This window comes from Nostoc sp. (assembly GCF_036917515.1).
Taxonomy (GTDB): domain Bacteria; phylum Cyanobacteriota; class Cyanobacteriia; order Cyanobacteriales; family Nostocaceae; genus Nostoc.
Map to the genome: position 1 here is coordinate 1 of NZ_JBALDE010000149.1, position 42,215 is coordinate 42,215.

At 41.7% G+C, this 42,215-nt stretch carries 40 protein-coding genes and 4 pseudogenes; 24 read left to right on the forward strand and 20 right to left on the reverse strand.

Annotation, left to right across the window (positions count from 1 at the left end; genetic code table 11):
* Window positions 1-89 precede the first annotated feature (89 nt).
* The 6 genes from V7K89_RS19190 to V7K89_RS19215 all read right to left on the reverse strand — a co-directional run bounded on the left by V7K89_RS19190 (window position 90) and on the right by V7K89_RS19215 (window position 3,982).
* On the reverse strand, window positions 90-395 hold the full coding sequence (locus tag V7K89_RS19190) for a hypothetical protein (RefSeq protein ID WP_335189833.1): 306 nt from the start codon (window positions 393-395) through the stop codon (window positions 90-92).
* Window positions 396-658: 263 nt separating this feature from the next.
* Window positions 659-2,719 (reverse strand): ribonuclease catalytic domain-containing protein, encoded by a 2,061-nt coding sequence (locus V7K89_RS19195; protein ID WP_335189835.1) that lies wholly within the window; start codon window positions 2,717-2,719, stop codon window positions 659-661.
* A gap of 106 nt (window positions 2,720-2,825) precedes the next feature.
* A complete protein-coding gene (rpsR, locus tag V7K89_RS19200; protein WP_012411240.1) occupies window positions 2,826-3,041 on the reverse strand; it encodes a 30S ribosomal protein S18 in 216 nt (71 codons plus the stop codon).
* A 5-nt stretch (window positions 3,042-3,046) separates the two neighbouring features.
* The gene (gene rpmG, locus V7K89_RS19205) at window positions 3,047-3,241 is read right to left on the reverse strand and encodes a 50S ribosomal protein L33 (RefSeq protein WP_335189837.1); all 195 of its coding nucleotides are present in this window, start codon (window positions 3,239-3,241) and stop codon (window positions 3,047-3,049) included.
* A 43-nt stretch (window positions 3,242-3,284) separates the two neighbouring features.
* Window positions 3,285-3,842, reverse strand: a complete 558-nt coding sequence (locus V7K89_RS19210) for an RDD family protein (protein ID WP_334909522.1) — start codon at window positions 3,840-3,842, stop codon at window positions 3,285-3,287.
* Window positions 3,839-3,982: a hypothetical protein gene (locus tag V7K89_RS19215; RefSeq protein ID WP_335189840.1), complete on the reverse strand. Its 144-nt coding sequence runs from the start codon at window positions 3,980-3,982 to the stop codon at window positions 3,839-3,841. Before V7K89_RS19215 ends, V7K89_RS19210 begins: the two co-directional genes overlap by 4 nt.
* A 295-nt stretch (window positions 3,983-4,277) precedes the next feature.
* On the opposite strand from V7K89_RS19215, the gene V7K89_RS19220 reads away from it, so the two are divergent.
* Both V7K89_RS19220 and V7K89_RS19225 read left to right on the forward strand, forming a co-directional pair.
* Window positions 4,278-4,904 (forward strand): PEP-CTERM sorting domain-containing protein, encoded by a 627-nt coding sequence (locus V7K89_RS19220; RefSeq protein ID WP_335189842.1) that lies wholly within the window; start codon window positions 4,278-4,280, stop codon window positions 4,902-4,904.
* Between the two features lie 23 nt (window positions 4,905-4,927).
* On the forward strand, window positions 4,928-6,184 hold the full coding sequence (locus V7K89_RS19225) for a molybdopterin molybdotransferase MoeA (protein WP_335189844.1): 1,257 nt from the start codon (window positions 4,928-4,930) through the stop codon (window positions 6,182-6,184).
* A 141-nt stretch (window positions 6,185-6,325) separates the two neighbouring features.
* Here the strand turns inward: V7K89_RS19225 and V7K89_RS19230 are convergent, their stop codons facing one another.
* Window positions 6,326-7,558 (reverse strand): cysteine desulfurase-like protein, encoded by a 1,233-nt coding sequence (locus V7K89_RS19230; RefSeq protein WP_335189846.1) that lies wholly within the window; start codon window positions 7,556-7,558, stop codon window positions 6,326-6,328.
* A gap of 594 nt (window positions 7,559-8,152) precedes the next feature.
* On the opposite strand from V7K89_RS19230, the gene V7K89_RS19235 reads away from it, so the two are divergent.
* From V7K89_RS19235 to V7K89_RS19280, 10 genes are all read left to right on the forward strand, one after another.
* Complete coding sequence (locus V7K89_RS19235; protein WP_335189848.1) at window positions 8,153-8,374, forward strand: DUF4327 family protein; 222 nt, start codon at window positions 8,153-8,155, stop codon at window positions 8,372-8,374.
* A 556-nt stretch (window positions 8,375-8,930) separates the two neighbouring features.
* Window positions 8,931-11,339: a sucrose synthase gene (locus V7K89_RS19240; protein WP_335189850.1), complete on the forward strand. Its 2,409-nt coding sequence runs from the start codon at window positions 8,931-8,933 to the stop codon at window positions 11,337-11,339.
* 52 nt (window positions 11,340-11,391) lie between these two features.
* The gene (locus V7K89_RS19245) at window positions 11,392-11,799 is read left to right on the forward strand and encodes a hypothetical protein (RefSeq protein WP_335189852.1); all 408 of its coding nucleotides are present in this window, start codon (window positions 11,392-11,394) and stop codon (window positions 11,797-11,799) included.
* A 42-nt stretch (window positions 11,800-11,841) separates the two neighbouring features.
* Window positions 11,842-14,829: a beta-phosphoglucomutase gene (gene pgmB, locus V7K89_RS19250; RefSeq protein WP_335189854.1), complete on the forward strand. Its 2,988-nt coding sequence runs from the start codon at window positions 11,842-11,844 to the stop codon at window positions 14,827-14,829.
* Window positions 14,830-15,195: 366 nt separating this feature from the next.
* The gene (locus V7K89_RS19255; protein WP_335189857.1) at window positions 15,196-16,545 is read left to right on the forward strand and encodes a PAS domain-containing sensor histidine kinase; all 1,350 of its coding nucleotides are present in this window, start codon (window positions 15,196-15,198) and stop codon (window positions 16,543-16,545) included.
* 195 nt (window positions 16,546-16,740) lie between these two features.
* Window positions 16,741-17,178: an RrF2 family transcriptional regulator gene (locus tag V7K89_RS19260; protein WP_335189859.1), complete on the forward strand. Its 438-nt coding sequence runs from the start codon at window positions 16,741-16,743 to the stop codon at window positions 17,176-17,178.
* Between the two features lie 62 nt (window positions 17,179-17,240).
* Complete coding sequence (locus tag V7K89_RS19265; protein ID WP_335189861.1) at window positions 17,241-17,636, forward strand: pentapeptide repeat-containing protein; 396 nt, start codon at window positions 17,241-17,243, stop codon at window positions 17,634-17,636.
* 94 nt (window positions 17,637-17,730) lie between these two features.
* Entirely contained in the window at window positions 17,731-18,219 is a 489-nt protein-coding gene (locus tag V7K89_RS19270; RefSeq protein ID WP_335189863.1) for a DUF2243 domain-containing protein, read from the forward strand.
* 93 nt (window positions 18,220-18,312) lie between these two features.
* Window positions 18,313-18,921, forward strand: a complete 609-nt coding sequence (locus V7K89_RS19275; protein ID WP_335189865.1) for a DUF4129 domain-containing protein — start codon at window positions 18,313-18,315, stop codon at window positions 18,919-18,921.
* Window positions 18,922-19,439: 518 nt separating this feature from the next.
* Window positions 19,440-20,417 carry an alpha/beta fold hydrolase gene (locus tag V7K89_RS19280; protein WP_335189867.1) on the forward strand — a complete coding sequence of 326 codons (978 nt, stop codon included), beginning with the start codon at window positions 19,440-19,442 and terminating at the stop codon, window positions 20,415-20,417.
* A gap of 394 nt (window positions 20,418-20,811) precedes the next feature.
* Here the strand turns inward: V7K89_RS19280 and V7K89_RS19285 are convergent, their stop codons facing one another.
* Window positions 20,812-22,095 carry an aspartate aminotransferase family protein gene (locus V7K89_RS19285; protein ID WP_335189869.1) on the reverse strand — a complete coding sequence of 428 codons (1,284 nt, stop codon included), beginning with the start codon at window positions 22,093-22,095 and terminating at the stop codon, window positions 20,812-20,814.
* A 594-nt stretch (window positions 22,096-22,689) separates the two neighbouring features.
* On the opposite strand from V7K89_RS19285, the pseudogene V7K89_RS35975 reads away from it, so the two are divergent.
* The 5 genes and pseudogenes from V7K89_RS35975 to V7K89_RS19305 form a co-directional block, all read left to right on the forward strand.
* A pseudogene (locus V7K89_RS35975) lies at window positions 22,690-22,833 on the forward strand (IS701 family transposase); the annotation flags it as partial.
* A 262-nt stretch (window positions 22,834-23,095) separates the two neighbouring features.
* Entirely contained in the window at window positions 23,096-24,112 is a 1,017-nt protein-coding gene (locus V7K89_RS19290; protein WP_335189871.1) for a potassium channel family protein, read from the forward strand.
* A gap of 132 nt (window positions 24,113-24,244) precedes the next feature.
* The gene (locus V7K89_RS19295; RefSeq protein WP_335189873.1) at window positions 24,245-24,586 is read left to right on the forward strand and encodes a type II toxin-antitoxin system ParD family antitoxin; all 342 of its coding nucleotides are present in this window, start codon (window positions 24,245-24,247) and stop codon (window positions 24,584-24,586) included.
* A 203-nt stretch (window positions 24,587-24,789) separates the two neighbouring features.
* Window positions 24,790-25,263, forward strand: a complete 474-nt coding sequence (locus V7K89_RS19300) for a hypothetical protein (RefSeq protein WP_335189875.1) — start codon at window positions 24,790-24,792, stop codon at window positions 25,261-25,263.
* Window positions 25,264-25,351: 88 nt separating this feature from the next.
* A complete protein-coding gene (locus V7K89_RS19305) occupies window positions 25,352-25,711 on the forward strand; it encodes a hypothetical protein (protein WP_335189877.1) in 360 nt (119 codons plus the stop codon).
* 120 nt (window positions 25,712-25,831) lie between these two features.
* Here the strand turns inward: V7K89_RS19305 and V7K89_RS19310 are convergent, their stop codons facing one another.
* The 3 genes from V7K89_RS19310 to lysA form a co-directional block, all read right to left on the reverse strand.
* Entirely contained in the window at window positions 25,832-26,581 is a 750-nt protein-coding gene (locus V7K89_RS19310; protein WP_335189879.1) for an isoprenyl transferase, read from the reverse strand.
* The gene (gene cdaA, locus V7K89_RS19315; RefSeq protein ID WP_335189881.1) at window positions 26,578-27,501 is read right to left on the reverse strand and encodes a diadenylate cyclase CdaA; all 924 of its coding nucleotides are present in this window, start codon (window positions 27,499-27,501) and stop codon (window positions 26,578-26,580) included. The genes V7K89_RS19310 and cdaA overlap by 4 nt, the downstream gene beginning before the upstream one ends.
* Before the next feature lie 168 nt (window positions 27,502-27,669).
* Window positions 27,670-29,067 carry a diaminopimelate decarboxylase gene (gene lysA, locus V7K89_RS19320; RefSeq protein ID WP_335189884.1) on the reverse strand — a complete coding sequence of 466 codons (1,398 nt, stop codon included), beginning with the start codon at window positions 29,065-29,067 and terminating at the stop codon, window positions 27,670-27,672.
* Between the two features lie 92 nt (window positions 29,068-29,159).
* Here lysA and rimI point away from each other — a divergent pair, with 92 nt between their 5' ends.
* Together rimI and V7K89_RS19330 are read left to right on the forward strand one after the other, a co-directional pair.
* Complete coding sequence (rimI, locus tag V7K89_RS19325) at window positions 29,160-29,711, forward strand: ribosomal protein S18-alanine N-acetyltransferase (RefSeq protein WP_335189886.1); 552 nt, start codon at window positions 29,160-29,162, stop codon at window positions 29,709-29,711.
* A gap of 481 nt (window positions 29,712-30,192) precedes the next feature.
* Window positions 30,193-32,661, forward strand: coding sequence for an ATP-dependent Clp protease ATP-binding subunit (locus V7K89_RS19330; RefSeq protein ID WP_322648268.1), 2,469 nt, complete (start codon window positions 30,193-30,195; stop codon window positions 32,659-32,661).
* 102 nt (window positions 32,662-32,763) lie between these two features.
* Here V7K89_RS19330 and V7K89_RS19335 read toward each other — a convergent pair whose 3' ends face one another.
* Window positions 32,764-34,152 (reverse strand): ATP-binding protein, encoded by a 1,389-nt coding sequence (locus tag V7K89_RS19335; RefSeq protein ID WP_335189889.1) that lies wholly within the window; start codon window positions 34,150-34,152, stop codon window positions 32,764-32,766.
* Window positions 34,153-34,382: 230 nt separating this feature from the next.
* Here V7K89_RS19335 and V7K89_RS19340 point away from each other — a divergent pair.
* From V7K89_RS19340 to V7K89_RS19355, 4 genes and pseudogenes are all read left to right on the forward strand, one after another.
* Window positions 34,383-34,490: pseudogene (locus tag V7K89_RS19340) on the forward strand (Uma2 family endonuclease); the annotation flags it as partial.
* Window positions 34,491-34,620: 130 nt separating this feature from the next.
* The gene (locus V7K89_RS19345) at window positions 34,621-34,893 is read left to right on the forward strand and encodes a hypothetical protein (RefSeq protein ID WP_335189891.1); all 273 of its coding nucleotides are present in this window, start codon (window positions 34,621-34,623) and stop codon (window positions 34,891-34,893) included.
* Window positions 34,894-34,943: 50 nt separating this feature from the next.
* Window positions 34,944-35,255 (forward strand): clan AA aspartic protease, encoded by a 312-nt coding sequence (locus V7K89_RS19350; RefSeq protein WP_335189906.1) that lies wholly within the window; start codon window positions 34,944-34,946, stop codon window positions 35,253-35,255.
* Window positions 35,256-35,387 (forward strand): hypothetical protein, encoded by a 132-nt coding sequence (locus V7K89_RS19355; RefSeq protein ID WP_335189893.1) that lies wholly within the window; start codon window positions 35,256-35,258, stop codon window positions 35,385-35,387.
* A 3-nt stretch (window positions 35,388-35,390) separates the two neighbouring features.
* Here V7K89_RS19355 and V7K89_RS19360 read toward each other — a convergent pair whose 3' ends face one another.
* The 8 genes and pseudogenes from V7K89_RS19360 to V7K89_RS19395 form a co-directional block, all read right to left on the reverse strand.
* Window positions 35,391-36,137: a creatininase family protein gene (locus V7K89_RS19360; RefSeq protein WP_335189895.1), complete on the reverse strand. Its 747-nt coding sequence runs from the start codon at window positions 36,135-36,137 to the stop codon at window positions 35,391-35,393.
* Window positions 36,138-36,531: 394 nt separating this feature from the next.
* Window positions 36,532-36,804: pseudogene (locus V7K89_RS19365) on the reverse strand (cupin domain-containing protein).
* 22 nt (window positions 36,805-36,826) lie between these two features.
* A complete protein-coding gene (locus V7K89_RS19370) occupies window positions 36,827-37,186 on the reverse strand; it encodes a Mo-dependent nitrogenase C-terminal domain-containing protein (protein ID WP_335189897.1) in 360 nt (119 codons plus the stop codon).
* A gap of 685 nt (window positions 37,187-37,871) precedes the next feature.
* Window positions 37,872-39,331: pseudogene (locus tag V7K89_RS19375) on the reverse strand (protein kinase domain-containing protein).
* Between the two features lie 48 nt (window positions 39,332-39,379).
* Window positions 39,380-39,928 carry a GIY-YIG nuclease family protein gene (locus V7K89_RS19380; RefSeq protein WP_335189899.1) on the reverse strand — a complete coding sequence of 183 codons (549 nt, stop codon included), beginning with the start codon at window positions 39,926-39,928 and terminating at the stop codon, window positions 39,380-39,382.
* A gap of 73 nt (window positions 39,929-40,001) precedes the next feature.
* Window positions 40,002-40,334 carry a hypothetical protein gene (locus tag V7K89_RS19385; RefSeq protein WP_335189901.1) on the reverse strand — a complete coding sequence of 111 codons (333 nt, stop codon included), beginning with the start codon at window positions 40,332-40,334 and terminating at the stop codon, window positions 40,002-40,004.
* Window positions 40,335-40,557: 223 nt separating this feature from the next.
* Window positions 40,558-40,899, reverse strand: coding sequence for a hypothetical protein (locus tag V7K89_RS19390; protein WP_335189902.1), 342 nt, complete (start codon window positions 40,897-40,899; stop codon window positions 40,558-40,560).
* Window positions 40,900-40,932: 33 nt separating this feature from the next.
* Window positions 40,933-41,109 carry a hypothetical protein gene (locus tag V7K89_RS19395; RefSeq protein ID WP_335189908.1) on the reverse strand — a complete coding sequence of 59 codons (177 nt, stop codon included), beginning with the start codon at window positions 41,107-41,109 and terminating at the stop codon, window positions 40,933-40,935.
* A gap of 223 nt (window positions 41,110-41,332) precedes the next feature.
* Between V7K89_RS19395 and V7K89_RS19400 the strand changes: the two genes are divergently transcribed.
* The gene (locus tag V7K89_RS19400) at window positions 41,333-41,740 is read left to right on the forward strand and encodes a helix-turn-helix domain-containing protein (RefSeq protein WP_335189904.1); all 408 of its coding nucleotides are present in this window, start codon (window positions 41,333-41,335) and stop codon (window positions 41,738-41,740) included.
* The last annotated feature ends 475 nt before the right edge of the window (window positions 41,741-42,215 follow it).

Below are 42,215 nucleotides of genomic sequence, written 5' to 3' on the forward strand. Positions count from 1 at the left end.
TCCGAGACTTTTATTTATATTGCGATGATACGTATTATGCTTCGACGACTCGCATGAGTTTTTACTTTCTTGGACTTTTAAAACATCCTCTAAGTGTGAATTCTACCTCTGATCGCTGGTTTAATTGCTTCAGCAAGAGTGATTATTTCATCTAAATTAGAACTAGCTAGCCCACAAACAGTAGAATTTTTAATTATTTTAGAAATATTAAAAACTTCATTAAAATCTTTTTGATAACTTCCTGGATAACCAACTTCAATAATATCTACTCCTATTTCTTCAAGCAATTGGGAGATGATAATTTTTTGTTGTAAATTCATCTTTACACCAGGCGTCAATTCTCCATCACGCATGGTGGTATCAAAAATAATTACTTTGTGATTATTTCCTAACATACTGGCTAGAGATAGCGATCGCTCTACATCAAATATAATCTAATGCTTCACCCATCACCTCACTCACTAAGTGATATCAACCATTATTAACTTTATCCTTAACCAACTGCTCTAGTTCTGGGGTCAAAGATACATTTACAATTATTACCTCATTCCATTTACTCTATATACTAACCGAAACGAGTTGGAGCAAAGTTAAAATAATTCGTAATTGATAATACTAGCCTGTAGCGAGTATTACGAATGACAAATGACAATATTAGTTAATTTGCCGCTGTTTGGGCTTCTTGATAGATTATTTCTTGGAACTGGATCATATCTTTTTGTGGATCGGCGTGGCTAACTTTCACCACTATCTGTTCGCCTAAGTTCACAGAACGTTTGAAGGCCATTGGCAACTGCAAGCCCAAATCTTCTAACAAAATTAGGGCTAAGTTGCTGTCTTCTCGCAGCCACATCAACACTGTCACATCCCAAGTTTCCTCTGGATGACGGCGTAAATACTCTAGTGCATAATATCTATTAGTTTGTCGTTCCACCATCGTCACCTCTTGGGTGATGCTAGTGACAGTCATCATCACTTCTTTAAGTTGATCTGCGGTAAATGGCAGAACTTCACCCCGCAAATGGGCTTTAAGTTGGAAGTGGGTGAGTAAGTCACTGTAGCGGCGGATGGGAGAGGTTGCTTGAGTGTAGGTATCCAAGCCCAAACCAGCATGACGCAAAGGCGTAATGCTCATTTCACTCTTGGGCATACAACGACGCATGGCGCAAGCACGAACGAATCCGGCTGGAAGTAAAAGCAATTCCTCATCTGGAGGTAATTCTGGTTGCGGTTGACCGCGAAAGGGCAAAGGTATGTTATGAGTTTTACCATAACGAGCTGCAACTTCACCGGCAACTATCATCATTTCTGCTACCAATTGCCGCGATGGAGAATCATCTAAAATGTCAATATCGATCTCGTCACCTTTGACTTTGATCGTTGCTTCGGGCATAGTAATGCTAATTGCCCCTTGAGCGTAACGCCAAGCTTTGCGCCGCTGTGCCCAAGTGGCGATCGCAGCAATTTCCGGTTCTGCTTGTACCCGTAATTGCAGCATTTCATCTACATCTTCGTAGGTGAGGCGATAAGTCGGCTTAATCAAGCTCGTATGAATGCTGTAATCTTCTACTGCCCCAGTTATACCTAAAATAATCCCGAAGCTGAGAGCGCAACAAACTCTTCCCTGGATCAGACTCATTGGTCCAGTTGCCAATACCTCTGGAAACATGGGAATCATTCCCGTAGGTAAATAGACTGTACTACCGCGCTTTCTGGCTTCCAAATCTAATTCATCTTCCGGTACTAACCATCTAGTAGGATCAGCGATATGCACCCACAAGCGTTCCCGTCCATCGGGTAGTACTTCCCAACTTAGACCATCGTCGATCTCTGTGGTAGTTTCATCATCAATGGTGTAAACCTTCAGGTGAGTCAGATCAAGGCGGTTTGTATCTGAGTCAATTGGCGGGAAATCCAAACGTTGTTGCGCCACTTCTAATACCTTATGAGGAAATTGAATCGGAATTGAAGAACGACGCAGGAACAAGTTTTCATAAGGACTCCAATAACCCAAATCCACCAATAGTTGAAAGGCTCCTTGGGGTGTTGTGGGTCGTCCCAGCATGGTCATAGTTTCTAATACTGGAGCGCTGGGCGGATAAGCGCGAGCTAAGGAGTCATAATTAACCCCCGTCCGCACAGTGTCAGCTATCAGCGCTGCGTATTTTTCTAGTCCTTCTAGGCGTTGGCGATCGTGGCGCTGCCACTCTACTGCTTCACCTTTAAGTGCCTGCTCTACACGAGCTAAAAATTCCTGCTGTCCTTTAGCTTTTAGTGCCTCTACTTCCAGTTGGTGCTGGCGTTCTGCCACTTGAGCAGCAGTTCTTGGCTCGTAAGCGTCTCCTTTTTGCTTGAAATAAAGCTTATCGTCTGATAACAAGCAATAGGCGGCATAACAAGGAGGTGGGGCTGATTCCGAAAATAGCAGATTCGCCATTTGGTCTGGCGTGACTGTTTCCCCATCTTCAACCAGTAATTCCCAAGCCACTTCTAAGCTAGATGGGTCTAAATAAGGCTTAATCTGCTCCAAAAAGCTGGCAATCTCAGAGGGTTTGTAAGTCTGTCCGGTAACTGTATAGGTTATTTGTCTAGGCGCGAGGCTGTGGGATTGACCACGGTCGTCTACCACAAACCAGCGAGTTTTACCGTCTGGACGTTCTACGATGCCCAGACGGCGATCGCCTTGAACCCTAAATTCAACTAGCGTCCCCTTCTCCACAACTCTCGCACTCTAATTTGGTGAACAGTTTAAATAGTTTTAAGTTAGGAGTTAGGAGTTAGAAGTTTTGATTTTTTAACTCATCACTTATAACTCATCACTCTTTTTAGCCTTCCGCATTGATAAATGGCAACAATGCTACAATCCGCGAACGTTTAATTGCTAATGTCAACTCTCGCTGTTGCTGAGATGTAAGTCCAGTAATCCGACGTGGCAGTATCTTTCCCCGCTCGGTGACAAACTTACGCAATAAATCAACATCTTTATAATCGATTGGTTCTCCTGGCTTGATCGGAGAAAGGCGACGACGGAAATAACTCATCTTTTTTACTTAATTTCCTTGTGAACGGTATGTTTGTTGCAGTGAGTACAGAACTTTTTCAGTTCTAGCCTGTTAGTGGTGTTGCGGCGATTCTTTGTACTGGTATAACGTGAAACACCAGCAGAACGCTTATCTACATTTGTCCGGCACTCAGTACACTCTAGTGTGATAATAATGCGGACACCTTTACTCTTAGCCATAATCTTACAAACAGTGAAGCCTGAAGAGAATTAACACAAATGACTATCTTCTCACATTTCGCCGCATATTTTCAACTAATCTTTTTATTTTGATATCGAGCGAGTAGCCACGACGCGACGAAACGATGAAAGTTCCACAATAGCGATCATGTAAAGCCTGCCGCATCTGGGTATCAGAGAAGGCAGTGCCGCAATCAATTGCCAGGGGAATTACTAGCAGTATAGCAGTGGGATTAGCTCTAATATTACTTAGGGCAATTGACACTAATAAAGCACCCAAGCCGATAATCGCTTCTCGCTTCAGCAGTGAGGGCAAATCTGGAATTCTACCCACTACTTCCCCATCTTCAACTTCCAACACTTTTAAATCGAACGCCCAACGCCCTAAACTTTGCCCTTGGTTGTTGTATACCACCAGCACCCGCAAAACCAGCCAAAGTATTACAAAAACTAAAATTTCAACAAATTGAATCCCGATATCGCTGCCTCCCAGTAGAGAACTGATTAACCAGACACCAAGGAAATCAAGTCCCAATGCCATACCTCGTCGCCCAATCTCAGCCTTGGGATAGTGTTTTTGAGGAACTCGTTCGATTGTCATACAAAACAAGTATTTTTATTTAGGGGTTGGGAAATAGCGATCGCTCCTGTTTTTAATATTAAGATGATGACTCGGCTAGTTGCTGCGCTATAAAAGAACAAAAACCAGTCAACAAAAATTTGTGCAACTAACAACTGCATAACTCAAAAATAGGATTAAGCTCCTATGGCAGTTTTGATACTCTGCTGATACTTAGTAAACATCTTACATAAGTTGAGCGATGCAAATAAAGCTAACTAGCAAGAATTGTCATTTGTCATTTGTCATAGTTCATTTGTAAGGGTTTCAGGTATCTTTACGTTTCTTAATATAGTTGGGTTTATTCTCCCCGACTTACTTAACCGTTACACTAATGGATGCAACACACAGTAGGGTTGTACATCTGTATTATATTGTTGTAGAAACTTAATTTTAATTAATTTCGGGGTTGCATTGATGACACATCTATTTACTAGAACAGCTATTAGTATGGTGACGACTACTGCTTTAGCGTTAGCGATCGCCATAACCATTAACGACCTAGCTCATGCTGCTGAGTTTAACTTTAACTGGAAAGGAGACACTGGTTATTCAGCTAAAGGTTCATTTAACTACGATACAACAACTGCTCCCAGCTTCATTTCTGAAACAGGCTTGGGAGCTACGAAGAACTTGCAATCTCTCTCAATTTCCTTTTTTGATCCCTTGAGTAATCTCATCAATAGTTTCACCCCAGTGGTTAGTGGGATATCTAGCTACGGCTATTTGAGATTCAACTTTGATAGCACTACCCAGAAAATCTTTGGCCCATTTGATGTTGGCAAGGATGATGAGTCTCCTGGTGACTCATGGCTCAATAATAATCTCGCACTCATAGATGAAGGTTTTAGTAATGAGGTTCTAGCTAAAGACTTTGGTTTTAACAATAGAGATGCAGCAGGCACAAAGCAAATACTAGATTTAAGCAACAATTCGGTTCAGGTATCCAAAGTCCCCGAAGGAAGCATAATTATTGGTTTACTAGTAGTGTGTAGCTTGGGATTTACCGCTCGTAGAAATCTAGACAAAGCTATCCAAGAATAAAAGAAAAGTTGGAGGCGATCGCTATGTTATCAGTCAGCGATGCACAAGCAATTATTTTAAATTTGGTGCAGCCGTTGGATCGTCAACGGGATACAGAAGTTGTAGATTTATTGACAGCAAATAGTCGCATTTTGGCAACACCTGTCACCAGTCAGCTAGATTTTCCTCATTGGGATAATTCAGCAATGGATGGTTACGCAGTTCGCTACGAAGATGTACAGCACTCTAGCGCTGAACAACCAGCTATTTTAGAAATTGTTGAAGAGATTCCAGCTGGGTATCAGCCCAAGTCTACAATTCAACCAGGGCAAGCCGCACGAATTTTCACGGGTGCAGCAATCCCAGCAGGTGCGGATACTGTAGTCATGCAAGAGAAGACACGCCGCGAGGAAAATCGCGTATTTATTCTAGCTGCACCAAAACCGCAAGAATTTGTCAGACACCAAGCATCTTTTTATCAAGCTGGAACACAACTACTACCAGCAGGAATTAAATTAAATGCCTCAGAAATTGGCGTATTGGCAGCAGCACAGTGTCCGCAATTAAGTGTTTATCGCCGCCCGCGTGTGGCAATTTTTTCCACTGGTGATGAGTTGATGACAGTCGATCAACCGTTGCAACCAGGGCAAATTGTAGATTCTAATCAGTATGCGCTGGCAGCTTTGGTAAAGGAAAGTGGCGCAGAACCGTTAATTTTCGGAATTGTGAAAGACGATCCAGTTGCTTTGGAGAAAGTTATTGCCCACGCTATTGCGATCGCTGATATAGTTATCTCTTCTGGTGGTGTCTCAGTGGGAGATTATGACTATGTTGACAAAATTTTAGAGTCACTAAAAGCAAAAATCCACATTCGGACTGTGGAAATTAGTCCAGGAAAACCTCTGACTGTCGCCACTTTCCCCAGTACAAATGCGATTAATCGCGTATTCCCACTCTATTTTGGCTTACCAGGAAATCCTGCTGCTGTATTGGTGACATATTGGCGGTTTGTACTACCAGCAATCAAAAAACTTTCGGGAATTACTGAAGGTTGGGAACCAGTATTTTTGAAAGTGCGATCGCACGATGAGTTGCGATCAAATGGCAAGCGGGAAACTTACCTTTGGGGTAAATTGCATTTAGTTGATGGAGTTTACGAATTTCACAAAGCTGGTGGTAGTCATAGTTCCGGCAATTTAATTAATTTAGCTCAAACCAATGCCTTAGCTGTTCTCCCTGTGGGTAAAACATTAATTTATCCACAAGAAGAGGTGCAAGTTTTGCAGCTTAGTAATGAATAATGGGGACAAGGGGACAAGGGGACAAGGGGACAAGGGGACAAGGGGACAAGGGGACAAGGAGGAATTATTGAATAAATCTTTTCCTGTTCTTCTTCCTCTTCCTTGTCTACCCTGTATCTTTTCAATGCCCAATGCCCAATCTTAAAATACTTGCTCAAAAGCCTCAATTAAACTGTTAACCTCCTCAATTGTGTTGTAATGCACCATACTCACCCGGACTATTCCACCTTGCGAGGCTAACCCCAGATATTCAATCAGCCGTTTAGCATAAAAGTCCCCGTAGCGAATCCCAATATAATGTTGGTCAATTTTTGCCGGAATAGTCGAGCTATTTATTCCATCGACGACAAAAGATATAGTTGGTACACGGGTTTGACGATCAGCCTTTGATTGACCAATCACTCGCACATTAGGCTTACTGTTGAGGTAATTTAGGAGGCGATCGCTAATTTTTTCTTCATGTATGCTAATTAAATCAAACGCTTGCACCATTTTATTTCTCAAATCAGGAGCCGTTTCATTCCCATAGTGCAGTTGTGCTAATTCACTTAAATAATCACATAAACCTAACATTCCATAGCTTAATTCAAAATTCACATTCCCTAACTGAAATTTATAAGGTATGTCTGTCTGGTCAATAAAATAATGGTTAAGACCAGGCAATCTTAATAAATGTTCTTCTTTACTATAAAGTAAGGCATGGTGAGGCCCATAGACTTTATAAAAACTCAAAGTATAGAAATCAACATCTAAATCCTGGACATCAACTAATCTGTGAGGTGCATAAGCTACACCATCTACACAAATCATGGCGTTGCGATCGTGTACAAATGCAGCAATTTCTTTGATTGGGTTGATCGTTCCCAGAACATTAGAAGCATGAGTCAAGGCTACCAGTTTTGTGCGCTGACTCATCAATGGTTCTAAATCTGCTAAATGAAGTTCCAAAGTATCTGGGCGAACTTTCCATACTTTAACCTTCATTCCTTGTTTTTCAAGAGCGACCCAAGCACCAATATTAGCCTCATGGTCACAATTAGTAACAATAACCTCATCACCAGGTGTGAAGGTTTGACCCAGGCAAATTGAAAGAACTTTTAACATCATTGTAGTAGATGGGCCCATGACCACTTCTTTAGAAGAATTGGCATTAATCAAAGTAGCTATTCCCCTAGTTGCTAAAGCTAATCGTTCTCCTGCAAGTTGAGAAATCGCATAAGAAGCTCCTGGTTGGACATCAGAACTTAGAAGAAATTCGCTAATTCTATCTACTACTTTTTTCAGGGTTTGTGACCCACCAGCATTATCAAAAAAAGTCCATTCACCAGCTAGAGTGGGAAAATATTGACGAACTTTATCAAGATTCAAGAGCATAGTATAAGTTCTCTAGAGAATCTTCTTTACCCTATCCTACCTTCTGACAAGTTGCCTGGAGAACATCTACATTCTCTTTTGATGTTTGCAGCTTGTTGTGCCAGCCTTCTTGCCCTAGACATCTGGTGAAAAAGAATATTAAGAGATGTAGCAATGCTATGTCTTTACAAGGGTTCTATATATAATGCATATTATTTAATTTCTGGTGATGTCTTCTGCAAGAACCTATCTAGAGAGAGTATACTTAGACTGACAAAGAGTATCTTACTATTTGTAACTATCCAAGTTATACTCCTCCCTAATCTTCACCCCACTTGCTTTTATCGCAGCAACGCTAAGAGTGAACAAGTAATGTCAGTCCGCTCAATATAATAGCGACCTTTACTAAGGAGAAGGTAGTGGGGTCTTTCTGTATATCATGTTGGTATAGTCTCTTAATAGAGAAGTTGAAATATGGTGGATTCTAACTTCCAGCAACTTTAATGTCTTGATTCTTCACAATTTCCGCCAGTTTTATTTGATAAGTTTAAGGGAGAGTCAAAGCAACTATTGTTTTGAGTCTTAATTCCTTGACTAAAAACAAAGGAACGACCTATGAACACTATAATTAAATATGACATCAAGGTTATCAAGAAAGAAGCACTTCAACTTGTTAAAAAGAGACTTGTTAACCGTCAGCAGCCAATTTATACCCTTTGTAAATATATTCCTCATCGTGACTGGATTAATTTTGAACTTGAGTTAGAAAAAAACGAATTTCTACTCAGAGATAGAATTATTGATCTACTGAATCAGGAAACGTGGGAAGACGATTAAGGCTGCATAAAGCTAAACCACCATTAGCTGCATCCTAATAAAATCAAAATTACAAATTAATTTTTCAACATTAAAAACCCTCGAATTAATCGGGGGTTATAAGCAAGAGATTATTAAAGTAAGACCATTTCCAAATGAAGACGCATAGAAAGAATCCCACCGCCTGCGGCACCTCCTCAATGCATCGGAGAGGTTGGGAGGGGTCAAAAGAATGTGCAGCCTCACAGAAAATTGGTATTGCATTTGATTTTATTCTGCTAAAACTTGCTGGATTTAATTTATTTATGGGGTAATGTTGTACTAGCGATCGCTCCAATTTTGCTTTAATACTTACATCGAGAATAGTATTTTATATCTGATTGAGAAGAAAACTTATTTAATAATTCTCACTTTTCCATCATCCCCTAGACTTAAAGTTATCACAGCCTTTCATCCCAGGGCTAGAAGCAAAGATTTTTATTGTAATCTATCATCGCGGAGGTAATAGACCTCACAAAACCGAGACTAAAAAGAAAAATGAGGTCGTTACCTAACTAAATTTCTGGAATTCGTCATCATGTATGAACTAATTCAAGCTGTCTCCCACGGTGATGAAAAAACTGCTCTACATCAGTTGATTTATACCTTGAGTGCTTCAGGTAAGCATTATTTCCTAAGAAATGAGATTTTACTTTTCTTTGGCGACTACTGTCATCAATCTCAAAAACCAGCCTATTTTTACTACTCTTCTTCTCTTGGTAAACTAATACAATATACCCACGAAATAATTCTTGAAGAGGAAAGTACTTGGTTGGTGATTCGACCGAAGATTGCGAATCAAGAAGTTTGGCAACTGACAGCTGATAGCAGGTTTGAGCAGATGACGTCTCAAGCGCTGTTAGATGTGAGAGACCGTCTAGTCAATCGCTACCAACCCCATATCCTGGAAATCGACCTCCACCCCTTCTATGAGAGTTCTCCAAGAATTGACGACGCTAGAAATATTGGTCAAGGTTTAGCCTTTCTCAACCGTTACCTATGCAATCAATTGTTGACTGACCCTCAATATTGGGTAGAAATGTTATTTCAAGCATTACATAGGCTGCAATACAATGGTATTCGCCTATTGTTAAGCGATCGCATTCCCACCGGTATTCAGTTAGCCAAACAAGTTAAGCAAGCGCTGAAATTTCTGAGCGAGCGATCGCCTGATGAACCTTATGAAAAATTCCGCTTTGACCTCCAAGAACTCGGCTTTGAGCCAGGCTGGGGTAACACTGCGGCGCGAGTCTCTGAAACTTTACAACTCCTCGACCGACTCATTTACTCCCCGGAACCCGGCATCTTAGAAACATTTGTAGCTCGCGTCCCCGCCGTCTTTCGCGTCGTCCTCATCTCCATCCACGGCTGGGTGGGACAGGAAGATGTTTTGGGAAGAGATGAAACACTCGGTCAAGTTATTTACGTCCTCGAACAAGCTCGCAGCTTAGAAAACGAGTTGCGCGAACAAATCAAACTCGCTGGACTCGACCAGCTAGGCATTAAACCTCATGTAATTATTCTCACTCGACTAATTCCTAACTGTGAAGGCACATTTTGTAACCTCCGCTTAGAAAAAGTTCAAGATACTGAGAATGCTTGGATATTGCGTGTTCCTTTTGGTGAATTCAATCCAGAAATCACCAATAATTGGATTTCTAAATTTGAAATTTGGCCTTATTTAGAACAATTTGCGCTTGATGCAGAAAAAGAATTACTAGCTCAATTCCAAAGTAAACCTAATCTGATTGTTGGCAATTACAGTGACGGTAACTTAGTAGCCTTTCTCCTATCTCGTAGAATGAAAGTTACCCAGTGCAACATTGCCCATTCTTTGGAGAAACCTAAACATCTATTCAGTAATTTATATTGGCAAGATTTAGAAGACCAATATCACTTCTCAGCACAATTCACTGCCGATTTGATTAGCATGAATGCAGCCGACTTTATCATCACATCGTCCTATCAAGAAATTGTTGGCACACCCGACACCATAGGTCAATACGAGTCGTACAAGTGGTTTACAATGCCGCAGTTGTATCATGTGGTTGATGGCATTGATTTGTTTAGTCCTAAATTCAACTTAGTGCCACCGGGAGTAAATGAAAATATTTTCTTTCCCTATAGCCACAAAGAAGACCGAGATATTAACCTTGGCACCAAAATTCACGACTTACTCTTTATCCGCGAAGATCCCCAAATATTAGGTCACTTAGAGAACTTTAATAAGCGACCAATCTTTGCTGCTGCTTCCGTCACTTCAATCAAAAATCTCACTGGGTTAGCTGAATGCTTTGGTCAAAGTCAGCCGTTGCAAGAGCATTGTAACCTGATCCTCTTAAGTGGGAAACTGCATCCACATGAAGCTACAAACCCAGAAGAAGCAGAAGAAATCCAAAAACTTCACTACATCATTGATCAATATCATCTCTATGGTAATATTCGCTGGATAGGGATGCGTATACCGACTTGCGACCTTGGCGAAGCTTACCGGGTAGTTGCCGACTCTCAGGGAATTTATGTCCATTTTGCCCTCTTTGAATCCTTCGGGCGGAGCATTTTGGAAGCGATGATTTCCGGCTTGCCAACTTTCGCCACTCAATTTGGCGGTTCTTTAGAAATTATCGAGAACAAAGAAAACCAATTTAATGTTAATCCTACAGATTTAGAAGGAACAGCAACGAAAATTTTAGACTTCCTTGAACAATGCGGTACTCATGCTGAATACTGGCAAGAAGTTTCAGAATGGATGAGTCAGCGAATTCATCACAAATATAATTGGCATTTACATAGCAATCAATTACTACTGCTTGCTAAAATGTTTAGTTTTTGGAACTTTGTTGCTCCTGAAAATAACGAAGCTAGAGATCGCTACATGGAAACCTTATTTCATCTCATTTATAAACCCAGAGCCGAAAAGATTTTGGAAAAGGATAAGGGGGGATGAGGGAGTGGGGAGCAGGGGAGCAGGGGAGAGTTAGAACTGGATTCATCCACCTTTGAACTCCGTTTATCCACCTTGGAACTGGATTCATCCACCTCGGAACTCCGTTTATCCACCTTGGAACTGGATTCATCCACCTCGGAACTCCGTTTATCTACCTTGGAACTGGATTCATCCACCTCGGAACTCCGTTCATCCACCTTGGAACTGGATTCATCTACCTCGGAACTCCGTTCATCCACCTTGGAACTGGATTCATCCACCTCGGAACTCCGTTCATCCACCTTGGAACTGGATTCATCCACCTCGGAACTCCGTTCATCCACCTTTGAACTCCGTTCATCCACCTCGGAACTCCGTTCATCTACCTTGGAACTGGATTCATCCACCTCGGAACTCCGTTCATCCACCTTGGAACTGGATTCATCCACCTTTAAACTGGATTCATCCACTTCGGAACTAGATTCATCTAGCTCAAAAACTCAAAATTACCAGTCCCCAATTTATGCAAACAAAAGCTCGTTCTCGCCATTTTATCTACACAGACTGGATATTAATCGAAACCCAGTTTGACCCTGAGCAATTGCACTCCAAAGAAACCGTCTTTACAATCGGTAATGGATACCTGGGAACAAGAGGCTGTTTTGAGGAAGGTTATCCTCATGCATTGCCAGCTACTTTTATTCACGGTGTCTACGATGATGTGCCTGTGGTGTACACTGAACTGGTAAATTGCCCTGACTGGCTACCCTTGGTAGTGATTGTGAATGGCGATCGCTTCCGTCTCGATCAAGGTGAGATATTGAGCTACGATCGCCAGCTTGATTTACGCCAAGGATTACTGATTCGTGCTGTGCGTTGGCGTTCTCCTAGTGGGAATACCGTAGATATCAGCTTTCAACGCTTTGCTAGTCTTGCAGATCCGCACGTGTTGGCGTTACGCTGCGATGTAACGCCAGTAGATTTTGAGGGGTTAATCGAAATTCAAGCTAGTATCAACGGCTATCCCGAAAATCAGGGTTTAAATCACTGGGAAGAATTAGACCAGGGTAAGATTAACCAAGGAATCTGGTTGCAACGCCGCACCCGCAGTTCCCGAATTGAACTCGGTATGGCAGCTAAAATGACAATACTAGGCACTGAAGCACCTTTGCAAGTCAATACCCCACCTGGTTATCCTACCTTGAGTACGACCTTTATGGCTAAAAGGCAGCAGACCGTAACGGTGGAAAAACTTGTGACAGTTTTTACTTCGCGGGAGATTGAAACACCAGTTTCAGCAGCTCAAGAAAAACTCACACACCTGCCAGACTACGCAACATTACTAAAAGCTCATAAACAGGCATGGGATGAGGTTTGGCAGCAAAGTGATATCCTGATTGAGGGGGATAGCACAGCTACTTTTGCTGTTCGCTACAATCTGTTTCAGCTGCTGATTGCTGCCCCACGCCATGATGACAAGGTGAGTATTCCTGCTAAAACCCTTTCGGGGTTTGGCTATCGCGGTCATATCTTTTGGGATACAGAAATTTTTATACAGCCCCTATTTTTGTTTACCCAACCAGCGATCGCCCGTAATTTACTCAGTTACCGTTGGCACACCTTACCAGGAGCTAGACGCAAGGCAGCCCATTACGGTTATAAAGGGGCAATGTTTGCTTGGGAAAGTGCTGATTCTGGAGATGAAGTGACACCACGTTGGGCTATCGGTAGTGATTTTTATGGTGAAGACGTGCGGATTTGGTGTCGCGATCGCGAAATTCATATCAATGCAGATATCCCCTACGCAGTCTGGAACTACTGGCAAGCGACTGGTGATGATGACTGGATGCAAAGCTACGGCGCAGAGACGATCTTGGATGCCGCGATTTTTTGGGGTAGCCGGGTGGAATTTAATTCTGAGCGCGAACGGTATGAAATTCAGGGAGTAATCGGAGCCGATGAATACCATGAATTCGTCCACAACAACGCCTTTACAAACCGGATGGCGCAATGGCATCTAGAGAAAGCGATCGCAGTTTATGATTGGTTGGTTCACAAATTCCCCGAACGAGCCACCGAACTAGAAGAGAAACTAAAGCTGACCCCAGAGGAGCGATCGCACTGGCAAGATATCATCGCCAAAATATTGTTTTTCCATGACCCATCAACAGAACTAATCGAGCAATTCGAGGGATTTTTCCAATTGGAAGATATCAACTTAGCAGATTATGAACCACGCGATCGCTCCATGCAACCGATCTTGGGTATGGAGAAAACCAACAAATCTCAAGTACTCAAACAACCAGACGTATTAATGCTCCTATATTTAATGCGCGAATCAGCAGATTTTCCCTACAACGAAAAAGCATTGCAGACAAACTGGGACTACTACGCACCCCGCACTGATATTACTTATGGTTCGTCTCTTGGGCCAGCAGTTCAAGCGATTTTAGCTTCCGATTTGGGCAAATCAATTGAAGCTTACAAACAGTTTATACAGGCGTTAATGGTGGATCTTGAAGATAACCGAGGTAACACCAACGATGGAATTCACGGCGCTAGTGCTGGTGGCATTTGGCAAGCTGTAATTTTTGGATTCGGCGGCATCCAATTAACTGAAAATGGCCCTGTAGCCAACCCTCACCTCCCCCCTGGCTGGACGCGCTTAAAGTTTAAACTGCACTGGCGCGGGAAATGGCACGACTTCGATTTGCATGGAGGACTGGGGACAAGGGGACAAGGGGACAAAGGGACAAGGGGACAAGGGGACGAGGGGACAAGGGGAATAACCAATGCCCAATTCCCAATCCCCAATGCCCAATCCCCAATGCCCCATGCCCCATCCCCCATGCCCAATATCCAAGGATTCATCTTCGACCTAGATGGTGTACTAACAGATACAGCAGAACTTCACTATCTAGCTTGGCAGAAGCTAGCAGATGAAGAGGGTATACCGTTTAATCGAGAAGCTAACGAAGCCCTGCGGGGTGTATCCCGTCGTGCTTCTCTGATGCTGATTCTTGGGAATAGACCGTATTCGGAAGCACAAATTGAGGAGATGATGGAGCGTAAAAATCGCTACTATATAGAATTGATCCAAAACATGACACCCCAGGATTTGTTACCAGGTGCGATCGCTTTGTTGGATGAACTGCGGCAAGCTGGTATTAAAATCGGTATTGGCTCAGGGAGTAAAAATGCCCGCCCAGTGCTAGAGCGATTGGGCATTATGGACAAAGTAGATGCGATCGCAGATGGTTACAGCGTACAAGAACCCAAGCCAGCACCCGACCTATTTCTGTACGCAGCCAAGCAGCTAGGAATCGAACCAGCGCAATCTGTAGTTGTAGAAGATGCCGCAGCAGGTGTTGAAGCCGCTCTAGCTGCTGGTATGTGGGCAATAGGACTCGGCCCCGTTGAACGAGTTGGAGCCGCTCATATTGTCTTGTCCAGCCTAGCAGGTGCTAAATGGGCAGACCTTCAAGAGCAATTGAGTAACATTTCCAGATAAAAACAGTGAACAAATGAGAACCGCTTGATTACTTACAGCAGATTTTAAGTCAGGTGAAGTACACAAGCTAAATTTTAAAGTTAGGTGAAAGCGTGTTTTACTTCTGAATTCTGCTGTATTAAGGTAACTCCAAAAAATAAATTATTCAATTTCTGAACTTCACTACGACTTTCTCTCCCCCTGCTCCCTGCCCCCTGCCCTTAAAGCGATGGGATATTTTTTTATTTGGAAGTCGCTAAGTCCTAATCATCCCAAAGAATTAATACTACGCTGAGATTACTGATAACTACTAAACCTCTAAAAGCTAAGATTGTCTAAATGGAGAATCTAAAATAAAATCCAACTTTAGCAATTAGGAGCAAGAGCGTGAGTTTGGACGATTTGGCTTTGCAGATAGAGAATATGCGTAAGCGCGTCGCCCTCTTGCAACGTCAGAGTGAACAGCAAAAAGCACAAGCAGATATTGAGCTTGCTACCGCAGTATTCAAAGAAGTTTACCTAGCTTTGGAAGAACTGCAACTAGTGAATCAAGATTTAAAGCAACAGAATGAAGAATTATCCAATACTCAACAAGCCTTGGTAGCACAAAGTCAACGCTACCAAGAACTATTTGAGGAAGTACCAGACGCTTATTTTGTAACTGATACAAAAGGAATAATTCAGGAAGCTAACTCAGCCGCCACCACTCTACTTAACATTTCTAAAAGTTCGTTATTGGGCAAATTCATCGGGATTTTTGTAATTGAGAAAGAAATAATTGCTTTTCATTTGAAACTAACTCATCTGCGCGATCGCGCTCAATTCCCAGACTGGAAAATGCAAGAGTGGGAAGTAAACCTACGACCGCGTGACAAAACACCTATTATGGCTGCGGTTAAGGTGGTTGCTATCCGTAATCAATACAATGAGTTAGTTGGTCTGCGCTGGCTATTGCGGGATATTAACGAAAGCAAGCGAACCCAAGCCAAGCTGCAATGGGCAGAAGAGGCGATGCGACAAGCACTTGCTAAAGAAAGGCAGTTTAGCGAACTTACATCCCGCTTGCTCACCATCACCTCCCATGAGTTTCGCACCCCTTTGGCTACTATCCACTCTTCTGCGGAACTACTAGAACATTATCGCCACCTCTGGAGCCAAGAGCGACAACAAACCCACCTGCATCGCATTCAAACATCAGTTATGCATATAACCCAGTTGTTGGATGATGTATTGATGGTGAGTCAGGATGAAACAGCCAAGTTAGAGTTTAATCCAACACCGATAAATTTAGTGGAATTTTGCCGCGATTTATTAGAAGAATTACAACAGAGCGATCGCTCACAACATGCGATCGCTTTTAGCAGTGAGTGTCAAAGCATAAAAGCTAACTTAGACGCGAAACTACTGCGCCAAATCTTGAGTAATTTATTCTCGAATTGTCTAAAATACTCTCCCATTGGTAGTACGGTTAAGTTTTCTGTCACCACTGCCAACGAGCAAGCTATATTCCAGACTCAAGACTGTGGTATTGGCATTCCTGCTTCTGACATTGAACACATCTTTGAACCCTTCCATCGCGCCAGTAATACAGCCAATATCCCAGGAATGGGATTAGGGATGTCCATCGTCAAGCAGGCTGTAGATTTACACGGCGGCGAGATTACTGTCAAAAGTGCGATCGGTGTGGGAACTACCTTTACAGTCATTCTGCCATTTTCGAGAAATTTGCATACATAACGCCTAAATATACTAATCAATCACTTTTTTTTATTGAATTTAAAAACAAAAGTAATTGCTTGTATGCTAGAAGGTCTTTAAAGTGGAGTTAGCCGGTCAACAATAGGTTGATTTTAAAGTTTTTCTTGGCAGTAGCTTAGGGAAACAAACTCAAAGACTTTGTATGTTTAAATATGAGCTTAAAATATTACGCCTGTGGTAATCTCTAACAAATCAGAATACGCACTTCTAGCGCTGTTAGAGTTAGCAACCTGCTACCCTAACGGTGAAGCCTTACAAATTAGAGAAATAGCGGCATTGCAAGATATCCCGAACCGCTATTTGGAACAGCTCCTGGCAACATTAAGACGTGGAGGTTTAATTAAGAGTATACGCGGAGCCAAAGGTGGCTATGTTCTGGCACGAGAACCCGGAAAGATTACAGTGTTGGATGCTTTTAGCTGCATGGAAGGGTCAGATATTGTTGTCTCTCCTTGTGAACCGACTCCCAACACGGTAGAAGGTGAGCTAATTCAGGAAGTTTGGCAAGAAGCACGTCAGGCTGCTAACTCCGTTTTGGAAAAATATACACTCCAAGACCTTTGTGACCGAAGATCAATGCGAAAGCAGAAGGAACTCATGTATTACATTTAGAAAGGATGAAGTAAGAAAATTTTCATCCATAGTATAAAAGTAATAACCTGTGAGGCTGTTATATGCCTGAAGCCAATTCTCAACAGCCTATAAATAGTGCCGCTACTCTTGTGGAGAGTTATGGAGCAGGAAAACGGGACTTTAGTAAAGCAGAACTGAGTAATGCTAATTTGCAAGGCATTAACTTGAAAGGATCTGACCTGAGTTATGCTGACCTGAGTGAAGCTAACCTAAGTAGCGCTAATTTGAGAGGGACTGATTTGAGCTTTGCCGATCTGGGTCAAGCTAATCTGAAAGATGCCGATCTTAGAGGAGCATTATTGATGTCAGCAAATCTCCGCCAAGCCGCTCTCAAAGGAGCGAACCTAGAAAAAGCAGACTACGATCGCAGCACCCATTTTCCCCAAGATTTCGACCCAGTGAAAGCGGGATGCAGATTAAATTTGAAGATTGATTAATTTAAATTGAATGATCGTACTTGCCTCAAAATAGAAGATTTTTTTCCCAAAAGATGTTGTATTTTGGTAAGAAAGCCTATCTATAAGGTTGACAATGGAGGCAAAAAGTGAAACCCCCAACCAACGCGCACCACTAATTACTGCTGGAATTTTTCTTGGTGTGGGTCTTGGAGGATTTCTTGATGGAATTTTACTGCATCAGCTCCTCCAGTGGCATCATATGCTCAGTAGCATTCGACCTCTGACAAACACAGCGAATATAGATTTGAACATGGTATGGGATGGGTTATTTCATGCCTTGGATTGGGTATTCACCGTGGTAGGACTTGTGTTGCTATGGCGTGCCGGAGGGCGTGATGATGTTCCTTGGTCATCACAGACCTTTATTGGGTCACTAATGATTGGGAATGGGTTGTTTGACTTTGTTGAAGGTTTAATTGACCACCAAATTCTCGGTATCCATCATGTGAAACCAGGCCCAAATCAGTTAGTTTGGGATCTAGGATTTCTTGCATTCGGTGCGCTACTTATTGTTATCGGCTTGATAGTGATAAAAAAAGAGTCAGTAGTCAATAGTCAATAGTCACGGGGCATTGGGCATGGGGCATGGGGCATGGGTCAATAATCGTTCTTCTCCCCCTGCTCCCCCTACCTCCCCACTCCCTACTCCCCCCTTATGCCTACAGATACTTTTGAAAAAACTAGCTGGAGTTGGCAGCTTTCTCAATTCCAACAACAAGTGGGTGAATGGTGGGAATACCAGTTTTACCGCTTTGAACACGCTTTGCCCGAATTGCCTACTGGATGGTCAATTAGCCCCTGGCTAGGTGAATTGCTGAAATTCCTGTTTTGGCTGGTACTAGGATTATTTATCGCGTGGGTGGGTTGGCGATTATGGCGAGAATTCAGCCCTTATGTTTATTCTTGGCTAAATAGAAGTGGCAATCTCACTGATTTTCGCGTAAAAACTCGCTCCAAAGAGTCATCAATAGCTCTTTTGTTGGAGCGCTCGCAAGAATTTTATCGTCAAGGTAATTACCGTGAGGCTTGCCGTTGTGTTTATTTAGCAATGTTGCAGCAGTTGGATAAAAATGCGATCGCACCCCACAAACTCAGCCGTACAGATGGAGAATATCTGCAATTACTGCGATCGTCTGTGACTCCCATACAGCCTTATGAAACTTTAATTACCACACACGAGCGATTATGTTTTGGGAATGCCGAGATTTTGCCAGACAATTATGAGCAGTGTCGGCAAGCTTATCGAGAAATTTCTCAAGAATGAAGAGAACGCAGGGATAGGGATACTAAATACAGAGCTAAAAAAATCAATACACCTTTTGCAAAAGTCCCAGTGACATGGGAAAAGTAGGTAAAAGCGTGGTGCATTATATGACCCACGAACAGGTAAAAAGCTTGAGACAAGAAGACTTCAAACGGCTGTGTAGAGTGCCAAAGCGAGACTTTCAATCAGATGCTTGAGGTTGTGCGCTCAGGCGTTCGCCACAAACGACTTATACTGGGCGACCTGCAAAACTCAACTTGGAAGACCAATTATTAATGACATCCAGTAGACCGAAAAGTTTTCCACCCTGATCCCCTTGTGCTAGATAATGGTGACTGTGTTGGAAAGAAGTAGAGAAGATACCGTTGGCAATACGTTGGCAATAATTTTTTACTCTTTTAATGATAAGCCTCATTAATTAGTTTTCAGTGAGGGCAGCATCAGGCTTTTTAACTTTTGTAGTTCATTTGCCAACATGAAAAGAGCTGCTTCAACCCTAAAAAAGAAATTGAGGAAATATGACCTTAGTAACTCACCGTTTCATCGAAACCAACGGTATCAAGATGCATATTGCCGAACAGGGGCAAGGTCCATTGGTGATCTTGTGTCACGGCTTCCCAGAATGTTGGTACTCCTGGCGGCATCAGTTACCGGCATTAGCTGAAGCTGGGTTCCACGCGGTAGCACCAGACCAGCGCGGCTATGGACAGACCTCAAGACCGGAACCAATTGAGGCATACCATATTTTCCAGTTGGTTGGTGATATTGTTGGTCTGGTTCGTGCGCTGGGTGAGGAGCAAGCAATCATTGTTGGACACGATTGGGGTGCGCCTGTTGCCTGGTATTGTGCCCTACTCCGTCCAGACATTTTCCAAGCTATCTCTCTGCTGAGTGTGCCCTATCAACTCCGCAGTTGGTCAGACATTCGACCGACAGAAGCAATGAGGCTGATGGCAGGTGAGCAGGAGTTCTATCAGTTGTACTTTCAAGAACCAGGTAAAGCTGAGGCAGAACTAGAGTCTGATGTTCGCGCTAACATACGTGCAATTCTCTACTCCGCCTCAGGAGATCCACCACCAGAAAAACGCTGGCGCTTTCTATTTAACAAGTCGGAGAAGCCAATAGACACAAGTTACGCACGGGAGCAACTTCCGGCTTGGTTAACAGACCAGGATATCGACTTTTTCACCTCTGAGTTTGAGCGGACTGGTTTCCGGGGCGGGTTGAACTGGTATCGAAATATCGATAGAATCTGGGAACTAACACCGTTTCTTAGTGGTGCAAAGCTGCGCCAGCCAACATTGTTTGTGGCGGGAGAAGCAGATGCAGTGATCACAATGTACCGTGAAGCATTCGACACCCTAGAGGAAAACGTACCCAACCTGAAGCAGAAGGTATTGCTACCAAAGGCTGGTCATTGGATTCAGCAAGAACGCCCAGTTGAAGTTAATAAATTGCTCATCGAGTTTCTAACAAACCTCCAAATCGACAAGTAGATTACCCAAAAGTTCAACTAGTCTTAGATATCCCTCTTTTGTCACTTTCCGGGAGGGTGATCGCGCTTAAGCCTCATGAGACAATCAATACAAGCTATATTATTAGAAAAAAATGGGTCTTGTATTTGTTCTTAGAAAAGAATCGCGCGATTGCTTGCTATACAACAGCTCTAGAATTTAGAAATGGCAAATGTTTTCCGAGAGTGACAGAAGAGGAATATACGTTTAAATTGACTATTCGCTAAACGGTTCAAAACAAGTCTATTAACTCTCACTTACTTGTTCTACGCATTTAGGACTTTTGCAAGAGGTTTAATAATTTTAGTAACAATTAATCTAAAAGTAAGAAAAAGCGAGAAATAGGCATAAAGACTTATCCTCGCTTTTTGATTATCTAAGCTGTGAGAGTTATAATTGCTCGATTCACAGCTTCCAAAGCAGTATTGACTTCCGCCTCTGTGACAATAAGTGGTGGCACAAATCGGACTACTTTTGGTCCAGCTGGTACTAGCAATACGCCCTCTTTGATGGCAGCATTGACGATATCTGCTGCGGTTATTTGAATATCGGCTCGCAATTCCAAACCGTTGATTAAACCCCAACCCCGAACTTCGCCAACGTGCTGAGGATATTTTGCTGCGATCGCTTTTAATCCAGATCGCAACTGTTCACCCCGTTCTTCCACATTCTGCAAAATATTTTCCCGTTCCAATGTCTGGCAAACACTGAGTGCTACACTACACACGAAAGGATTTCCGCCAAAGGTGCTGGCGTGTTCTCCTGGTTGAAAAACGTCGCAGAATTTCTTGCTGATCATTGCACCGATGGGGATACCGCCTCCTAAACCTTTAGCACTAGTGAAAATATCCGGTTCAACGCCGAGATGTTCGTAAGCCCATAATTTGCCACTACGCCCCATACCAACTTGCACTTCGTCGAAAATCAACAAAATGCCAGTTTCATCACAAATCTGTCGGAGTTTTTTGAAATAGGCAACATCTCCTGGACGTACACCGCCTTCTCCCTGCAATGGCTCGATCAGAATCGCCGCTACCCGATAATCGCCTTCATCCAACTCGCTAATCGCCACTTCCACAGCGTTAATATCGTTGTAATTTACGTAGTGGAAACCAGGAACCAAAGGATCGAAGTACTTTTGATACTTCGGTTGTGCAGTGGCGGTAATCGTTGCCAAAGTCCGCCCGTGAAAACTGGCATTGGCGGTTAAAATAATCGGTTTTTCAATGTCTAATACTGTGTGGGCGTATTTCCGCGCCAGTTTAATTGCAGCTTCGTTAGCTTCAGCTCCAGAGTTGCAGAAAAATACGCGATCGGCACAGGAATGATCGACAAGCCATTTTGCCAATTCACCTTGCTCAGGAATGTAGTACAAATTAGAGACATGGTGCAGCTTTTGGATTTGGCGTGTCACCGCTTCTACCATAACTGGGTGGGCGTGTCCCAAAGTACAAGTGGCAATTCCAGCCACAAAGTCCAGATATTCTCGTCCTTGTGTATCCCAAACCCAGCATCCAGCACCCCGTTCTAGGGCTAAGGGAAACCGGGCGTAGGTAGACATAACAGCTTCATTAAAGCTATCTGTATCAAAGGGACTAGATGCTACAGACCCTGAATCTGGGGGGATGGTGGCTTGGTCAACGAGAGTTTGTAGGCTCACTACCGCTCCTCCTGAAAGTTTTTCATTATATAGTTATTTACTAGTTTCCTAGAAATCCCTAAAAAATACTTTTTATTTAGCACAACTCGTACTTCTTCTTAGGCTAACGTTTATATAACCTTAAAGGTATGGCGGTGGTGAAAAAATTTTGTATTCAACGTTTGAGCAAGAGGATGAGCGACAGGCAATTTGGATAGGCGTAGCCCGTCGTTGGTATTGCAAGTCTTAGGTAGCTTTAGGGATTTTCTCACTGATGTCCAAGCCTAACTCGTCAAATAGTAGCCTACGATTTTGACGGTGCTAAGACAAATGACGAAATTACCTTTGCTGTGTCTGGGAAAACTGTAACATTGTTCAACTGAAATCACTTTATTATAGTTAATACCCTTTAGGAAAGCTCTCAAAAGGTATTAGTTTTTAAACTATTATTTATATTTATTTTCAAAACTATTGATTACTTTATTGACAGAACTTAAGCATTGACAAATAAGACAATAAATGCAGTAGTGATAACTAGAAAAGAATAAGCGATCGCTAGCAGTAGGAGACTGGAAAGATAGATAATTTACACTGTCTCTATTGAGGGCATGGACAATCAGAGTGACTACCAAGCCATCCCAGGCATTGTGTGACCTCAACACTTACAATCTGTTTTTATTGGCAAAATCAAAGTATCTAGGCTGCACACGTCTAGCAGATATTATGGAAGATTTGTCACATGATAATGTCAACAAATTCAGGACTCACGCATCAGACGCAAAGAGTTTCTGCCTTCTGCCTCCAAACCCATAGCGTTGTACTTCATGTAAAAGAAAACTGCTGTAATTTTACATGGCGTAACTTAGTTTGATTTATTGTTGCCCACTTACTTAGTTTAAATATACTAAAAAGGACGAATATTAAAAAGTTAGCAACAAACTAGAAAAAGTAGGTTAAAAGTACTATTTTTACCTCATTCTCAACACTTGAGCAAAAATATCAACGTATCCAAAAGGAATTAATGGCTGGGGCGATCGCTCTTGGCGGTGTTTTCTTGATTGGCACTTTGTGGTTTTGGCTAGTGGAGGGCTGGTCATGGGAAGATGCAGCTTACATGACAGTGATCACTTTAGCAACTGTGGGGTATGGAGAGACGCATCCACTGGGTAGCCGAGGACGATTATTTACAATTGCTCTGATTTTGTTGGGTGTAGTCAATATCGGTTACATTGTCAATAGATTTACAGAAGCAATCATTCAAGGCTATTTTCAAGAAGGAATTCGGCTACAACAACAGAGGCGGTTAATGGAATCCCTATCAGAACATTACATCATCTGTGGATTTAGTCGGACTGGTCGGCAAATTGCCAAGGAATTTCGGACAGAAGATGTAGCTTTTGTAGTAATTGATTCGGAGACGGAATCAATACAAAGAGCGCAGGCTGAAGGTTATACAGCATACCAAGGTGACGCTACATTAGATGATACGCTCCTGAAAGTTGGTATTGAAAGAGCGACTTGTATCGTTGCAGCACTTCCTTCAGATGCCGAAAATTTATATATTGTTTTATCAGCAAAAACACTGAATACAGAAATTCGAGTGATCGCACGGGCAAGTACAGAAGAAGCTTTGCAGAAGTTACGACGCGGTGGTGCAGATGAAGTCATATCCCCCTATATTACTGGTGGAAAGCGGATGGCTGCTGCGGCACTCAGACCCCAAGTGTTGGATTTTGTAGACGGGATTTTGACAGGTGCAGACCGCCAGTTGTATATGGAAGAATTTTTACTCGAACCGTCTTTCTGTCCTTTTGTCGGTCAAACTTTACAAAAAGCGAGATTGCGATCGCAATCTGGGGCATTAGTTCTGGCAATTCGCCGCAATGATGGGACTTTAATCGGTGGCCCTACTGGCGATACGATTTTAATGCCGGGAGATCGGCTAATTGGTATGGGTACAGCAGAGCAGTTGCGTAGCCTGAATCAAATTCTTGGTCCAATGAATTCCAAGAAACTGCGACAACCGAAAAATAACTGATTTTATTTTTTCTTATTACTTTTTTATACCAATAAATTATAGTGTAATTGTATAAATAAATAGTATAATATCATGCAATAAAACTTACTTTAGGGATCGCCTCTGACAAAAGCCCCCACCAAAAGCGTAGACGTGCAGCGGCTTGTCGATAGACATCGCTTACAATTAAGGTCACTCCTAACTCGCCCAAAAATCTATGCAAATCTTTCTTTCTGCTACCTGAAAGTAGAAGCCCTAGTTCAACGTCAACTGACTAGCGGTAAGTATCAGAACGCGATCAAAGTTATTCTTACAGGTATAAAACTCCTAGAACAACAAGAAGACATTTATCAAGGACGACTGCAAGACCTTCAACAAGAAGCATGTGTTGGGTGGGAAGCCTCCGAGCGAGGCAAAGTCGTTGATGGCTCGACTGCAATCGCTCAAATTCGCGCCAACGTGCGTAGTTTACCGCTGCAGGCATCGTGGTGTTAAAACTAATTCTCCCCCTTAGTTAACAAGTCTTGTGGTAATGCCCAGATAACTCACTGAAGCAGAAATTGGTGGCTAGATTTGATTGTAAATTTAGACGAAAGTCGATGGCGATCACCTTTTCAAAAATTGTAAAATTTGCTAATAAAAAATGCCTGGAAGTAAGTAGAAATCAGGGCTTTACCCATCAATGAAGGAAGGGTGAGATGAGTGATCGCACGTTTGGGCGCAAGAAAGTAGGTACATCAACTTTTTCAAACCCGTCGCTTGTCTCACCGACTACTCCGACGCTAGCAAACCCAGTGCGAAGCTTTGGTTTACCAACGAATAATCTCATCCAAACAGCAACAAAAGAATCAACCAACCTTCAACAAGCGCAGTCTGCTAACGAGGAATCCTTGTTATTAGAAGCCATTGGGCAACGGTCTTTTGGTCACGATATTAGTCGCATACCATTGCGTCGTCCCCAGGCAAAACTGACGGTGGGAGAACCAGGGGACAAGTATGAGCAGGAAGCGGATTGGATGGCAAATCAGGTAATGCGGATGGTTGTGCCAGATAAACTTAACGCTCCTAGTGTAGAGCCTGTACAAGACTCTTTAAAGCTCTTTAACTGTTCAACGGGAGCCTACGGGGACACCAAAACCAGCAGGTCAATCTCCAAAACAGCAAATTATTGAAGCACTCAATAAACCAGATCCAGTTGCCGGAGTTGGCGATTACACAGAAGCATTCAGAATTCTGAATGGTCTTGCGATGTTTGGTATTTTGAATACGCTAGCCTGGCTAAAAGTTTCAGGGCACTTTGACAACTTGAACGCTAATCTCAATCGAGCAGTTGGTGTTAATTTACCTCGACTTCAGGTGGCATTTAAGGCTGTTCAGTCTAAGAGGGCTGTCACAGTAGAAAGTTTTGCAGCCGAGCAGGAAAATTTGCTGTCCACCCTTCCTTCTGACCAAAGGACAGAGATTACAAAATTCCTTGATCCTCAGTGGGTAGCTTTATTGCCAATTGAAGATTTGCCAGGAGCATCAGACGAGCAGCTTGGAATAGAATATGGACGAGCTTTACAAGGTGATCCAACTCGTCTTCAGGCATCGCGCTACAGTACTTCAGACGAAGCATGACCCGACAATTTCGCCTCACGGAACCCGCGATTCAAGATATCAAGCAAATTGCGGATTATATTGCTAGACAATCTGGCTTGGCTCAGTCTGAGATTTTTTGAGTAAGCTTGATGCAAAATTTTAGACTTTCCCAAACCGCCGTTCCCGTTGCTGGTAAGCACACAAGGCGCGGTGAAATTCAGCCCGATCAAAATCGGGCCAAAGAGCATCGGTGATGTAAATTTCTCCATAAGCCATTTGCCAGAGCAGGAAATTAGAAAGACGCATTTCTCCGCTTGTGCGAATTAACAAATCTGGGTCAGTAATTCCGGCTGTGTATAAGTGGCTTTCAAAGACGTGTTCATTAATTTCATCGGGTTGTAGCATACCTTGCTGGACAAGTTTTGCGATCCCTTGACAAGCTTGTAAAATTTCCTGCCGTCCGCCATAATTAGTTGCTACCGAAAACCGAATACCGCGATTATTTTTAGTTTCTTCCATTGAACGGGAAATTTCTTGTTGGAGCGATCGCGGTAGGTCTTGCAAATTCCCTACAAACTTAATTTGAACATTCTCTTCTACCATTTCCCGCAGTTCTTGACGCAAAACTCTTTGAAACAAAGTCATCAAAAAATCTACTTCTTCCTGCGGTCTTTTCCAGTTCTCCGTTGAAAAAGCATAAGCTGTCAGTGCCTGAATTCCCCAATCCTGACAACAGCGAAGTAAATCTTTAAGAGCATCTACTCCTCGTTTATGACCCATAATTCGGGGTAGACCCTGACGTTTAGCCCATCGACCATTACCATCCATGATCACTGCAACGTGCTGCGGCAATAGTTCTCGTTTTAAATCAGTAGGTAAATCTTGCAGTTTAGTTTGTTGTGCTGTCATTTTTTATCTCGAGAAGCAGTCGATGGTAATCTGAGTAAACGTGAAACTAGTGCTAGTGTCTTCCCACCTATCCGACGAACAAAACTCAACAGACCAGGAGCAACTGCTTCCCTATCTACGGTTGGAGACAAAACAGCCTCTAATGACTCTTTCAGCGTCCTAATCGTCAGCGGTCTATTTAGGGTTCCCCGTTCCGCTAAGGAAATAGAACCCGTTTCTTCTGAGACAACGACACAAATGCAATTTTCGACCCGCTCAGTAATTCCCATTGCTGCCCGGTGGCGTGTTCCCAACTGGCGCGAGGCTGTGCGTCCCGAAAGTGGTAAAATTATACCTGATGACACGATCCGTGAGCCACGAATCAATGTCGCTCCATCGTGTAACAAAGTTTTCGGCTGAAAAATTGTCTGGATTAGTTCTTTAGAAACTTCCGCATTTAGCTTTACCCCTGGCACAGAAAAATCTCGCTCATCAATTGGCCCTGTGGTTTCCACAATTAGTAAAGCTCCAATGCGGTTTTTTGACAATTCTTTAACAGCCTCAACAATTTCATCAATTACACTATCAGATTTGGGGATTGCCAGACGGTCGGGTTGAAAAAGCTGGCGAAATTCGCCACGCCCCAATTGCTCCAGAAACCGCCGAAACTCAGACTGTAAAGCAACTGCCATTGCCACAGCACAACCAATCACCAACTTTTCTAGTACAAAACTTAGCAGAGGTAGTCCGAATCTGCCACTTAGTGCTGAGGCTAGCATTAAGATAATGAATCCCCGCACCATCCATAGTGTCCGGCGCTCACTAATAATAACTAGTATCATGTACGTCAGCGCTAGCACTAAGACAATATCCAGAGTCCCAAGTAGCAAGGACTGTGACCACCCCAGGTTTGTCAGCCATTGCTTCCACCAATCTCTCATGACATCTGGATTAAACTTTTGCCTCTAATTTACAGTTGGTCATTAGTCATTGGTCATTAGTTATTAGTTTCTAGCTAATAACCAATGACCAACAGAGAAGTTTGAGCGTCAGTTTTTGGCGATGGCTTCGCCAACGCCAAGGGCGAACAGAACTTCGGAGACAAATGACTATTTCTTTAGTCTTTCTGGTAGGAGATCTTGTCGAATTAAATCTTCATAAGTTTCACGTTGCAAAATTAAATTTGCTTCGCCATTCGCCACTACGACTGCTGCCGGTCGAGGCAAGCGGTTGTAGTTAGATGCCATACTGTAATTGTACGCACCAGTTCCCATAACTACGAGAATATCCCCTGGTTCAGTCTTTGGAAGTAAAGCATTTTTAATCAGAATATCTCCTGATTCACAATGTTTACCAGCAATTGTGACTGTTTGGCTTAAAAGAGAAGACATTTTATTGGCAATGACTGCCCGATAAACTGATTGGTAAGTAATCGGGCGGGGATTGTCAGACATTCCGCCATCAATTGCCACGTAGGTACGAATTTTTGGGATGACTTTGGATGAACCAATAGTATAAGCAGTAACGCAAGCCGTGGCAATTAGCGATCGCCCTGGTTCGCTAAGTAATTTCGGCAAAGGCAGATTTTCGGCTGCACAAGCTGCTTGAATTACTTCACAAATCGCCTTCACCCACTCTTCAATGCTAGGGGGGTCGTCTGATTCTATATATTTAATCCCTAAACCGCCACCAACATTTAACTCTGTAATCTTTAAATCATACTTTGCGGCATCCCGTAGCCACTGCACCATGACGGCAGCCAAATCTTGATGCGGTTGGCGCTCAAAAATTTGGGAACCAATATGAGCGTGTACACCTACGCAATTTAGGGTAGGTTGTTGACTGACAAAGGTAAAAACTTCATCTAAATTGTTGGGATCAAAGCCAAATTTACTATCTAAGTGTCCCGTGCGAATATATTCGTGGGTATGACACTCGATACCGGGAGTTAGCCGTAGCATGATGCGAATTGGAAGAGAGGGTTGGGCGATTTCGACAAGGGTATGCAATTCATACCAGTTATCCGCCACAATGGTGACACCAGACTTGATCGCTAAAATTAATTCTTCACGAGATTTATTATTTCCGTGGAGGTAGATTTTCTCGGGACTAACACCCGCTTGCAAGGCAGTGTAAAGTTCGCCCCCAGAAACTACATCGATTCCCAGACCCTCAGAAGCGGCGATCGCACAAACTGCTAAACAATTCCAAGCTTTTGAGGCGTACAATACTTGAGATTCACCCTTGTAGTATTGCTTGAAAGCATCTCGATATTGCTGGCAAGCCGAACGTAGGGTTTCTTCATCTAAAATATATAAAGGTGAACCAAACTGCTCAACTAGGGTCGTAACATCACACCCACCAATTTCCAAGAGGTCATGATCATGAACTCTGGCAGTCAAGGGTAAAAGTTCTTGATTAGGCGATGGATTTGCCCTGGTGTCGTGCCTTTGAGGTAAATATTGACTTCCAGAATGTTGAACCCCAGTGGGGTGAGTCGATACCATAACTATAAAAGTTTTCCTTGTTCAAATTACGGGCTTTGAGTTCGTCTGCCGATTCCCAGTTTACAAAGGGTTTGTAACGTTATTCAATAAATGTGGTTTCATTAGATTTAGAAATTAAATTACTCACCCCAGAACATTTAAGTGCATTGTTGGAACTAGATCGAGCCTGTTTTGGTGGTCTATGGACAATGGAGGGCTACCAACGAGAGTTGGACAGTCCCAACAGCGATTTACTGGGTTTATTTTCCCCTGCCTCTAATTCGAGACTACTAGGAATGGGTTGCTTTTGGTCAATTTTAGAGGAAGCCCATATTACAATTTTGGCGGTTCATCCCGAATATCAGCGTCAAGGAATGGGTGCGGCTTTATTATATTCACTCATTAAGACAGCTTGCGATCGCAAAATGGAGCGAGCTACCCTCGAAGTGCGAGCTTCCAACTTGGGGGCTATATCTTTATATCAAAAATTTGGCTTCAAAACAGCGGGGCGGCGGCGGCGTTACTACCAAGATAATGATGAAGATGCTTTAATCCTTTGGCTACCAGATTTACAACACCCCAAATTTCAAGCAACTTTAGACCAGTGGTATTCTATTATCAGCGCTCGCTTAGACAAATCCTCTTGGCACTTGCTTTTTAAGTAGTTGGGCATTACTAATTTTGAATTAGAAACTTCCAACAAATAAATTATCCAATCTTGTAGGGATATTTTTTTATTTGTCACTCCCTTCTTGAGACTGGCGATCGGCCTCAGCAAAAAAATGCAACTTTGCTACGCCAGTTTTTATTTAAATATTCTATCTGAAAACCTTATTACATAAATAAAATATATATTAATGATTTTTGTTTGATATTAATAAATATATATGTTAATTATAAATGTTTGGGATTGAGTCAAGAAATCCTTAATCTAAACAGTCAGCTATTTATAATAAATCCCAAAAACGCTGGTGAACTAAAGCTCCTCAGTACACTAGGCAGATAAGAGTAGTCAATAGTTAACAATTAGCCCATTAACCCAAGTCATAGGTTCAGGATGTCTATAATCTGTTATACAGGCATCCAAAATCTTTGCCTGTGCTAAAATCAGCATACCGGCACGACCGCAGATGATGGGATAAAGCCATGTTTGAGCGCTTCACAGAAAAAGCCATTAAGGTAATCATGCTGGCCCAAGAAGAGGCCCGCCGTTTAGGTCACAACTTTGTCGGAACCGAGCAGATCCTCCTGGGTCTGATTGGCGAAGGCACTGGAGTGGCTGCCAAGGTGCTGAAATCAATGGGCGTCAATCTCAAAGATGCCCGAATTGAAGTTGAAAAAATTATAGGACGGGGATCGGGCTTTGTTGCCGTGGAAATTCCGTTTACGCCACGGGCAAAGCGAGTTTTAGAACTCTCCTTGGAAGAAGCACGCCAACTGGGGCATAACTACATTGGCACCGAGCATCTGCTGTTGGGCCTAATCCGCGAAGGGGAAGGCGTCGCAGCCAGAGTGCTAGAAAACCTCGGTGTGGATCTATCCAAGGTAAGAACCCAAGTCATCCGTATGTTGGGAGAAACTGCCGAAGTTTCACCAGGCGGTTCATCTGGGCGTACAAAAACCCCAACTCTGGATGAATTTGGTTCAAACCTGACCCAGATGGCGATTGACAATAAGCTCGATCCAGTGGTAGGACGCGCCAAGGAAATTGAGCGCGTGATTCAGATATTGGGTCGCCGAACCAAAAATAACCCAGTGCTGATTGGGGAACCAGGGGTTGGTAAAACAGCGATCGCTGAAGGTTTAGCTTCACGCATTGCTACTAAAGATGTCCCTGACATCCTGGAAGATAAACGCGTTGTCACGCTGGATATTGGTTTACTCGTAGCAGGAACCAAGTATCGGGGTGAATTTGAAGAACGCTTGAAAAAAATCATGGATGAAATCCGCTCTGCGGGTAATGTCATTCTCGTGATTGATGAGGTACACACCTTAATTGGTGCGGGTGCAGCAGAAGGTGCTATTGATGCAGCTAATATCCTCAAGCCAGCTTTGGCTAGGGGTGAGTTGCAGTGCATCGGCGCTACAACCCTAGATGAATACCGGAAGCACATCGAGCGAGATGCAGCGCTAGAGCGACGTTTCCAACCAGTGATGGTTGGCGAACCTACAGTTGATGAAACAATTGAAATTTTATATGGTCTGCGCGAACGCTACGAGCAACATCATAAACTGAAAATCTCCGACGAAGCATTGGTGGCGGCGGCGAAATTGTCAGATCGTTACATTAGCGATCGCTACCTTCCAGATAAAGCCATCGACTTAGTTGATGAAGCTGGTTCTAGGGTGCGCTTGATTAACTCTCAGTTGCCACCCGCAGCCAAAGAGTTAGACAAAGAACTGCGTCAGATATTAAAAGAAAAAGATGACGCGGTGCGCTCTCAAGACTTTGATAAAGCTGGAGAATTGCGTGATCGCGAAATGGAAATCAAAGCCGAAATCCGGGCGATCGCTCAAAGCAAGACTAATGCAACTGGCACAGAACATGAAGAACCTGTAGTTACAGAAGAAGACATTGCCCACATTGTCGCTTCTTGGACTGGGGTACCGGTGAACAAACTCACCGAATCTGAATCTGAAAAGCTGCTGCACATGGAAGATACCTTGCATCAGCGTTTAATTGGTCAGGATGAAGCTGTCAAAGCAGTTTCACGGGCAATTCGTCGCGCTCGTGTTGGTTTGAAAAATCCCAACCGACCCATAGCTAGCTTTGTCTTCTCTGGGCCCACTGGTGTAGGTAAAACCGAGTTGGCCAAGTCCTTGGCTGCTTACTTCTTCGGTTCTGAAGAAGCGATGATCCGCTTAGATATGTCGGAATACATGGAGCGTCATACCGTCAGCAAGCTGATTGGTTCACCTCCAGGTTATGTTGGTTATAACGAAGGTGGTCAGCTGACCGAAGCCGTGCGGCGGCGTCCTTACACCGTGGTGTTGTTCGACGAAATCGAAAAAGCACACCCCGATGTCTTTAATATGCTGCTGCAAATTTTGGAAGACGGTCGGTTAACTGATGCCAAAGGTCGCACGGTGGACTTCAAGAACACCTTGCTGATTTTAACTTCCAATATTGGTTCTAAGGTAATTGAAAAAGGCGGTAGCGGTATCGGCTTTGAATTCTCCGAAGATGCTAGCGAGTCAACTTACAACCGGATTCGCTCCTTGGTGAACGAAGAATTGAAACAGTACTTCCGTCCAGAGTTCCTCAACCGACTCGATGAAATTATCGTCTTCCGTCAGTTGAGCAAGCCTGAAGTCACTCAAATTGCCGAAATTATGCTCAAGGAAGTATTTGGTCGTCTGACTGAAAAGGGTATCACCTTAGAAGTTAGCGATCGCTTCAAGGATCGTTTGATCCAAGAAGGTTACAGTCCCAGCTACGGCGCAAGGCCATTACGTCGGGCAATTATGCGCCTGTTAGAAGATAGCCTAGCAGAAGAAATTCTGTCTGGTCGCATTAAGGATGGCGATACAGCCCTTGTTGATGTAGATGAAAATGGCGTTGTGCAAGTTAGTTCTCAACAGCGTCGGGAATTGTTACCTCAAGGTGTTGAGTAAGATTTAGGGTTTGGGATTTAAGTCTCAAATAAAAAATTAGAAAACGGTAGAGTATTTATTGCTCTACCGTTTTTTGTGTTATTTGATTATTTGATAATTTGCTTATCGAACTTTACGCCAAGCCGAAGTAACAGTTTTAGTTCCTGGTACTAGTTCAATCAGACCCTGCTCTCTAAGTCTATTAAAAGCCGCTTTGATAGTACTTTCAGAATCTACACTAGCGATTTGTCGTGCAATTTTGTTAGTTACATTTTCATGATCATTTAGATATTCCATAATTGTTGATTCAATGGAAGCAAGGGGTTCATGTCGAATATAGACAATTACTGAGTTTTCTTGTTCAAGAATAACAGGAACCTTAAGTCTTAAACGAGTCATCGCATCAAAAGCTGTGTTTAAACCCTCACCCACATCTTTATTGGGTGCTTCAGGAAATCTGTTAATAAGGCGTACTATTACACCATTCCTTGCAAACTGTTCTTTCAAAATGTTATCTATTGTGATATGTCCGGGTAATCTACCGGGACTTTCAACTTCTACACGATTATCAAAGATGCGAATTTGCACGTCTTTTAAAATGCTATAGTCCCTATGAAGCACTGCATTAGTAATAATTTCATGTAAAACCTCATCAGGATATTCGATATGTTGTAACCTTCCTGCTTCCAATTTTGGAATTTCTTCAACTATATTCTTTGTCTTCTTTACTGCCTCAATAATTTGATCATACAAGCAGCCTTCAATGGTTATCGGATCAAAAGCCAAATTCTCCCTCCGACCTTCTTCATCAGCAGTCTTGTATCTATAGACTTTAACTCCGCATCTTTTCGGTAGTAAAGCTTGTGGTTCCTCAGAGAAAAGAAGAACACCAGCAACAGTTGGCTTTCCATTAATAATCAACTGTTGTTTTTTTAACCACTGTTCTGGCTCTGCTGACGGTATCACGCGAAGCATAAAATTAAGAATAGGAAGAGAGTTTGTAATAACTTCTATATCAGCCTTGACTGTAGATGTCTCGAAAGAATCTATACCCTTGTCAAGCTTGAGGCGTGCAAGTTTTTCTTCTGTATCCTGTGGGAGATTTTGTGCTCCAAGTCGCAAATATGGAATAGGCTTGTCCAAAGCTTTAATGATTTCTCGGGTTTTGTTAATGTCTACTTGAAGAACTAGCCCAAAACAACTATCACAGGACAAGAAGGTATAGCTATAGTACTGACCTAGTGGGAATAGTTCCTGAAAAACCTGCAAATGAGCATTTGCATCTTCTTGATCAGCAAAGCCACGCCAAGTACGTTGATTTTTCCTATCAATTTCAGTTTCATCAATTCCAATATAAACTTCACCACCACTAGCATTTGCAAATGCAGATAGAGAGCGAGTTAGTTTCGCTGGCTTTATGTCTATTGATTTCAAGTCTAAAAAGTGGCTTTCCTCAGATGAAAGAATTTGACTAACTTGCTCATAATTAATCTTTTCAACTTTAATTGACATAAGAATTTTTCGATTACGACTTTAGTATTAAGTAAGAATTATAGTACTCGACTATGAGTGTAGTTACTCAGCTGTCGCGTCAGCCTAATGCCACAATCAATATTTATATCAGTTTTATTACATGATCCTATGCATATCTTTCTCCTCAATCAATCGACTGATTCTGAATCAGACCTGAAGTGCCTTTAAAATAGGAGAATATAAAAAATCATTGGGAGGACTCAATCGTCATGACTGTGATTGTTGCTAAGTGGACGATTAACGAATATCACCGCATGATTGACGCTGGCATTTTAAGCGATCGCAAAGTTGAACTACTCAAAGGAAAAATTGTCGAAAGGGTAAGTTGTGCTACTCTAGCTTCTAGTTTAATACCTGTCAAACTTCTAAGATATTAATTAACTAAAACCCATTAAATATATAGCTTGATAGTAGAATAGTACATAGTAGTAACAAAGGAACAAAAACGTGCAAAGCATACTTTTAAGCCGCGAAGAAGTTGCACGACGTGCGAAAGAACTATACGAAAACAGTATTCGTCAACAACTAGAACGAGAAGAAAACATCGGTAAAATGGTGATTATTGATATAGAAACAGGTGAATACGCAGTTGATAAAATAGGTATAGAATCAGCGCAATATTTACGTAATAAAAACCCATTTGCTCAACTTTTTGGTATTCGCATTGGTTACAAAGTTGCTGCTTCCTTCAGTGGTGAGATGGAGCGTGATTATCGGTGATTTCTGGTATTGTCAAAAACAGACGCGCAACCGTTAATATAATATTTTGACTGTCCAATCAACCAGATTTTACTATTGAATTTGTTATCGATACAGGTTTTACAGAGTTTCTTTCCTTACCCCCAACAGCAGTTACTCTGTTGGGTTTTCCTTTTATTTATGATATGTATGCAAATTTAGCTGACAATAGTAATGTAATCTTGCCAGTACATCAAGCTACCATTATTTGGAATGGAGAAGAACGAGAAGTAAATGTACTTGCTACAGGACGGCTACCTCTATTAGGTACAGCTTTACTTGATGAGCATGAAATTGTCATACAGTTTACTCAGGAAGGTTTAGTAACGATTGAAGAGTTATAGTTGCTTTCTAGATATCTAGAAGATGAAGTGCGATCGCTTTACCAAAGAATAGGTGGTACAGCATTATCTTTTCGCAAGATATTTGATGCAGAGACACGATTTTACCCGCATCTCTACAATGTCTTTTCATAAGTTTTATTCTGCGTTCACAAATTCCAAATATCCATTGCTAAGTTCTTTAACTGCCAAATCATAAAATTGCTTACCATGTTCTGGCGTTGCTAAAGCTGGATTTGATCCCATGCGTCCATCTGGATAACGTACTCGAAAGTCAGCAGCGCTATAAATCCTATGTCCGCTTGCAACTTCTGGTGAAAGGGGTGCTTGCTTAATCGCCTCTGGATAAACGTACTGGGTGAGGGCTACTTCGCTTGGCGTTGCATGAGAACCTTCTTGAACCCCATATAATTCTTTAGCTAGCTTATATACAGAACCGTACATAAACCAGTTTGCTACTTGACATTGCACCTGTTGAGCATTGGCAATCTGCAAATCTTCTAAATGAGCATAAGTTTCTGAGAAAGCAGCTTTCAGGGTAGCAATATTACCGCCGTGTCCGTTAATAAAGTAGAATTTGCTAAAACCAGCTTTGGCTAAACAAGTTACATAATCTCGCACTACTTGAATTAAAGTGCTGGGACGCAGACTGATTGACCCAGGAAAAGCAGTATGGTGCAGTGCCATCCCCACATTGATTGTAGGGCCAACGATCGCTTGGGTTGCATCACCCACACCGACTGCGATCGCTTCTGCACAAATAGCATCAGTACCAATTAATCCCGTTGGCCCGTGTTGTTCTGTGGAACCAATAGGGAAAATAATCCCCTTTGACTGCTGTAAATAAACTTCGACTTCTTGCCAAGTACTTAAATGCAGTAACATTGTTAATGATTTTCCTCAATAAAATTGCGGTGGGAGCAAACCTTTTGCTGCTAAACAGCATCTTCTGTAACTAAACTCCCACTAACACGATTATGAACTCTCTAGATTTTCTCTGCTGGCGATCGCACAAGATCCCCGACTTCCCAAAAGTTGTCGGGGATCTTTGTTTACTGCCAAATTTGGAGGGAATGAGCGATCTTTTTCTACTAATATTGTTTATGCGATGGAATTACAACAAGTTTCGACAAAGATGGATATAAGCAATTTACCGATTCTGCCATTTTAACCTACGATACTCGCTGCAAACCTTCGGATGATAGAAATCAAAATTGATTTATGAAATGTTGCTTTTCTGGATAATCAAGAAAAAAAGTCGATCAATTTTGATTTTTGACTACTCAAAGTAATAATGCTTCTTTACGTCCCTTGTAATTTCCCATGTACAGGATATACCAGCGGGAATAATCACTAAATCGCCCTTACCCATTTGCACTGGTTCTCCGCCATTAGGAGTAACAAGTATGTCACCTTCCAAAAAATAGCAAGTTTCTTGAGAATCATAAATCCAAGGGAACTTTGAAACTTCTTTTTTCCAAATTTCTCATTTAAATACACCTAATTCATTAAGATATTCTTGTCTGGATTGATGTTCAATTTGAATTTCCATATTATGTTTTATCTAATTATATTCAGCAATAAGATTGAATATCCTCTCCACACTGATCTACTAGATAACACAAAGCGCGAAAACGCAAGTAGACAAGTTCATTATAAAGCGGATTCAGCTTGCACATTGGCGGAATATGTCCTATTTTGCGACCAAAAAGCATGAGATCACGCTCAAATGGACACTGGGCGGGAATTAGTTTAGCAATAAATCTAGCTAATTTCCGATTCTGAATCTCGATTTTGTCGAGCCATTTACGTAATGGTTGCAGTAAATCTAATTTTGGTTGAGCAAATTGCTTTCTACTACCTGCTTGATTCTTTTCTTCTAAAGGTTTAATAAAAGCAGGCAGAAAAATACGCTGATTCTGTGTTTTAAGCATAGTTTTAGGCAAGGTTTTCCTTGTAAATATGAACTATTTGCCGATTGAGAATATCACCATGTAATATGTTTAGTCAATTTGCACTGTGCTTGTAGACTAAGAAGCAAAGTAAGCATAATGCAAACAATTTACATGCATCTTTGGGAAGAGAAATGGTTTAACTAATTGTTATTTAAGCCCACCAAATCATGAAGAACTGTCCCGTTAAATACAAAATAACAAAGAAAATATAAAAATGGCATTTCTTTAACTTATGGATTTCTAATCTTAAAAATAGCAATCTTATATATTAAATATAAATGCCTGGTTCGGAAACTGACTAGTATCTAGAGATGTAGTTTATGGCACAAAAACACAGTTTTGTTCTGACTCCACATACATTTCGCTAGGATTAGCCCCCAATATCTTTCAATTTTAGGGTATTGAATATCCATAAAATTGTCTAATATGCTACACAAGCTAACCTAGATATTATCTAATAAGTAATCATAAATCGATTGATAAGTAAAAACTCATATAAGGACCTATACAAGAGCAAGGGGCACTTATACTGAGTAATTCTACAGTTTATTATAATCAGCTTTGTCCAACTACTCACTGTGAGATTTTGCCGTTAGCACAGCCTCTTGTAGAAAAGTATTGGTTATTCTTCTCAGTCCTCACTCCCTGATTATGAAAAACTTAATTATTTAAAATATCTTAATCCTGTATTTGCCTGATATTTGCTGATATATTCTACATTCTGTTGCTCTAATTTTGACAGCAATTTAAGTGGAAATATTTTTGGTGAATATATAGGACGATACCAAGGTTGGTTATTAAAGTAATTTTGCAATTCAGTATTATCAAAACGGCGACCATGAATGGCAAAAATTGAATTTCGCATAATATCTAGTTCAAAACCGCTTTTATCATCCAAATCTGCATCAGTTACAAGTCTTTGAGAAAGCCACAAATAATTGTTGAGAGTCGTGGTATCAACTGGTGGTATTGATGTAGTTGAGGAAGGTGATTGAGTTGGAACAGATGGGGTAGTTGGGGTAAATGTGGGAGTTTCTATCACGGGGCTTGAACATTTGACGGTGTTTCTGAAGGTAATACTGTTTTGTCTGCTGTCGGTTGAGAAGATTTGGATAACACTTGACTAATAATCACAGATGCACCAATTAACCCACTTGCAATCAAACTACCCATGAGGATATTATTCTGACTATTACTATTTTGAGGGCTAGGCTGTGGTTTGACAGGCACTGTTTGAGGTCGTGGTGCAGAGACTACAGTCGGTTGAGTCAACAGGGGTTGTGTCGGTGGAAGTGGATTTGCTATACTCTGCAAAGTGTCCAACATTGCTCTGGCTGTGGGGTAGCGATCGCGTGGATGATAAGCGATCGCTTTATCGATCACTCTTGCCATAATTGGGCTAACATGAGTAGTATATTGCCGCCAGACAATTTCACCCGTTTGAGAATCAGTTTCTAGTTGTTGCGCCTGTTTACCAGTCAGCAAATAAATTACCGTCATTCCTAAACTGTATAAATCACTAGAATAAACTGGTCTACCTGCGGCTTGTTCACTTGGCATATAGCCAGGTGTACCAATCACAATTGAACTAGTAGGATTGCCTTGAGAATTTACTACTGTTCCCATTGACTCCCGCACAGCACCAAAATCAATTAGTACTGGCTTACCATCCTGATGACGCACAATAATGTTATCCGGTTTAATATCGCGGTGAACGATATGCTTAGAGTGAACGTAATCCAGAACAGGTAATAAATTCATGAATAATTCCTGGACAGCGCCTTCACTAAATAGCCCCTGCTTCTGGACTTTTGCATTTAGGGTATCGCCTTCAACCCATTCTTGAACTAAGTAAAATTGTCCACCTGAAGAGAAGTAGGCATATAATGCCGGAATTTGGTCATTTGCCCCGCCAAGTTCTTCTAAAATAACTGCTTCGCGTTGAAACCTCTCTTGCACTAACTGGTAAATTTGGGGATTGTTGTGAATCGGTCTTAGCTGTTTAACCACACAACAACGCTTTGAAGGCATATAGGTATCTTCAGCTAGATAGGTTTCACCAAACCCACCAGCGCCCAGTGTGCGGATAACTTGATAGCGATCATTCAACAGTTGTATTGTCATGGGGGATTACAAGCGATATTCATAAAATAGTTTTCCCCAAAACTACCTTCATTTCAAATCTAGTAAACCTTCTTCTTTCAATTTAGGATTGAAGCGAATCTGCATTTGCAAACCACGCACTTCTAATAATTGCGTTGAAATTTCTGCTTCTACTCTCCGTGCCACATTTTTAAGAATTTTTATTTGTGTTAATTCATCATTAGCTGGATTTTGGTAATTTGCCTGTTCTTCAGGTGTCATTACAATTTTGACATCAATAGGATGAGTCCATTTTTCCTTTTGATCCCCATTACCCCAAGGCACACTGCCATTTTCAGCAATCCACGCGTTTTCAGTATTTTCTAAAATTATACGACTAGGACGTTCAATAGTTTGAACTTTTACCCAATAGCATTGCTGTGGCTGACGGACTAAATGCTGCTTGAGGCTAAGATAAACATCACGGGAGTATCCTACAAATTGAAGTGCTTTTTCTTGATCAAAGATAGCATATACACCGATTTTACCCTGAAATTGTTCGGGTAGTTGACCGCGATCGTTAATGTAAGGAATGTATTCCAGAGTTGCCAAAGAAGAAAGATTTGTTTCAGAAACCATACATCAAATATACAAACTTACTATTTGCCTTCAGAATTGAAAATTACGAATTAGAGAAAAATTATCTTGAAAATTATTCATTACCCAATTTTTGATAAATTGCACAAAGGCGGCTGGGTTTAAAAATTTTGGCACTGAACATAAAATTTGGTGGTACATTGACAATGACATACTCATCAGATTCATAATATTTTTCAAATTCAGCTGGCATTCCTTTAGTGGTAGTTAAGCTGTAAGGAACTGGCTGGAAAAGTAATTCTGTAAATTTAAGTTGCTCACACCCCGATAATTGTTGACAAATTTGGTTTAAGAAAGCAACGCTTGTCAATAAATTGAATAGAGTTTCTTGAGCTTGTGCTTCAAGAGTGAAACTGCTATCAAAGCTATGAACGATTTTAAGTGACATTTTCTGTATTAACTAGTTATTAACAACTAAGTAATGATAGAGGATAGGCAATATGTTACACATGGTCATATAAAAGTCTTAAGCAACAAAGTCTACTTTTTTTGCAGATGTGGTTTAGTGAAAAATTATAACTATAAAGTTCTGCCTATTAGATTGTAGGACTTCTGTCAGCTACATAAGGAAGCGAGTATAGTTAATAATCATGAAGTTTAGCAATTTTTTTTCACTCACCATAGGCGCGTTTTCCTGCAAACGCACGCCTATGAGTTCTCACGATTGTTAGATTTACTCCCGTTTCATCAATAAAAATTAAGTTTTCCGGTGCGACATCTCGAACTTGTTCCCAATATTTAACACGTAATGTTTGAACTCTCAAACTTTCAGCTTGCGTTGCATGAAGCGATTTTTTTTTCGGGTTAGATTGAACTTTTGTAGTCTTTTGTAGTCCACGACACATCGTACTTGCACTAGCTTGTACGTTATATTTTTCGTTGAGTTTTTGACATAATTCTTTTAGGGTCGGATCATTATCCTCTTCTAGCATTTTTGCGATGTCTAGCGACAAGCCGCTTCTCTACGAGACGCTGCGCGAACGCGTCTACGCACTTTCATAAGTAACCAGTTTTGCCGTAAACCCGCCTGCATGAGGTGATGGAGACAGTGAAACGTTTTCCCGGTAACGTTTAAGCAGTCTTTCAATGAAACTCAGGCTGACTTTAAACCGAGAAGCCAGTTGACCTTGAGAACCTTCATTATTCTCATATGCTTGAACTATTTTTCTGTTAGCTCAACAGAGTACGCTTTCATTTTTATACACAACATCTCTGCTTACTGTATTCTATTCGGTTGCAATCTGCAATAAGTTTGGGTGTTAGCAAGAGCCATTTCGGCACTTTCTTTATTGTGAGGCGCTCGCGCTATATCTAAGTTTAGTTTTATACCAAATCCGGTTATTAGAAACCACTTATAATCAAGGAAAAATAAGCTCAAAAAAAGAGATGCCTAAAAAAGCGTACTTAGCCAACCACTTGAATTCAGACGAACGAAAGCAGAAGTATCTCAAAAGTCAAGATGGTGTGGAATCAAGACGATGGCATTTACTTTGGAAAGTCTCTTTGAATTGGACTCTCAAAAATAGTGCGATTGCCGTAGGCATAAATTATGATTATGCTAAAAAAATCCTCAAAAAGTATAACGAATTAGGAGCAGAAGGAGTCAAAAATCTGAAAAATCAACATCATGGGTCAAAAAGAGGGAATAAATCCCTCTTAAGTGACGAACAACTAGAAAAATTAGCGAAAGAATTAGAATCGAGACCGGCAGATGGAGGTATCTGGACTGGACCAAAAGTAGCTCGTTGGATAGAAATTGATGCGGCAATTTCTGAAAAAAAAAGGTCTTCTTAGTAGAAGACAATACAGGCTGGCATCGAAGTAAAAAAGTAAAAACTCATGAAGGAATAATAGTAGACTATTTATCACCTTACTCCCCAGAATTGCAGCCTGCCGAATAGACTATGGACTTTAGTGGATGAACCTTTAGTGAATGAATATTTTGAAACAATTGATGAAATGGAACAAGTCTTAGTAAAGCGTTGTAATCTTCTCAGTGAAATGAAAGAAGAAATTAGAAATCTAACTAATTATCATTGGCTAAATGTTATTTAATTTATTAGGGGTTTATGGAAACCGGATTTGGTATTAGAAGTTAAAATTCTTAATACTACTGCCAGAGTGACAAAACAGGGTTAATGTTGGTACAGTTCAAACTTGACAATTCTTAGGGTAAACAAAAAGCCCCAAACTGTGATGTGAGCTTGGGGCTTTTTGTTTGTATTAAAAACCTGGCATCGAGCTATTTTTGCGTAGGGCAACCCCTAAA

Excerpts from the sequence above, each read along its gene's own strand:
- V7K89_RS19240 (WP_335189850.1), top strand. The coding sequence starts at position 8,931 with ATGTATGAACTAATTCAAGCTGTCTCCCACGGTGATGAAAAAACTGCT.
- V7K89_RS19215 (WP_335189840.1), bottom strand. The coding sequence starts at position 3,982 with ATGCAGTTGTTAGTTGCACAAATTTTTGTTGACTGGTTTTTGTTCTTT.
- V7K89_RS19300 (WP_335189875.1), top strand. The coding sequence starts at position 24,790 with ATGAGTGATCGCACGTTTGGGCGCAAGAAAGTAGGTACATCAACTTTT.
- V7K89_RS19225 (WP_335189844.1), top strand. The coding sequence starts at position 4,928 with ATGTTATCAGTCAGCGATGCACAAGCAATTATTTTAAATTTGGTGCAG.
- V7K89_RS19330 (WP_322648268.1), top strand. The coding sequence starts at position 30,193 with ATGTTTGAGCGCTTCACAGAAAAAGCCATTAAGGTAATCATGCTGGCC.
- rpsR (WP_012411240.1), bottom strand. The coding sequence starts at position 3,041 with ATGAGTTATTTCCGTCGTCGCCTTTCTCCGATCAAGCCAGGAGAACCA.
- V7K89_RS19220 (WP_335189842.1), top strand. The coding sequence starts at position 4,278 with ATGACACATCTATTTACTAGAACAGCTATTAGTATGGTGACGACTACT.
- V7K89_RS19190 (WP_335189833.1), bottom strand. The coding sequence starts at position 395 with ATGTTAGGAAATAATCACAAAGTAATTATTTTTGATACCACCATGCGT.
- V7K89_RS19310 (WP_335189879.1), bottom strand. The coding sequence starts at position 26,581 with ATGACAGCACAACAAACTAAACTGCAAGATTTACCTACTGATTTAAAA.
- V7K89_RS19290 (WP_335189871.1), top strand. The coding sequence starts at position 23,096 with ATGGCTGGGGCGATCGCTCTTGGCGGTGTTTTCTTGATTGGCACTTTG.
- V7K89_RS19265 (WP_335189861.1), top strand. The coding sequence starts at position 17,241 with ATGCCTGAAGCCAATTCTCAACAGCCTATAAATAGTGCCGCTACTCTT.
- cdaA (WP_335189881.1), bottom strand. The coding sequence starts at position 27,501 with ATGAGAGATTGGTGGAAGCAATGGCTGACAAACCTGGGGTGGTCACAG.
- rpmG (WP_335189837.1), bottom strand. The coding sequence starts at position 3,241 with ATGGCTAAGAGTAAAGGTGTCCGCATTATTATCACACTAGAGTGTACT.
- V7K89_RS19370 (WP_335189897.1), bottom strand. The coding sequence starts at position 37,186 with ATGCTTAAAACACAGAATCAGCGTATTTTTCTGCCTGCTTTTATTAAA.
- V7K89_RS19230 (WP_335189846.1), bottom strand. The coding sequence starts at position 7,558 with ATGCTCTTGAATCTTGATAAAGTTCGTCAATATTTTCCCACTCTAGCT.
- V7K89_RS19400 (WP_335189904.1), top strand. The coding sequence starts at position 41,333 with ATGCCTAAAAAAGCGTACTTAGCCAACCACTTGAATTCAGACGAACGA.
- pgmB (WP_335189854.1), top strand. The coding sequence starts at position 11,842 with ATGCAAACAAAAGCTCGTTCTCGCCATTTTATCTACACAGACTGGATA.
- V7K89_RS19360 (WP_335189895.1), bottom strand. The coding sequence starts at position 36,137 with ATGTTACTGCATTTAAGTACTTGGCAAGAAGTCGAAGTTTATTTACAG.
- V7K89_RS19210 (WP_334909522.1), bottom strand. The coding sequence starts at position 3,842 with ATGACAATCGAACGAGTTCCTCAAAAACACTATCCCAAGGCTGAGATT.
- V7K89_RS19235 (WP_335189848.1), top strand. The coding sequence starts at position 8,153 with ATGAACACTATAATTAAATATGACATCAAGGTTATCAAGAAAGAAGCA.
- V7K89_RS19335 (WP_335189889.1), bottom strand. The coding sequence starts at position 34,152 with ATGTCAATTAAAGTTGAAAAGATTAATTATGAGCAAGTTAGTCAAATT.
- V7K89_RS19380 (WP_335189899.1), bottom strand. The coding sequence starts at position 39,928 with ATGGTTTCTGAAACAAATCTTTCTTCTTTGGCAACTCTGGAATACATT.
- lysA (WP_335189884.1), bottom strand. The coding sequence starts at position 29,067 with ATGGTATCGACTCACCCCACTGGGGTTCAACATTCTGGAAGTCAATAT.
- V7K89_RS19385 (WP_335189901.1), bottom strand. The coding sequence starts at position 40,334 with ATGTCACTTAAAATCGTTCATAGCTTTGATAGCAGTTTCACTCTTGAA.
- V7K89_RS19280 (WP_335189867.1), top strand. The coding sequence starts at position 19,440 with ATGACCTTAGTAACTCACCGTTTCATCGAAACCAACGGTATCAAGATG.
- V7K89_RS19275 (WP_335189865.1), top strand. The coding sequence starts at position 18,313 with ATGCCTACAGATACTTTTGAAAAAACTAGCTGGAGTTGGCAGCTTTCT.
- V7K89_RS19270 (WP_335189863.1), top strand. The coding sequence starts at position 17,731 with ATGGAGGCAAAAAGTGAAACCCCCAACCAACGCGCACCACTAATTACT.